This is a genomic window from Nocardioides sp. GY 10127 (assembly GCF_004919085.1).
Taxonomy (GTDB): Bacteria; Actinomycetota; Actinomycetes; order Propionibacteriales; family Nocardioidaceae; genus Nocardioides.
This window is the reverse complement of sequence record NZ_STGL01000007.1, coordinates 342,213-399,883: the sequence shown is the minus strand read 5'-3', so window position 1 is coordinate 399,883 and position 57,671 is coordinate 342,213. Positions and strand designations below refer to the sequence as shown.

Below are 57,671 nucleotides of genomic sequence, written 5' to 3'. Positions count from 1 at the left end.
AGGGACGGGGTGCCCCACGACGTGGTGGACCGGGTCGCGGGCTCGACGGAGGCCACCTCGTCCCGCAGGTCGGCCGGCACCTCGTAGCAGGCACCGCACACGTGCGGACCCACGAAGGCCGTCACGTCCTCGGCGCCGCGCTCGCGCATCGCCTCCAGGGTCGCGCCCACGACGTCCAGCTGGACGCCGCGGCGACCCGCGTGGGCCGCGCCCACCACGCCCGCACCCGGGTCGACGAGGACGACGGGCACGCAGTCGGCCGCGCGGACCATGAGCACCACCTCGTCGCTCGTCGTCACCACGCCGTCCGCCTCCGGCCGCGACCGGCCCGGGTCGGGCACGGCCACGTCGACCGCACGACCGTGGACCTGCACCAGGTCGGCCAGCTGCGCCCCGGGGGCGAAGTCGGCGAGCAGCAGACGGTGGTTCTCGGCCACGGCCCCCTCGTCGTCGGCGGAGGCCAGGGCGAGGTTCAGCGCGTCGAACGGCGGCGCGCTGACGCCGCCCCACCGGTCGGTGAAGGCGACGTCGGCACGGGCGCCGTCGGCGGCCACGTGGGTGCGGAGGTGGTACACGTGCTCACTTCAGGAAGTCGGGGACGTCCAGGTCGTCGTCGTCGAACTCGACCGGCTGCGGCGCGGGCCGCGGGGCCGGTCGGGCGGACTCCGGCTGGGCGACGGGGGCGGGCTGCGCCACGGGCGCGGGCTGGGCCTGCTGCACCGGCGCGGGGCGCTCGACCTCGCGGCGGGTGGCCTGGGCGGCGGCGACCGCGGCGCGGGTCTCCTCCTGGGTCTGGGCCGGCCGGTCCTTGCGGAGCACGGTGCCCTCGTCGCGGCGCTTGGGCATGCCGCCGTCGAAGCCGGCGGCGATGACGGTCACGCGGACCTCGTCGCCGAGCGCGTCGTCGATGGTCGCGCCGAAGATGATGTTGGCGTCGGGGTGGACGGCGTCGGCCACGAGCGCGGCGGCCTCGTTGATCTCGAACAGGCCGAGGTCGGAGCCGCCCGCGATGGACAGCAGCACGCCGTGGGCGCCCTCGATGGAGGCCTCGAGCAGCGGCGAGGACACGGCCATCTCGGAGGCGGCGACCGCGCGGTCGTCACCGCGGGCCGAGCCGATGCCCATGAGGGCCGAGCCGGCGTTGGCCATGACCGACTTCACGTCCGCGAAGTCGAGGTTGATCAGGCCCGGGGTGGTGATCAGGTCGGTGATGCCCGAGACACCCTGGAGCAGCACCTGGTCGGCCTGCTTGAACGCGTCGAGCACCGAGACGTTGCGGTCGCTGATGGACAGCAGCCGGTCGTTCGGGATGACGATGAGGGTGTCGACCTCCTCGCGCAGGCGGGCGATGCCCTCCTCCGCCGAGCCGGCGCGGCGGCGTCCCTCGAAGGCGAAGGGGCGCGTGACGACACCGATGGTGAGCGCACCCAGCGAGCGGGCGATCCGGGCCACGACGGGGGCGCCGCCCGTGCCGGTGCCGCCGCCCTCGCCCGCGGTCACGAAGACCATGTCGGCGCCCTTGAGCACCTCCTCGATCTCGTCCGCGTGGTCGTCGGCCGCCTTGGCGCCGACCTCGGGGTTGGCGCCGGCGCCGAGGCCGCGGGTGAGCTCGCGACCGATGTCGAGCTTCACGTCCGCGTCGCTCATGAGGAGCGCCTGGGCGTCGGTGTTGATCGCGATGAACTCGACGCCCTTGAGGCCGACCTCGATCATCCGGTTCACGGCGTTCACGCCACCGCCACCGATGCCCACGACCTTGATGATCGCCAGGTAGTTCTGTGCTGCTGCCACGGTGGCTGCCTCTCGCTGCTCTGGTCCGGTGCCGGACACGGGGTGCTGTGCGTTGGGTGGGGGGATGAACGTCCGCCGTCGAGGTCTCAACCCTGACCCTCAGCCTGAGGGTTATAGTTATGTCAACCTCGTCGTGGGCACGACAGTAGGCACGCACGGTCCCCGGATCGTGGAGGCACGCCGGGCGAGTCGCGGTGTGTCGCGCGCCGCTCCCCGGCGGGAGCGAGCGGCGGGTCAGCCGCTGGTGGTCGGCGTGCTGGGCACGGACACGTCGTACGTCGACGCGTCGATCCCCAGCAGGACCTCGAGCACCTCGGCCTTGGTGGCGGAGTCGGCGGACGAGCCCCACACCACGGTCCGGTCCCCCGTCAGGCGCAGGACGACCTCGTCGGCGGAGCGGACGACCACGTAGCGCACCTTCTTCGCCAGATCGGCCGGGAGCGCCTCCACGACGCCGGCGGCCTCGCGCAGCGCCGCGGTGGTGACCGTCCCCGACGTGCGCACCTGCGGCAGCGGGTCGGTGACGCTGCTCGGCGCCGCGAAGACCACCCCGTCCCCGTCCAGCGCCTTCACGCTGGAACCCAGCGTGACGGCCGCGACCGGCACCCGCTCGGTGACCGTGACGGTCACCGCGTGGGGCCAGCTGCGCACCACGTCGGCCGAGGCGACGGCCGCGATCGACTCCACGCGACGCTGCACCGCCGCGGTGTCCACGCTGGCCAGCGGCGTCCCGTCGGCCACGTCGGCGGCCGCCAGCACCTGGGAGGTGCTCACCAGGTCGGTGCCCTCGACCTCGACGTCGTCGACCGCCAGCCAGGAGGAGAACCAGACGGCGTAGACGCCCAGCACCACGAGCGCCAGCACCACGACGGCCAGCGCGGCGAGGCGCCAGGCGGGCAGCCTCGCGGCGAGGCGGCGGCGCCGGAAGAGCCGCTCCTCGCGGTCGTGCGCCTGGGGCACCTCAGCCCTCCAGCAGGGCGAGGACCTGCGGGCCCACCCCGGTGATCGTCCCGGCTCCCAGGGTGAGGACGACGTCGCCCGGCTCGGCGCGCGAGACCAGCTCCGCCGCCACGTCGGCCAGCGCGGGGACGTAGGCCACGCGCTCGGCCGCCAGCGGCACGGCGTCCGCGACGAGCGCGCCGGTCACGGCCGGGTCCGGCGTCTCGCGCGCGACGTAGACGTCGGTGACGACCACCTCGTCGGCGGCGCCCAGCGCGCGGCCCATGGCCTCGCCGAAGATCCGCGTGCGGCTCACCAGGTGCGGCTGGTAGGCGACGACGACGCGCCCCTCCCCCGCCAGGGAGCGCGCCGCCTCGAGGTCGCCCGCGATCTCGGTCGGCTGGTGGGCGTAGGAGTCGTAGACGGCCACGCCGGCGGCCTCGCCCTTGCGCTCCATCCGACGGCCGGTGCCCGTGAAGGACTCCAGGCCCGCGGCGAGCGCGGCGAAGGGCAGGCCGAGCCGCAGCCCGACGGCGAGGGCGCCGAGGGCGTCCAGCACGTAGTGGCGCCCGGGGATGCGCAGCGTGACGCGACCGAGCACCTCGCCGTCCAGCACCGCGGTGAAGGAGGACGTCGAGCCGACGAGCTCCACGTCGTCGGCGCGCAGGTCCGCCGACGGGGACGTGCCGAAGCCGAGCACGGCGAGGCCGCGCTCGCGGGCGACGGCGACCAGCGCGGCCGCGCCCGGGTCGTCGAGGCAGGTGGCGAGGAACCCGGCCGGGTCCACGCGTCCCACGAACCGGTCGAAGGCCGCCCGGTAGTTCTCCTCGGTGCCCCAGGTGTCGAGGTGGTCGGCCTCGACGTTGGTCACGACCGCGGCGAACGGCGAGTACACGAGGAAGGCGCCGTCGGACTCGTCCGCCTCGGCCACGAACAGGTCGGAGGCGCCGGCGTCGGCGTTGCGGCCGGTGGCGGTGAGCACGCCGCCCACCGCGTAGGTCGGGTCGGCGTCCGCGGCCAGCAGGGCCGAGGTGAGCAGCGAGGTGGTCGTGGTCTTGCCGTGGGTGCCGGCGACGGCGAGGACGCGGCGACCGGCCATCACGGCGGCCAGCCCGGCCGAGCGCGGGAGCAGCCGGAGGCCGCGCGCGCGGGCCTCGAGGACCTCGGGGTTGTCCTCGCGGGCCGCGGTGGTGACGACCACGGAGTCGCCGAGGCCGAGGTCGCCCAGGTGGGCCGCGTCGTAGCCGAGGTGGCAGGTGACGCCGAGCTCGCGCAGCGCCGGCAGGAACGGGGTGTCGACGTCGTCCGACCCCGTCACCTCCACGCCCTGCTGGGCCATGATCCGGGCGATCGCCGAGAGCCCGGCCCCGCCGAGGCCGACGAAGTGGACGCGGCCGAGCTCGGCGGCGGGCAGGATCTGCTCGGGGACGGGGAGCCTCACGCGGCCCCTCCTTCGGTGGGGGCGGGCACGGGGGCGCCGCCGGCGGCCAGGACGAGCCGGGCGAGCCGCTCGTCGGCGTCGCGCGGGATGAGCCCGGAGGCGGCGCGGCTCATGGCCGCCAGCCGCTCGGGGTCGGTGACGAGGCCGACGACGTGCTCCGCGACCCACGCGGCCGTCAGCGTCGCGTCGTCGACGAGGAGCGCTCCCCCGGCCTCGACGACGGCGGAGGCGTTGCGCGCCTGCTCGCCGTTGCCGATCGGCAGCGGGACGTACACGGCCGGCAGGCCCGTGGCGGAGGCCTCCACCACCGTGTTGGCACCCGAGCGGCAGACCGTGAGGTCCGCGGCGGCCAGGGCGAGGTCCATCCGGTCGCAGTAGTCGAGGACGACGTAGGGCGTCGCGGTCGGCGCCGGCTCGGCCCCGCCGTGCTTGCCCTGCACGTGGAGCACCTGGACGCCGGCGTCCGACAGCGCCTGTGCGGCACCGGAGACGGCGCGGTTGATGCTGGCGGCGCCCTGCGACCCGCCGGTGACCACGAGGGTCGGACGCTCGGGGTCGAGCCCGAAGAAGGCGCGGGCCTCGGCGCGCAGGGCGGCCCGGTCGAGGGTCGAGATCATCCGCCGGATGGGCAGGCCGGTGTAGGTGGCCCCGGCCAGCGGGGTGTCCGGGAAGCTCGTGGCCACCGTGCCGGCGAACCGCGCGCCGATCCGGTTCGCGACGCCGGGCAGCGTGTTGCCCTCGTGCACGACCAGCGGGAGGCGGCGCCGACGCGCCACCAGGTAGGCGGGCACGCAGACGTAGCCGCCGTAGCCGACCACCACGTCCGGGCGCACCCGGTCGAAGACCTCGGCCGTCGCCCGCACGGCCCCCAGCAGCCGGGCCGGGACCTTGACCAGGTCCGCGTTCACGCGGCGCGGCAGCGGCACGGGCGGCACGAGCTCGAGCGGGTAGCCGGCGGCCGGCACCACGGTCGTCTCGAGCCCCCGCGGGGTGCCCAGGCAGGTGATCTCGACGTCGTCGGAGAGCCGGCGCAGGGCGTCCGCGGTCGCGAGCAGGGGCGAGGTGTGGCCGGCGGTTCCTCCGCCGGCGAGCAGGATGCGCATCGGGGCCAATCTAGGAGGGCGATCAGTGCTGGGGGTCGGGGGTCCCGCCCCGACGGGCGGCGCGCCGGGCTCGCAGGGCCGCCGCGGCGTCCGGGTCCCGCCGGGCGAACCCGATGACCAGCCCGAGCCCGACGAGCGTGGGCACGAGGGACGAGCCGCCGTAGGAGACGAGCGGCAGCGGGATGCCGATGACCGGCAGCAGCGCCAGCACCATGCCGATGTTGATCATCGCCTGGCCGATGAGCCACACCACGATGCCGAAGGTCGCGTAGCGGACGAACGGGTCGACGGCGGTGGTGGCCACCCGCAGGGCGGCCCACGCGATGATGACGAAGAGCGAGATCACCAGCAGCGTGCCGATGAGGCCGAGCTCCTCGCCCAGCACGGCGAAGATGAAGTCGGTGTGCGCCTCGGGCAGGTCGCCCCACTTCTGGATGGAGTGGCCGATGCCCTCCCCCAGCACGCCGCCGGAGGCCAGGGCGTAGAGCCCGTGGGCCGGCTGCCACCCCGAGCCGAGGTACTCCGAGAACGGGTCCACGAAGCTCATCAGCCGGGTCATCCGCTCGGGGTCGATCCGCACGAGGAGCAGGGCCAGCACGGCCACGCCCGAGATGGAGCCCAGGAACAGCCGCCCCGGGGCCCCCACCACCCAGAGCAGCCCGAGGGTGATGGCGAAGAAGACGAGCGCGGTGCCCAGGTCACGCCCGGCGAGGACGAGGACGATCGCGACCGCCGCGCCGAGCCCCACGGGCATGAACACGTGGTGCATCGTCCCCAGGTGCCGCTCCTTGCGGGAGTAGACCGTGGCTGCCCAGAGGATGAGCGCGAGCTTGGCCAGCTCCGCCGGCTGGATGATGAACGGGCCCAGCGGGAGCCAGTTGCGGTTGCCGTTGACCGTGACGCCGAAGAAGACGGTGAGCAGCAGGAGCAGGCAGGAGCCCCCGTAGGCCCACACGCTCGCCTTCTTGAGGAACCCGATGCTCAGCCGGCTCGCCACGAAGGCGGCGGGCAGGCCGATGGCCAGCCACATGATCTGCTTCTTGACGATCGCGTAGGAGTCCCCGCCGTAGTACTTGTAGGCGTAGACGCTCGAGGCGCTGGCGACCATGATCACGCCGATCGTCAGCAGCAGCGCGGACGCGCCCACCAGCAGGTAGTACGGGGTGAGCGGACGCTCCAGGAGGTCGCGGCCGCCCTCGCGCAGGGCGGAGAGCCGCGCCCGGACGTCCCACAGCACCCCGCCGAGCCACCCCACGACCCCGCGCCGCGGCGGCCGCAGGTACCGGGTGTCCTCGGTCGTGCTGCTCACCGGCGACTCCTGGGACGTTCGTGGGGGTGGGTGCTCTGGTTGTTCGTGAGGCTGTTCCGGGGCCGTCAGGCCAGGTGGGCCCGGACGGCCGCGGCGAACGCGTCGCCGCGTGCGCCGTAGTCGGTGAACATGTCCATCGACGCGCACCCCGGGGCCAGCAGCACGGTGTCGCCCGGCTGGGCGAGACCTGCGGCGGCCTCGACGACGCGCCCCATGGGGCCGTGCTCGTCCGTCGCACCAGTGTCGGCCCCGTCCACCACGATCACGGGGACATCCGGGGCGTGTCGGGCCAGCGCGGCGGCGATCAGGTCACGGTCCCGCCCGAGCAGGACGACGCCGCGCAGGCGGCCCTTCACGTGGGCCACGAGGTCCTCGAACGTCGCGCCCTTGGCCAGCCCGCCGGCCACCCAGACGACCGACTCGAAGGCCTCCAGCGAGGCCCGGGCCGCGTGCGGGTTGGTGGCCTTGGAGTCGTCCACCCAGGTCACGCCGCCGGACTCGGCGACGGTCTCGATCCGGTGGCCGCCGGCGTGGAAGCGGGTGAGCCCCTCGCGGACGGCCGCCCGCGAGACGCCGTGCGCCCGGGCCAGCGCGGCCGCCGCGAGGGCGTTCGCCACGTGGTGCGGGGCCTGGCTGGAGAGCTCGGAGACCGAGCACAGCTCGGCGGCACTGGTGTCGCGCTCCTCGATGAAGGCGCGGTCGACGAGCAGGTCCTCGACCAGGCCGAGCATGCCCACGCCGGGCATGCCGAGGGTGAAGCCGACCGCTCGGGCGCCTTCCACCACGTCCGCGTCGCGCACGAGCTGCTCGGTGACCGGGTCGGCCACGTTGTAGACGCAGGCCCGCTGGGCGCGCTCGAAGATCCGGCCCTTGTCGGCGGCGTAGGCACGCATCGGGTCGGCGGGGTCGATGGTCGCGTACCAGTCCAGGTGGTCCTCGGCGACGTTGAGGACGGCGGAGGCCTGCGCGCTCATGGAGGACGTGTAGTGCAGCTGGAAGCTCGAGAGCTCGACCGCCAGGACGTCCCACGGCTCGGGGTCCATCACGGCCTCGACGATCGGGAGGCCGACGTTGCCGGCGGCCACGGTGCGCAGGCCGCCCGCGCGCAGGATCGTCTCGAGCATCTGCACGGTCGTGGTCTTGCCGTTGGTGCCGGTGACGGCCAGCCAGGGGGTGTCGTGCTCGGGGTGGCGCAGGCGCCACGCGAGCTCGACCTCGCCCCACACGGGGATGCCGCGCTCGCGCGCCGCCGCCAGGAGCGGGGCGTCCGGCCGCCAGCCCGGGGAGGTGACGAGGACGTCGCACCCGTCGGGCAGGACGGCGGTCGCCCCCGGTTCGAGCCGCACCGTGGCCCCGAGGACCTCCAGGAGCTCGGCCTTCTCCTCCTTGCCGGCGGCGTTCTCGTCCAGCGCGGTCACCGAGGCGCCGAGATGGGTGAGGTTGTCGGCCGCGGCGAACCCGGAGACCCCGAAGCCCGCGACCACGGCACGGACGCCCTCCCAGGAGTCCAGGCGCCCGAGGGCGTCGACGTCGCGGCTCACGTGCCCGCCACCCACTGGGCGTAGAAGATGCCCGTGCCCGCGGCGACGCAGATGCCGGTGATGATCCAGAACCGGATCACGACGGTGATCTCGTCCCACACCATCTCGAAGTGGTGGTGGATCGGCGCGATGCGGAACAGCCGCTTGCCCGTGCCGGTCGCCTTCCGGGTGATCTTGAACCAGCTCACCTGCAGCATCACCGAGACGGTCTCCAGCACGAAGACGCCACCGAGGATGACGAGCAGCAGCTCGGTGCGGGTGAGCACCGCCAGGCCGGCGAGGGCGGCGCCGAGCGCCAGCGACCCCGTGTCGCCCATGAAGATCTGCGCCGGCGCCGCGTTCCACCACAGGAAGCCGAAGCAGGCACCGGTGATCGCGGCCGACAGGACGGCCAGGTCGAGCGGGTCGCGCACCTCGTAGCACTGGCCGTAGTCGATGGAGGACTGGCCGCACCACTGGTTGTTCTGCCAGATGTTCACCAGCGTGTAGGCGCCGAAGACCATCACGCTGGCACCGGTGGCCAGGCCGTCGGCGCCGTCGGTGAGGTTGACGGCGTTCGAGCCGCCGATGACGACGACGAGGATGAACACGGCCGCGACGACCGCGGGCAGCGTCAGCCAGGAGAGGTCGCGGATGAAGGAGATCGCGGCGGAGGCCGGGCGCTGGCCCCGCTCGTCCTCGAGCCAGGGGCTCAGGGCGAGCCCGGCGAAGACGAGGCCGACGATCGTCTGACCGACGATCTTGGCCTTGCTGCGCAGCCCGAGGTTGCGCTGCTTGTAGATCTTGATGAAGTCGTCGAGGAAGCCCACCAGGCCCGTGCCCACGAAGAGGAACAGGAGCAGCAGCGCCGAGGCGCTCGGCATCGAGCCGGTGACGAGCTTGGCCACGAAGTACCCGACCACCGCGGCCAGGATGATCGCGACGCCACCCATCGTGGGGGTGCCGCGCTTGGTGTGGTGGCTCGTCGGCCCGTCCTCGCGGATCTCCTGCCCGTAGCCCAGCCGGGTGAAGTAGCGGATCGCGTACCGCGTGCCCACCAGGGACAGCAGCAGCGAGAGCCCTCCGGCCAGCAGGATGGCGCGCATCTAGGCCCCTCTCTCGTTCACGGCTCGGTCGTCCTCCCCCGGGCCCACCCCCGGGAGGGGGCCCTGCGCATTCTGGCCCACGCGGCACCCTGGACCCAGTCGCCCCGGCCGCGTGAAGCCGCTCACGTCGGCTCCCCGGCCATGGCGGCGAGGAGCTCGGCGGCCACCTCGCGGTCGTCGAAGGGGTGCAGGACGCCGGCGACCAGCTGCCCGGTCTCGTGACCCTTGCCGGCCACCAGCACGATGTCGCCCGGCGCGGCGGCGCGCAGCGCGGTGGCGATGGCCTCACGGCGGTCGCACACCTCGAGCACCTCCGCGCGCTCCGGCTCCGGGACCGAGCGGGCCCCGGCCAGCACCGCGGCACGGATGACGGCGGGCTCCTCCGAGCGCGGGTTGTCGTCGGTGACGACGAGGACGTCCGCCAGGCGCGCGGCGATCTCGCCCATGACTGGGCGCTTGCCCGTGTCCCGGTCCCCGCCCGCACCGAGGACGACGAGCACACGGCCCGTCGCCAGGGGGCGCAGGGCGTCGATGGCGGCCTGCACGGCGTCCGGCTTGTGCGCGTAGTCGACGACGACCTCGAAGCCGGGGGCGCCCGGGACGCTCTCCAGCCGCCCCGGGACGCCGGGGAGGCCGGAGATCCCGGCGGCGACGCGCGCGAGCGCGGTGGCGCCGGACCCGTCACCTTCCGGGACCCCGAGCAGCGGGTCGAGGTCGGCGACGGCGGTCGCGGTGAGCGCGGCCAGGACGTTGGAGACGTTGTAGCCCCCGGCCAGCGGCACCCCGGCGGGCTCGGAGACTCCCCCGGGCCCGTGGACCACGAGGTCGGAGCGGCTGGGTGCGGTGCGCACGTCCGAGACCCACCAGTCGGCCGGGGGCTCCCCCGAGGCCGCCGGGGCTGCCGTCGAGAACGTGGTGACCGGCAGGGCGGTCTGGGCCACGAGGCGGCGTCCGTGCTCGTCGTCCGCGTTGACGACGGCGAGCCGGGCGCGCTCGGGGGTGAAGAGCGAGGCCTTCGCCTGGAAGTAGTCCTCCACGGTGGGGTGGAAGTCGAGGTGGTCGCGGCCGAGGTTGAGGAAGACGGCGACGTCGAAGACGACCCCGTCGACGCGACCCAGGACGAGGGCGTGGCTGGAGACCTCCATCGCGCACACCTCGACGCCCTGCTCCACCATGACGGCGAAGAGCCCGTGCAGGTCCGGGGCCTCGGGGGTGGTGAGCGACGTCTGGACGTCCCGGCCCGCGATGCGCGTGCCCACGGTGCCGACGACCGCCGAGACGAGCCCGGCGGCGCTGAGGCCGCCCTCCAGCAGGCGCGTGGTGGTGGTCTTGCCCTGCGTGCCGGTGACGCCGATCATCCGCAGCCGCCGTGCCGGCTCGCCGTAGACGTGCGCGCTCGCGCGGCCGAGGACCCGGCGTGGGTCGGGCACCACGAGCGTGGGGACGCCCGCGGGCAGCCGCGCCGCGCCGTCCGCGTCGGTGAGCACCGCGACGGCGCCAGCCTCGAGCGCCTGCGCGGCGTAGTCCGCCCCGTGGGCCCGCGTGCCGGGCAGGGCCGCGTAGAGGTCGCCCGGGCGGACGCGCGTCGTGGCCAGGGTGATGCCCGTGAGGACGGGGTCCGGACCGGGGCGCACCTCCTCGACGGGTGAGCCGGCGGCGCGCAGGTGCGCGGCCAGGGCCGCCAGCGGCGTGCGCGGCGGGTCGACCGGGCGCGGGTCGAGCGGAGCGGGGCCTTCGGGGGCGTCGTGGGAGGTGTTCACAGCGGCGCCAGCCTAGGGGCAGCGCCGGGCCGCGCGCGGGACCCCGCGCAGGGCGTCACCACTCGACCGGCAGCGTCGAGGCCTTCTCGCCCGTCGGCTCGACGGCGTAGCGACGCAGGGCGTAACCCATGATCTTGGAGAAGGCCGGTCCGCCGACCGAGCCGCCACCGCCGCCGTTCGTGGGGCCCTGCACCATGACGTAGACGGTGAACCGCGGGTCGTCGGCCGGGGCGAAGCCCGCGAAGCTGACGGTGTAGGAGCCGTCGTAGCAGCCGCAGTCGCTGTTCACGCGCTGCGCGGTGCCCGTCTTGCCGGCCACCACGTAGCCGGGCACCTGGGCGGCGGGGGCGACGCCGGCGTCCGGGTCGACCACGCGCTCCATCATCTCGGTGGTCTCCTTGGCCGCCCGCTTCGAGACGACCCGGTGGGTCGTGGTCGTGTCGGTGCCGACCGTGTCGCCGGAGTCGGTGGTGGCGCTGCCCTCGATCAGGCTCGGGCTGACGTAGACCCCACCGTTGGCGATCGTGTTGACGGCCGAGGTGATCTGGAGCGCGTTGACGGAGACGGACTGGCCGAAGGCGATGCGGTCCTGGAGGGTCTGCGTCCACTCCGAGAGGGAGGGCAGGATGCCGGCGGACTCACCGCTCACCCCGACGTTCGTGGCGGCGCCCAGCCCGAAGGACTTGAGGTAGCTGCGCAGCTCGCCGGTGCCGAACTTGCGGGCGGCGAGCACGGTGCCGATGTTGGAGGACTTCGCCAGGACGCCGGCCAGCGTGAGCTTGAGCGTGCCGTGCGACCACCAGTCGTGGATGGTCGTGTCGCCCGAGGCCAGGCTGCCGGGCACCTTCAGCTTCGTCCGCGGCGTCACCTTGCCCTCGTCGATGAGCGAGGAGAGCGTGAGCACCTTCTCGACCGAGCCCGGCTCGTAGACGTCCTGGAGGGACCGCGCACCGAGGTCGGCGGAGTCGGCCGCGGAGGGGTCGTTGGCGTCGTAGGTCGGGTAGTCGGCGAGCGCCAGCACCTCGCCGGTCTGGCTGTCCATCACGATCGCGACGCCGGACTCGCCCCCGGAGCCCTTCACCGTCTGCTGCAGGACCCGCTGGGTGTACCACTGGAGCTGGCGGTCGATGGTCGTGGTGAGGTCCTGGCCGTCCACCGCGTCCGTGGTCGAGGACGTCCCCAGCGGCGTGCGCGTGCCGCCGGCGGTGGAGTAGGTCTCGCTGCCGTCGGTGCCGGAGAGCATGTCGTTGAAGGTCAGCTCGAAGCCGGCGAGCGGGGTCGTGTTGCCGTCGTCGTCCGGGGTGCCCAGGAAGCCGAGCAGGTTGGCCGCGACGTCGCCGGCGGGGTACTCGCGGATCGGGTCGCGCTCGGTGTCCAGCCCGTTGAAGCCGAGGGCCTCCGCCTTGTCGACCACCGCGGTCGCCTTCGCCTCCGGCACCTCGCGGGCGATGTACTGGAAGCGGGTGTCCGTGCGGCGCAGGCGCTTGAGCGTCGTGAAGTAGTCGATGTCGAGGCGGCGCGAGAGGAACCGGGCGAGCGCCGGGGCGCGGTCCGCCTCGTTCCCGTCCTCGTCGGTGTTCACCAGCACCGGGTCCGCGACGATCATCAGGCCGTCGGCGGACTCCGCGAGCGGCTCGCCGTTGCGGTCGAGGATGTCGCCCCGCTCGGCCGGCAGGGAGACGGTGACCAGGCCCTCGTCGGCCGCCATCGTCGCCAGGTCGTCCGGGTCGACAGCCTGGAGCTGCACCAGCCGGGCGCCGAAGACCGACAGCACGATAGCGATCACCAGGAAGCCCCAGCGCAGACGGACCACGGGGTTTCCGCGGCGCATTCGGGGCACGATGTCTCTCCCTGGGTGTGACTGGTGAGGCTGGTGTTCCTGCCGGCGCGGTCCGCACGCCGGGCACGGGGCGACCCGTGACCACGGTTGTACCCCGGCGACGGCCCGGATCGGGGATGCGCGCCGAGCACGCGGGCCACCGTCGAGCGGGAGGCGTGACGAGGGTCGCGCCCGCCGTCAGCGGGGGCCGGACGTCGGGGGCGACCCCGCCGGGGCTCAGTCGGACGAGCCGCTGCCCGTGCTGGTCGCCGCGCTGTCGTCGGTCGGCAGGTCGCTGTCGTCCGTCGTGGTCGTCTTCTTCTTGGACGACGAGGAGGCGGAGGACGCGCCCCACGACGGCACCGAGGTCGTCTTCTGCCGCAGGTTCAGCGTGGAGCCCACCGTCGCGTCCGCGACGTCCCCGACGACCTTGCCGTCGGACAGCTTGAGGAACACCGGGGCCGCCGGGATCTCCATGCCCAGGCGCTGGGCCTTCCTGGCGATGGTCTGGGGGTCGCGGAGGGTCTCCAGCTCGGTGGAGAGCTCCTCCTGCCGCGCGGTGAGCGTGGTGGCCTGCGACTCCAGGGCCGTCTCCGTGAAGGCGGCCGACTGCAGCGAGGTGTTGAACATGAGGAGGCCGACCACCCCGCCGAGCAGCAGGACGCCGATGAGCACGACGAACGGCATCCGTGCCGCGGGGGTGCGGACCGCGGGCACCGACCTCAGCCGGGTGCGGCCGACGGTGCGCTCGAGAGCCTGCTCGGCGAACCGCGGGACACGGAGGGCGGAGGTCTGCTGGTCGCTCATCGGGAGGCTCCTCGGCTGGGGGTGCGCGTGGGGGGAAGGGGAGGACGGACACGCTCGACGGCACGGAGCCGGACGGAGGCGGCACGGGGGTTGGTCCGGGTCTCGGACTCCCCCGCCTTCTCCGCCCCGCGGGTGACGAGACGGAAGGGGGGCTCGCTGCCCTCGGGCACGAACGGCAGGTCCGGGGGGACGTCGCTGCGGGTGACCTCGGTGAACGCCTGCTTGGTGAGGCGGTCCTCCAGCGAGTGGTAGGACTCCACGACCACCCGGCCGCCGACGCCGACCACGCCCAGCGCGGCCGGCAGCGCCCGGCGCAGGACGGCGAGCTCGTCGTTGACCTCCATGCGCAGCGCCTGGAACGTCCGCTTGGCCGGGTGACCGCCGGTGCGTCGGGCGGGGGCCGGGATCTCGGCGTAGAGGAGCTCGACGAGGCGGGCGGAGCGGGTGAACGGCTCGGTCTCGCGCTCGCGGACGACGGCCGCGGCGATCTTGCGGGCGAACTTCTCCTCGCCGAAGTCGCGCAGCACCCGGGTGAGCTCGGCGGCCGAGTAGGTGTTGAGCACGTCGGCCGCGGTCCGGCCCTCGGAGCCGTTCATCCGCATGTCCAGCGGCGCGTCCTCGGCGTAGGCGAAGCCGCGCTCCCGGCGGTCCAGCTGCATGGAGGAGACGCCGAGGTCGAAGAGGACGCCGGCCACGGGGCCGAGCCCCAGGTCGGCGACGACGTCCGCGATCTCGTCGTAGACGGCGTGCACGCCGGTGAAGCGCTCGCCGAAGGGCGCCAGCCGCTCCGAGGCCATGGCCAGGGCGTCGGGGTCGCGGTCGATGCCGACCAGCCGGACCTGCGGCAGCCGCTGGAGGACGCCCTCGCTGTGGCCGCCGAGACCCAGGGTGCAGTCGATGACGACGGGGGCGTCCTGGCCGGTGGTGGCGGGCCCGGACAGCAGCTCGACGCAGCGCTCGAGGAGCACGGGGACGTGCTCGGGCGCGCGCTCAGCGGCGGCCACGGCGGCTGCCCCTCGGCGTGCGGCTCATGCGTCTCGACCCGTCCTGTGCTCGGTGCTGGTGGTGGTGTTCGTGGTGGGGACAGCCGTCGGGCCTGGTCCGTGCCCGCTCCGTGGCTCGTGCTCCGGGACCGGGGAAGGTGTCTCGGAGGCGGTGCCGTCCGGTGCCGGGGAAGGTGCCCCGGACGGCGATGGAGCGGGCCTGGACCAGGCCCGGCGGTCGTCCCTGTTCGGTTCTGCTCTGGTGGTGCTGGCTGGTGCTGGTGCTGCTGGGTGGTGCTGGGTGCTGCTGGGTGGTGCTGGGTGTCAGTCCGCGTCGGCGCCTTCGTCGACCTCGTAGAACCGGGCCTGCGCGCCGGCGCGGTACTCCGCCCAGCGCTCGGGGTCCCAGATCTCGAGCCGGTCGCCGATGCCGGTGACCACCACGTCCTTGCTGAGACCGGCGGCGGCCCGGAGGAACAGCGGGATGCCGATCCGTCCCTGCTTGTCCGGGACCACCTGCTCCGCCCCGGCGAACAGGACGCGCCGGTAGTCGCGGGAGTCCTTGTTCGTCATCGGCTTGCTCTGGACCCGGGCGGCCTCGGCCATGAACCCGTCCTGCGGCCAGACGGTGAGGCAGTGCTCCTGACCCTGCGTGATCACCAGCCCCTCCTGCAGCGCGTCCCTGAACTTGGCCGGGAGGACCAGGCGCCCCTTCTCGTCGAGCCTGGGGGTGTGCGTGCCCAGAAAGAACACGTCGCACCTCCAGTCGGAACGGCTGGCTCCTCCACTTTCACCCACCTTACCCCACAATTCCCCACCGTCAACCACATCGCCGGGCGACGGCCGCCAGTGCGCCCGGGGTCACAGCGGCCGAGTTCTCTCATCTCCGCAGGTCAGAGGGCTCACGAGGAGCCGGGGAGGGGCGTGGGGCGCGGTGGAGGGAGCGGGCGCGGACCCCGGCGCCGGCACGTGCTCCTCCACCTGCCCTCCACTCACGCCCCACCCCCTCCCCGCGCTCCCCACAGGCCCCCTGACCTGCAATGACGCTGCGAGCGACGGCCGACCGGAGGGCGGTGCGGCGCCCCCGAGGGGGCGCGGTGGGGCGCAGGTGGAGGACCCGTGGAGGGCCCAGTGGAGGGAGGTGGTGGAAGAAGGTGGGGGAAGGAGGTGGGGCGGCGTGGGGGAACGCTCCACCCGGATGCGCGCACGGGAGTTGCGCACACCACTTACCGTGGTCCCACTCGCCCCGCCCCGCGGGCGCCCGGACCGCCCGTCGGAGCCACTCGGAAGGACCGCCCGTGGACTCGCCCCTCGCCACCACCAGCGCAGGAGCCCCCGCCCCGCAGCCCGGTGCCCGCCGCGCCGCCGAGGTCGAGCTGGACCTGGCCGAGGTGGCCCGCCTGAGCGAGCGCATCCGCGCCAACGTCGAGCGCGTGATCGAGGGGAAGACCGCGGTGGTGGAGTCGGCGGTCGTCGTCCTGCTCGCCGAGGGCCACCTGCTGCTCCAGGACGTGCCGGGCGTCGGCAAGACGATGCTGAGCAAGGCGCTGGCCCGCAGCATCGACTGCACGGTCAAGCGCATCCAGTTCACGCCCGACCTGCTGCCCTCGGACGTCACCGGCGTCTCCGTCTACGACCAGGTGTCGCGGACGTTCGAGTTCCGCCCCGGGGGCGTGTTCGCGAACATCGTGGTCGGCGACGAGATCAACCGGGCCTCCCCCAAGACCCAGTCCGCCCTCCTGGAGTGCATGGAGGAGCGGCAGGTGACGGTGGACGACACCACCTACGTCCTCGAGCGCCCCTTCATGGTTGTCGCCACGCAGAACCCCGTGGAGATGGAGGGGACCTACGCGCTGCCGGAGGCGCAGCGCGACCGCTTCATGGCGCGGGTCTCCCTCGGCTACCCCACGGCGGAGTCCGAGCTGGCGATGGTCCGCAGCCACACCGGCGGCGACCCCCTGGCCGAGCTCACCCCGGTGACGGACGCCGCGACGCTCCGGGCGATGTGCGCCGCCGTGTCCCGCGTCTACGTCTCCGAGCCCGTCCAGCGCTACGCCGTGGCCCTGGCCGCGGGCACCCGCACCGACCCCGAGATCGCCCTGGGGGCCTCGCCGCGCGCGACGCTGCACCTCGTCCGCGCCGCCCAGGCCCTGGCGGCCCTGCGGGGTCGCGACTTCGTGCTGCCGGACGACGTGAGCGGCCTGGCCGACCGGGTGCTCGCCCACCGGCTGGTGCCCACGGCCGGCTCCGGCGCCGACGTCTCCGCCCTGCTCGCGCGGCTCGTGAGCCGCGTGCCGGTGCCCGACGGCCACGCCGGCTGAGCCGGGGCTCCGGGACGTGACCGACGCGCTGCGCGGCCTCACCCTCCGCGGCCGGGCGCTGCTCGCCGCCGGGGTCACGTGCGTCGCGGCGTCCCTGCTGCTGGGCGAGCCGATGCTCGTCCGGTTCGGGGTGGTCGCGATCGCCCTGCCCCTGGTGACCGTCGTCGTCGTGGGCCGCAGCCGGTACCGCTTCGGGCTCACGCGCCGGGTGGCCCCCTCCGTCGTCGCGGCGGGGAGCAGCGCCGAGGTGACGCTCGGGCTGACCCACGAGGGTCGGGTGCCCACCAGCGTCCTGCTCCTGGAGGACCAGCTGCCGTTCGTCCTCGGGCCGCGCCCCCGCTTCACCGTCGCTGGGGCCCGGCGCGGCTGGCGGCGCGAGGTGACCTACCCGGTCCGCTCCGACGTCCGTGGCCGGCACGTCGTCGGGCCCATGTCGGTGCGCGTGCGCGACCCGCTCGGCCTCGTCGAGCTCGGCCGGACCTTCACCTCGACCACGACCCTGCTGGTGACGCCGCGGGTGCGGCCGCTGCCGGCCCTCCCGCTCGGCGGGGCGTCGGCCGGCAGCGGCCACCAGCGCCCCCGCTCGTTCGCCAGCGGCAGCGCCGAGGACGTGACGGTGCGCGACTACCGCCGCGGCGACGACCTGCGCCGGGTGCACTGGCCGAGCTCGGCACGCACCGGCGAGCTCATGGTGCGCCGCGAGGAGCAGCCGTGGCAGCAGCGCGCCACGGTCCTCGTGGACAACCGGGCGGCCGTGCACACCGGGGCGGGCCCCGCAGCCTCCCTCGAGGCGGCCGTCTCCGCGGCCGCCTCGGTCGCGGTCCACCTCGCCGGCCGCGGCTACGCGGTCCGTCTGGTCTCCGCCGGCGGGGAGCACGACGCCCTCGCCTGGCACGACCACACCACCGGCACCGACACCGCGGCCCTGCTCGAGGCGCTGGCGGTGCTGCCCACCGAGCGCTCCCCCCGCCTGGCCGGGGGCTGGCTGGGCGAGCCGGGCCACGACGGCGTGGTCGTCGCCGTCCTCGGCGCCCTGCCCGCCGAGGACCTGCCGCTCCTGCGCAGGGTGCGCTCCACCGCCTCGTCGGCCTTCGCCCTGGTGGTCGACGTGGCCGCCCACGGCCCGGTGCCGCCCGAGGCCGCGGCGGGCGAGGACGCCGTGGCCGTGCTGCGCGGCCAGGGCTGGAACGCCACGGCCGTCGCCGCGGGCGAGCCCCTGCCCACCGCCTGGGCCCGGCTCGGCGTGCGGGCCCGGCCGGGGGTGGCCCCGTGAGCCGCCGACCCTCCTGGGCCGCCGCCCTCGTCTCCTCGCTGCTGGCGGCCCTCACCACGTGGGTGGCCTGCTGGGGCTGGAGCGGCTTCACCGAGGACCCCTCGGCGCACCTGGTGCCCCTGGCGGGGCTCGCCGTCCTCGTCGCCCTGCTCGGTGGCGGCGGACGGGCGCTCGGCCTGTCGAGCACCGTGGTCGTCGTCGCCCAGGTGGTGCTCGGGGCGTGCGCCGTCACCTACCTGCTGACCGGCTACCCCGTCCCGGTCGGCGCGGGGTGGGACGCCCTCGACGCGACCATGAGCCGCGGTGTCCTGGCCGCGCGGGCCTACGCGCCGCCGGTGGCGACCGACGCCGGCCTGGACGCCGTGCTCGTCGTGAGCGGGTGGTGGTGCCTGCTGCTCGTCGACACCCTGGCCGGCGGCCTGCGCCGCCCGGCGCTCGCCGCGCTCCCCCTCCTCGTGGTCTTCACCCTGCCCGTCAGCATCCTCGGGGCCACGCCGCCCTGGTGGGTCTTCCTCGCCACCGTGCTCGGGTGGGTCCTGCTGCTCTTCCTGGACGCCTCGGAGTCGGTCGCCCGCTGGGGCACCGGCCTCGAGGAGGACGCCGCACCGGCCGGCGCGCTCGGGGTCCGGACCGCCGGCGTGCGACTGACCGCGGTGGGTGTCGGGGCCTGCGCGGCCTCGCTGGCCCTGGCCGTCCCGACGGCGCTGCCCGCGCTCGACGTCCACCTGCTCGACCTCGGTGCGGGCTCCGGCGGCAACGAGGTCGTCATCCGCAACCCCATGACCGACCTGCGCCGCGACCTGCACCGGGACGTGGACGTGCCGCTCGTCCGGGTCGTCACCGACGACCCCGACCCCCGCTACCTGCGGATCGCGGTCCTCACCCGCTTCGGCCAGAACGAGTGGACCTCCGGGGACCGCTCCATCCCCACCGACCAGGTCGCCGACGGCAGCCCGCTCCCGCTCGGCGGGCTCTCGAACGCGGTGCGCCGCACCGAGCACAGCTACACGCTGACGGTCGGCGAGGACCTGGACTCCACCTGGCTGCCGACCTTCGCGCCCGCCTCGTCGGTGACCGCCGACGGGGACTGGCGCTACGACGCCGAGACGATGGACTTCATCTCCACCGACCCGGACGTCACCACGGCGGGCCTCACCTACACCACGACCGGCCTGGACCTGCGGCTCTCGGCCGACCAGCTCGAGAGCGGGGCCGCCGGGACCGGCGGGACCTCCGCGGTGGACGCCCGGTTCACCGAGCTCCCCTCCGACCTGCCGGCGTCCGTGGGCGAGCTCGCCCGCGAGGTGACGCGGGGCGCCGACACGGACCTGGCCCGGGCCGTCGCGCTGCAGGACTTCTTCCGCCGCGACTTCACCTACTCCCTCGAGAACGTCCCGACCGGCAACGGCGTCGACGCGCTCGTCGCGTTCCTCTCCACCGCGCCCGGCGGCCGGGTCGGGTACTGCGAGCAGTTCGCCTCCGCCATGGCGGTCATGGCCCGCAGCCTCGGCATCCCCGCCCGGGTCGCCGTCGGGTTCCTCGCCCCCACCCGGCTGCAGGACGGCTCGTGGGAGTTCTCGGCCTACGACATGCACGCCTGGCCCGAGCTCTACCTGCCGACCGCCGGCTGGGTGCGGTTCGAGCCGACGCCGGCCAGCCGGGCCTCGGGCGTCCCGTCGTACACCCAGCTCGACCCCGGCACCGTGCAGCCCAGCACCGGGACCTCGGCGACGGCCCAGCCCTCGGCCGGCGAGACCGACCCCGCCCAGGGCCGCCCGTCCTCCGACGTCGCCTCCCGGGCCCCGGACGAGGAGCCGCAGCCGGACGAGGCGGCGGCCGGCGCCGACGCCCCCACCGGCCCACCGGCCTGGCGGACGCCGCTGCTGGTCCTGCTCCTCGCCCTGGTCGTCGCCACGCTGCTGGCGGCGCCCGGCCGGTTCCGCGCCGTCCTGCGCCACCGCCGCCTGGCGGGCGGACCGGAGGGGCGGTGGGCCGAGCTGCGGGCCGGCGTCCTGGACCTCGGGCTGCCGTGGCCGGACGGCGCCTCGCCCCGGGCCGTCGGCGCGCTGCTGGCGGCGCGCCTGGCCGACCCCGGCGACGACCGGGAGCGGCCCGTGCTGGGGCCGGAGCAGAACCCCGGGGCCGCGGCCGCGCTGGACCGGCTGGTGGCGGCCGTCGAGCTCGCCCGCTACGCGCGCCCGGGATCGGCCGCCGCCCAGGAGACGGGCGCCGGTGACGCCGCTGGTGACGTGGCCGGCGACGTGACGACCGTGCTCGCGGGGCTGGCCGCAGGTGCGGGCCGTCGGGCCCGGGCCCGGGCGCGGTGGCTGCCGGTCAGCCTCGTCCGGAGGCGGCGGGCCCACCCGTCCGCGCCGGCGCCGCTCGACCGGGTGGGCTGAGCGGCTGGGTTGAGCGGGTCGGCTGGGCTGAGCAGGCCCGGAGACGACGCACCCCCGCGGGCAGGGGCCGGCGGGGGTGTCGGTGCTACGTCGGGGTTGCGGTCAGAAACCGCGGTTCTGCTGGTTGCGGCGACGCTGCCAGCGGGCCTCCATGCGGTCCATGAAGGAGCCGGAGGTGCGGGCGGGGCGGTGGGCCTTGCCGCCGTCCACGACCCCCAGGCCGCGGCGCGACCGCGTGGAGGGGTGGGCGCTCTGCGTCGGGGCGGCGGCCGCGGGGCCGGTGTTCTGGGTGCGCAGGGCGTTGAGGCCGAAGACGGCCGAGCCCAGCATCACCACGAAGCCGGCCACGCCCAGCGGGACGAGCTTCGTCATGGCTCCGGCGAGCAGGATCCCCACGCCGAGGACGAACACGACTCCCGCGATGAGGGCCCGCTGCTGCGCACGACGGCGCAGGGAGGTCCCCCGCAGCGTGGAGACGAACTTCGGATCCTCCGCGGAGAGGCCGCGCTCGATCTGCTCGAGCATCCGGAGTTCCTCTTCCGAGAGTGGCACCGTTTCCTCCCAGGTGGTCAAAGACCACCGGTCTCGTGCAGACCGGTGGCGGGTTCAGTGTAGGTGGAGGGTCGGCGGAGGCGGTAGGCGCGAGGTGAAAAATCCCACCCCGCGCGTGCTCGCGTGTCGCGTCCACCCTCCAGGCTCCTCCGCCCGGGCGGGCGGAGGCAGGCCCGAACGTCCCACGCGCCCCGGCAGGTCGGCTTCACCCCAGGAGGGTGGCCGGGCGGACCGCGGCGTCCCCGAACCGCCGGGTGGCCCGGTCGACGGCCCGGTCCGCCTCCGACCAGCCGTGCTCCCGCTCCCCGAGCAGGTGCTGGTGGTGCACCTGCTCGCGGGGCAGCAGGTTCTCCACCCGCACCCCGACGAGCCGCAGCCGGGCCCGCTGCAGGCCGAGCCCGTCGTAGACGCCCACCACCGCCCGGTAGACCTCCTGGGTCACGTCCGTCGCCTCGGACAGCGTGCGGGAGCGGGTGATCGTGGTGAAGTCGGCGAACCGGACGGTGAGCGCCACCGTCCGCCCCGCCACCCCGGCCACCCGCATGCGGGTGGTGACCCGGGTGGTCAGCCGCAGGAGCTCGCGCAGGACCACCTCGCGGTCGTCGACGTCGCGGGAGAACGTCTCCTGGGCACCCATCGAGCGCTCCGGGTCGCCCTCGCCGTTGCCGAACACGCCGGCCCGGCCCGGCGTCACCTCGCGCCGGTCGGTGCCCCAGGCCAGCTCGTGCAGGTGCGTGCCGAGGGCGTCGCCGAGCGCCCGCCGCAGGGTGACGACCGGGGTGTGGGCGACGTCGCCGACCGTGACCAGGCCGAGCCGGTGCAGCGAGGCGCGGGTCTTCTCCCCCACCCCGTACAGCTCGCCCACGTCGAGGGGGTGCAGGAAGGTGGTGATCCGCTCGGGCGGCACCACCAGGACGCCGTCCGGCTTGGCCCGCCTGCTCGCCAGCTTGGCCACCGAGACCGTGGCGGCCACGCCGACCGAGCAGGTGATCCGCTGCTCGTCGTGGACGACGGCCCGCACCTGCTCGGCGATCTCCACCGGGCTCCCGAGCCGGCGCACGGCGCCGCGCACGTCGAGGAACGCCTCGTCCATCGAGAGCGCCTCGACCGCCGGCGTGACCCGGCGGAACACCTCCATCACCGCCGAGGAGACCACCGAGAACTCCTCGTGGTCGGGGGCGATGACCACCGCGTCCGGGCACAGCCGCCGGGCCCGCGTCGAGGGCATGCCGGAGCGGACCCCGTACGCGCGCGCCGGGTAGTTCGCCGAGAGCACCACCCCGCGGTGGCCCCCGCCGACGATCACGGGGACGTCGGCCAGCTCGGGTGAGTCCCGCGTCGCCACCGACGCGTAGAAGGCGTCCATGTCGACGTGCAGGATCGGCGTCGCGACCCTCCCTCTGTCCGCCCGCTCCGCCCGGTCCGCCGGGTCGGGCTGCGACCGCGCGGTCACCGGGCACCCCCGGCGGCGGGGGCGACAGCGGGAGGGGTGGCGGGAGTGGGTGGGGCTGCGGGCTCAGCCGCGGGCGAGCAGGTGCAGCTGCGTGGCGAGCGGGAGGTACTCGGGGCGGTCCGCGACGGCGCGCTCGAGCTCGACGAGGGCGGCGGTGGAGCCGGTCTCCAGCTCGAGCAGGTGGCTGGGGACGAGGTCGGCGAAGACCCGGACGCCGTGCACGGAGACGACCTCCAGCCCGGCGGCGCCCACGAGGTCGACCAGCTCGTCGGCCGTGTAGCGGTGGCCGGTGCGGCCGGGGTCGCCGGAGACGGGGCCGAGGAGGTCCTTGGCCTGAGCGAAGTGGCCGGCCATGGCGCGGGCGAGCACCGCCGCGTGGCGCTGGGCGACGAGCAGGCTGAGGGTGCCGCCGGGGCGCAGCACGGCGGCGAGGCCGGCGAGGGCGGCGGCGGGGTCGGCGACGTGCTCCAGCACGCCGTGGCAGAGCACGAGGTCGGCGCCGCGGCCCTCGGCCGCGGTGCCCACCACGCCGACGAGGTCGCCGAGGTCGCCCTGGTGGGCGTCGACCTCGACGCCGGCCTCGCGGGCGCGGCGGCCGAGCGAGGCGAGGGCGTCGGGGCTGGGGTCGACCACGGTGACGCGGTGGCCGAGGCCGGCCACGCGCACGGCGGAGCCGCCGGTGCCGCCGCCGATGTCGAGCACGTCGAGGGGGCCGTCGGTCCGCTCCAGCAGGGGGACCAGGTCGTCCCACACGACCGCGGTGCGCGCCGCCGCGCGCCGCTCGCTGGTGCTCGGTGCGTTCCGGGTGCCGGCCATGGCACCCACCCTAGAGCCTCCGCCCGGCCCCGCTGCACGTGCTCCTGGGCGCGCCTCATCCCGGGCTCCCCTGGCTGCGGTGCCAGAGCTTGCGGGCGACCTGCTGCGGGACCTGCTTGGCGTCCTCGCCGGCGGGCTTGACGTCGGCGTACGGGGACAGCCGGAACCCGCTGGAGTGCACGAGGACGCGGCGGCGACCCATGCCGCCGGCCGCCCCCGGCGTCCGCCTCCCGGCCTCGCCCTCGGCCGCCACCCCCGCGCCCCGCAGGTCGCGGTCGGAGGACGGCGGCGCCGCGACCACCGGCCGGGAGGACCGCGACGCGGCCGCCCCCTCGCCGGCGCGCTCGTCGCCGGGCGCCAGGGCCCCGAAGCCACCGGGGACCAGCGCCATCTGCTCGCGCACCGCGTCGATGCCGTGCCGTCGCCAGGTCTCGTGCAGGGCCGGGAGCTCCCAGCAGCCGGTGGCCCGCAGGGAGACGCCGCGGTGACCGGTGCGGCGCAGCTCGCCGCGGACCACGAGCAGCCAGGCGCTGAACACCGTCGCGGCGTAAGGGCCCTGGGCGTCCTCGAAGAAGGTGGCGTCCAGGGGGCCGGTGCCGTCGTCGAGGGTGAGGAAGACGACCCGGCGGCCCGAGCGGATCGGCGGGGTCTGGGTCGCGACCTTCACCCCGGCCACGAGCAGCTCCGAGCGCGAGCGCTGCCCGAGCAGGTCGGTGGCGCGGGTGGTGCCGAGCTCGTCGAGGAACCGCTCGTAGGTGCTGACGACGTGCCGGGAGGCGTCCAGGCCGAGGATCTCCAGCTCGGCGCGCATCCGCTCCTCGGCGGTCATCTCGGGCAGGCCCGAGACCACGCCCTCCACCGAGGCGTCGCCGAGGTCGAGGGCGAGCTGCACCGAGGAGACCGGCTCCGGCGGGGGCGCCTGCCGGGCCTGCGCGCTGGAGCGGCCCCAGACGCCCTCGCGCTGCGGCACCTCCCCCGCCCGCGGGCCGACGTCGGCCCGGCCCGCGCCGAGGTCGCCGGGCCGGGCGGCGGCCCGCGCGTCGGCCGCGCCGGGCGGCTCGTCGCCGCGGGCGCGGTCGCGCTCCCCGGCGTCCGTGCTGTTGCGGGCGGCGGCGGACTCCAGCGCCCCGGCCGCCCGGGTGCGCGCCGTCTGCCCGCGCCACGCCTTGCGCCCGGCGAGCCCGCGGCCGCGGGCCGCGCGCTCGGCGGAGCGCGCCTGCCGGTCCAGCTCGGAGATGCCCAGCAGCAGGTCGCGGCGGGTGGTCACGCCGCGGCGGCCCACCCCGTCCTCCCCGTCCAGGCCGAGGCCGTAGACGGAGTCGAAGCCGCCGGCCAGCACGAGCCGCTCGGCCACCGGCCGGGAGACCCGGGCGCGGTGCCAGAAGTCGGTGAGCGAGGCGTAGGGCCGGGCCGCGACGACCCGCGCCACCTCGGCCGCGCTGATCCCCTTCACCTCCGAGAGGGCCAGCCGGATGCCCCACGGGCGGCCGTCGGGGTGCCCGGGGTCGCGGGTCGGGTCCGGGCTCCACTCCTCGGCCGGCACCAGGCGCTCGACGGCGTAGTCGGCCTCGGAGGCGTTGACGTCCAGCCCGAGCACGGTGACCCCCTGGCGGCGCGCGTCCTCGAGGATCAGCCGCTTGGGGTACATCCCCGGGTCGTGGGTGAGGACGCCGGCCAGGAAGTGCGCCGGGTAGTGCGCCTTGAGCCACGCCGACTGGTAGGTGGGCAGCGCGAACGCGGCCGCGTGCGCCTTGCAGAAGCCGAAGGAGGCGAACGCGGCCAGCACCTCCCACAGCTCCTCGACCACGGCGAGCTCCACGCCGCGGCCCAGTGCCCGGGGGAAGAACCAGCTCCGCACCTCTGCCATCCCCTCGGCGTCCCCCAGGGCACGGCGCTTCTCGTCGGCCTCCGCGAAGGAGATGCCGGTGAAGGCCGCGATGATCTCGATGACCTGCTCGTGGAAGACCACGACCCCACGGGTGCCCTCGAGGATCGGCCGCAGCAGCGGGTGGGCGTAGCGCGGCTCCTTCCAGCCGTGCTTGACCTCCAGGTAGGGCGTGATCATGTCGCTCTTGACCGGCCCGGGGCGGAACAGCGAGATGTCCGTGACGACGTCCTCGAACGTCTCGATGCCGGACTTGCCGACCAGCTCGCGCTGCCCCGGGGACTCGATCTGGAAGACCCCCAGCGTCCGCGAGGACGAGATCATCGCGTAGGTCGCCGGGTCGTCGAAGGGCACCTGCTCCTCGTCGTCCACGTCGACGACGTCGCCCTCGGTGCGCTCGATCGCGGCCACGGCGTGCGCCATCGCCGACTGCATGCGGATGCCCAGGACGTCGAGCTTGAGCAGGCCGAGGTCCTCCACGTCGTCCTTGTCGAACTGGCTCATGGGGAATCCCGCGTAGCTGGCCTCCACGGGCGTGCGGTCGAGGAGGGTGGCGTCGGAGAGCAGCACCCCGCACGGGTGGACGGCGACGTGCCGGGGCAGCCCGTCGAGCCGCTCGACCAGGGCGAACAGCAGCTCCAGCCGGCTCTCCCCCAGGCCGCTGGCGCGCAGCTCGGGCAGCTCCGCCAGCGCCGCGCGGGCGTCGCGGGCGCGGATGTGCGGGAACGCCTTGGCGATCGCGTCGACCTCCAACGGCGGCATGCCGAGGGCGGCGCCGACGTCGCGGACGGCGTGCCGCACCCGGTAGGTGTCCATCATCGAGACGCACACGCAGCGCTCGCCGCCGTAGCGGTCGAGGACCGCCTCGTACATCTCGGTGCGCCGGGCCGACTCCACGTCGACGTCGATGTCGGGCAGCGCCTGGCGCAGCGGCGAGAGGAAGCGCTCCATCAGCAGCTGGTGGCGCACCGGGTCGACCCCGGAGATCCCCAGCAGGTAGGTGACGATGCTGCCCGCGCCCGAGCCGCGCGCGGCCACCCGGACGCCGCGGGAGCGGATCAGGTCGGTGACGTCGGCGACGGTGAGGAAGTAGGAGGCGTAGCCGAGCTCGCGGATGATCCCCAGCTCGTCGTCCAGGCGCTTCCAGACCACCGCCAGGCCCTGGCTGCCGTAGCGCGACCCGATCGCCGCCTCGCAGCGCGCGCGCAGCAGCCCGTCCGCGTCCGTCTCCCGGGGCGAGACCGTCAGCCCGTCGGTGGCGGCGAGCTCGAGCTCGGGGAAGTGCACCTCGCCCAGCCCGAGGTCGGCACGGACGTCGAGCGCGCACCGCTCCGCCAGCGTGCGGGTGCGCGCCAGCAGCTGCCAGGCACCGCTCTCCCCGACGCCGGCCGCGTGCGCGACCTCCGCGGCGACCCGGCTCATCCGCGGGCCCGGCTTGAGCCAGCCCTCGGCGTTGCCGCGGTCGACGTGACGGCGGTCGAGCGCGACGAGGCGCCGGGCGGCGTCGAGGACGTCCGCGACCGCCGCGTCGCCGCGGTCGGCGTGCCGCACCGCGTTGGTCAGGACGCTGGGCAGGCCCTGCTCGGCGGCCAGGTTGAGCATCCGGGCGGCGTGCGGGGTGCTGCCCGGCCCCCAGCCGGCCCCCGTCCCCGCCGCCCTCCAGGCGCCGGCGCCGCCGGAGGGGAGCAGGTGCGAGACCACCTCGACCACCAGGCAGCCGCGCGGCACCAGCGCACGCCACCGCGCCACCTCGGCGCGGGCCCGGTCGGGACGGCCCGCCGCGACCGCGCGGCCGACCGCCGAGTCGGGGCCCAGCAGCACCGCGACGTCCCCCGCCCCCAGCAGGGCCGCGACCTCCGGGGACTCCGGGTCGAGCACCGGCGTGCCGCGCTCCCCGGCCAGGTGGGTGGCGGAGGTGATGCGGCAGACGGCCGCCCACCCCGCGCGCCCCCCGCCCGGCCCGGACGACAGCGCCAGCAGCGTCACCCGCGGCAGCCGCGCGTCGCGGAACGCGCCGCCGCGCACCGGGGTCCTCCCCCCTGGGCGCCCCCCGGCCGGCCCGGTCGTCCCGGTGGTCCCGGCGGCCCCGGCGGGGTGGTGGGCGAGGTCGACCCCGAGGACGGGGCTGATCCCGGCCACGTGGCAGGCCTTGGCGAACTTCACCGCCCCGTAGGTGCCGTCACGGTCGGTGAGCGCCAGGACGTCCATGCCGTGCGCGGCGGCACGGTCCACGAGGACGCCGGGGAGCGAGGCCCCGTACTGGAGCGAGTAGCCGGAGGCCACGTGCAGGTGGACGAACGGGTCGACGGGCACGTCGAACTTCCCCTCTCGACGTCGGCTCGACCCCGGACAACGACAGGTTCCCGACCCCACGAAGAGGTCAGGGCCCCAGATCGAACAGATGTTCGATCTGGGGCCCTGACCGTAACCCCTCGCACCGACAACGCGCCAACCGCCCAGGTGGATGACGCCCGGCCGCTCAGGCGGTGCGATCTCCCCCGTGCGCCTGGGCGAGGCGCAGCGCCACGGGGCGGTGCGGCACCAGCCCGAGGCTCTGCTCGACGACGGCGAGGAACCGGTCGGCGTCGCGGACGAGGTCGTCCGCCTCCCGCTCGGTCACGGCCCGCCGGGAGCCGGCCTCGGCGGCGGCCCGCTTGGCGGCGCCACCGGCGAAGAACTGTGCCCACTCGGCGAGCTCGGGAGCGACCTCGGCGAGCAGGACCCAGGCGCTGCGCTGCGGGCGCCGCCGCGCGCCGGCGTCCGGCCGGGCGCGGGCCGCGAGCAGCGCCGCCGCGGCCCGCAGCGCACCCACGTGGGCGGCGGCGTAGCGCTCGGGGACGTCGGTCGCGGCGAGCGCCTCGGCGATGGAGTCGGCCGAGCGGAGCAGGTAGGAGTGCGTCGTCGCCGGGAGCAGGTGCGGAGGCGGGGCCTCGGCCCAGGGGCTCTCGCGGCGGGTCGTGGTGCGTCGTGCAGCCATGTCCCCCCCTCAGTCCGCGCAGCCGACGAGCTGCCAGCGGCCGTCGACGGTGTCGAAGGCGAGCTCCACGACTCCCCCGCCGTCGCCCGCGCCGACGTCACGGCCCCGGCCGACCTCGACCCGCCAGCACTCGCGCTCGACGAGCAGCCGCTCGAGCAGGTCGCCGTCCCCCGGGACCTGACCCGGGACCCGACCCGGGACCTCCCGCCGCGCCGCCGCAGGCTCGTCGGTGCCGCGCAGGGCGTCGGCGTCACCGCCGCCCCACCAGGCGCCGGTCTCGATCCAGCGCGCCAGGACGGCCCGCACCCGCCAGAGCCGGCCCCGCCACAGCAGCTGCGCGGGACCCTCCTCGCCGGGCCACCCGGCGACCTCGCCGCGACGGACCTCGACGTCCTCCTCGTAGCGCCTCATCCTGCACCTCGTTCCCCGACCCTGGGCCTTGTGTTCGAACGGCTGTTCGATCAAGGGAGACCATAGAGGGGACCACCGACAGCGACAACCGCCCCTCCACAGGAGGGGCGGTCGGGAGAGGCCCGGGGGCAGGGGGCGGGGGCGGTCAGCCCCCGTGCACGTAGCGCCGGGTCTCGCGCAGGTAGTGCGTGGAGGCCGGTGCCCAGGCCATCGCCAGGAGCACCACGATGCCCACGAGCCCGATGACGCTGAGCACCACGAACGTGGCCGGCGGCGCGACCCGGATGCAGGCGCTCGTGGCGGTCGCGATCATGAGCAGGGCCGCGGTGAGCGCGTAGCGCGCCCACGGGTTGCCCTCGTAGATGAAGGCGGTGAGGACGCCGAGCAGGAGCACGAGGACGACGAACAGCGTGGCGCCCACGGGGAAGAAGTGCGGGACCGCGATCGGCTGCTCGGTGATCAGGTACTCCAGCCCGGCCGTCTCGACGATCTCGCGCGCGTCCCGGTGGCCCTGGGCCCACGAGAGCACGAGGGCGGAGTTCATCACCCGGATGAGGACGACGGCGACGGCGCCCAGCACCACCAGGCAGCCGTAGGTCAGCAGCGCCACTCGCAGGGTCCACGGGCGACTCGGTGCCTCCACGCTGGTCCTTCCTCCTCGGTTCGGGTCGGCTGGGCGGCCGCCGGACGGGCGGGCCTGGGCCGACTGTGCTCCCGACTCTAGATTCAGACCCATGGACACGCAGAACCAGCCCGCACCGGACCACCCGGGGATCGCCCGGTTCCGCGCCGCCCACGCCGAGCGCGGGGGCACCGGCGAGGTCGTCGTCCTGCCCGACGGGGTGCACACCGCCGCCCTCGCGGCGCAGGCGCTGGGCTGCGAGGTCGGCGCCATCGCCAACAGCCTGCTGTTCGAGGCCGTGGAGCAGGACGGCTCGGGCGGCCGCCCCGTGCTCGTCCTCACCTCCGGCGCCCACCGCGTCGACACCGCGGCCACCGCGGCGCGGATCGGCGTGGCCCGCCTGCGCCGGGCGAGCCCCGACCTCGTGCGCGAGCACACCGGGCAGGTCATCGGCGGCGTCTCCCCGCTCGGTCACCCCGCTCCCGTGCCCACCTGGATCGACCCGTGGCTCCAGCAGCACCCCACCGTCTGGGCCGCCGCCGGGCACCCCGCCGCGGTCTTCTCCACCACCTTCGAGGAGCTCCTCGCCCTCACCGGGGCGCAGGTCGTGGACGTCGAGCCGTGACCGGCACCCCCACCACCACCCTCACCAGCCGGGTGACCGCCCTGCACCTGGCCCCGCGCCACCACGCCCCCACCGAGCCGGTCACCGAGATCGTCGTCGAGGCCGGCGCGGGGGTCGTCGGCGACCGCTACCACGGCAGCCGCCACCGGCACGTCAGCCTCCAGTCCGCCACCGAGCTCGCCGAGGCGGCCCGGGCGCTCGGCGCACCGGTGCCGCCGGGTTCCACCCGCCGTACCGTCACGGTGGACGCCGGGCGGGTGCCGAGCGAGCCGGGCGCCCGCGTCGTCCTGGGTGACCCGACCCGGCCGGGCGGGGCCGTCGTCCTCGAGGTCGTCCGGGTGGCCGCGCCGTGCGCGGTGATGGAGACCTCCGTCGGCCCCGGCGCGCGGGCGGCGCTGCGGCGCCGGGCAGGGTCGGTGCTGCGGGCCGTCACCGGCGGCACGGTCCGGGTGGGCGACCCCGTGACCGGTCTCCTGCCCGACTGAGCCGGCGCCTACCCTTGCCACCCGTGAGCAGGGTCGTGGTCGTCGGTGCCGGGTTCGCCGGGCTGGCGGCCGCCCTGCGCTGCGCCAAGCAGGGCCACGACGTCCTGCTGCTGGAGCGCGGCGACACGGTGGGCGGCGCGCTGGGCCGGGTGAGCCGGGACGGCTTCACCTGGGACGCCGGCCCCGACCGGACGCTGCTGCCGGCCGTCGTCCGCGACCTCTTCCGCAAGACCGGCCGGCCCCTGGAGCGCGAGCTCGAGCTCGTCCCGCTCGACGTCCTGCGCGAGCACCGCTTCGCCGACGGCTCCACCCTGCGCCTGGCCGCCGGCCGCAGCGGGGCGCTGCGCTCCGTCGACGCGCTCGCTCCCGGGCTGGGCCGGGCCTGGGTCGACCACGTGGCCGGCCACATCCCCACCTGGGAGGCCCTGCGGCCGCTGCTCGAGCACCCGGCGCCGACGGGGGGCCCCTCCGCCGAGGCGGCCGCCGTCCTGGCGGGTCGCACCCACCTCGAGCGCGCCCTGCGCCGCGGCCTGCCCGACCCGCGGCTGCGCACCCTGGCCGCCCACCCCTTCGTCCTCGACGGCCACCACCCCCGCGACGTCCCCGCATGGGCGGGCCTCGTGTCCTACCTCGAGCAGACGCTCGGCACCTGGGTCGTGCCCGGCGGCCTCGCCGCGCTCGGCGAGCGGCTCGCGCTGCGGCTGGACCTGCGCGGGGTCGAGGTCCGCACCGGCACCAGGGTCACCGACGTGCGGGTGGAGCGGGGCCCCGCCGGCGGGCCGGGCGGCCGCGTCGTCGGCGTGCGCACCGACCAGGGGGACGCGGACGCCGACGTGGTGGTCGTGGCCACCGACCCCCGCGCCCTGCCGGGGCTCGCCGACGGCCTGCCGGGGCTGCGCCGCACCCTGCCGGCGCTGCCGCCCCGGGTCGTCCACCTGGGTCTGGACGGCGCGGACACGCTCGACGCCGAGACGGTGCTGCACCCGCGGCAGCCCGGGCGGCGGGGCAGGGAGGGCGACCCCCTGCTCGTCGTCCGCCCGGGCGGCAGCGCCCCCGAGGGCGCGAGCGCCTGGACCGTCCTGGTGCGCGGGGCCCTGCTGGAGGACCTCCCGACCGCCCTGGCCCGACGGGGCCTGGACGTGCGCGACCGGGTCCGCACCACCCTCGACCGCTCCCCCGCCGAGCTCGTCACCGCCTGGCACGGGAGCCCCCTCGGGACCGCGTGGGCGGGGCGCCGCACCCGGCGCACGCCGGTCCGGGCCGCGGACGCCGGCGGCCCGGAGGGCCTGCTCGTGGTCGGCGCGCACGCGGCCGCCCTGCCCGGGCTGCCGTTCGCGGGGCTCACCGCGGCGGTGGCCGCGGAGCTGGTCGGGCGGGCCGAGCGGGCCTGAGCGCCGCCTGGCCGGGCTGGACTGGGCCGGGCCGGGCTCAGCCCCGCGCGACGTCCAGCTTCTCGAAGATCTCGCGCGTGGCCCGCGACCGGTTCAGCGTGTAGAAGTGCAGGCCCGGGGCGCCGGCGTCGAGGAGCTCGGCGCACAGCTCCGCGGCCAGGGCGATGCCCTCGGCCCGCATGGAGACCGGGTCGCCCTCGTGAGCGGCGATCCTGGCCACCACGTCGGCCGGCACCTCGGTGCCGATGAGCTCCCCCTGGCGGCGGATCGCGGCGAGGTTGAGGATCGGCATGATCCCCGGCAGCACCGGCAGCTCCACGCCGCGCTCGCGGACCCGCTCGACGAGGTCGACGTAGTCGGCGGCGCGGAAGAACATCTGGGTGACGGCGAACTCGGCGCCGGCCCGGGCCTTGAGGGCCAGGACGTCGGCGTCGTGGTCGAGCGACGGCGAGGACGGGTGGGTCTCGGGGAAGGCCGCGACGCCGATGCGGAACTGGCCGGTGGCCGCGGCCATCTCGACGAGCTCGTGGGCGTGGGTGAGCCCGCCCGGGGTCGGGGTCCACTCGGCGCGCGGGCCGTCCTCGGGGTCGCCGCGCAGCGCCATCAGGTGGTGGACGCCCGCGGCCGCGTAGTCGTCCAGGATCTGGCCGAGCTCCTCGCGGGTGTGCCCGACGCAGGTGAGGTGGGCCATCGGCAGCAGCGAGGTCTCCTCCGCGATGCGCCGGGTGATCCGCAGCGTGCGGTCGCGCGAGGAGCCGCCGGCCCCGTAGGTGACCGAGACGAACGACGGCTCGTAGGCCTCCAGCTCACGGACGGTCTCCCACAGCTGGGCCTCGCCGGCCTCGTCCTTCGGCGGGAAGAACTCGAAGGAGAACGACCGTCGGCCCTCACGGACGAGGTCGGTGAGGGAGCGTCCGCGGCCGATCGTCATGGGGCGATTCTAGGGAGGCGGGGCGCGTTCCCCTCCTCGGCGTCCATGCCCGCGGACCGACTACGGTGGCCGCGTGACCCCCGACGCCTCCCCCGACGCCTCCCCCGACGCCGGCACCTGGGACCCCGCGGAGTTCCGGGCCCGGGTGCAGGCCGCCCTCGACGCCTTCCTCGACCTCCAGGCCGCGCGCCTGGCCCCCCTGGGCCCCGACGCCGAGCGGCTCGTCGCCGAGGCGCGCGCCGTCGTCTCGGGCGGGAAGCGGTTCCGGGCGGCCTTCTGCTGGTGGGGCCACCAGGCCGTCGCCGGCTGCCTGGAGCGGCAGGACGACGAGCAGGCGCTCGCCCTCGCCCGCGCCGCCGCGTCCCTGGAGCTCCTGCACGCCAGCGCCCTGGTCCACGACGACCTCATGGACGCCTCCGACACCCGCCGCGGCCGGCCCGCGACCCACCGCGGGTTCGAGGCCGAGCACCGCGGCGACGCGTGGCGCGGCGACCCCGAGCAGTACGGCGCCGCCGCGGCGATCCTGCTGGGCGACCTGCTGCTCAGCTGGTCCGACGAGATGCTGCGCACCTGCGGCCTGTCCGGCGACCGGGTCTCCGACGCGCTGGCGATCCTCGACGCCTGCCGCACCGAGGTCATCGCCGGCCAGTTCCTGGACGTCTCGGTGCAGGCCCGGGGCCGCGCCGACGTGGACGCCGCGATGACCGTCCTGCGCTACAAGTCGGCCAAGTACTCCATCGAGCGGCCGCTGCACGTCGGGGCCGCGCTCGCCGGGGCGGACGAGGCCCAGCTCCGCGCGCTCACCGGCTTCGGCCTCCCGCTCGGCGAGGCCTTCCAGCTGCGCGACGACCTGCTCGGCGTCTTCGGCGACCCTGCCACCACCGGCAAGCCCGCCGGCGACGACCTCGTGGAGGGCAAGCGAACCGTCCTGGTCGCCCTCGCCCTGGACGCCGCCTCCGACGAGGACGCCGCGCTGCTCGACCGCTCGCTGGGCAGCCCGCTCACCGACGAGCAGGTCGACCGGCTGCGCGCGATCATCACCGAGGCCGGGGCCGCCGCCCAGGTCGAGGAGGTCATCGCGGCGCTGGCCGAGAAGGCCGTCGGCGTCCTGCACGCCAGCGGGTTCGACCCGCAGGCCACGCAGGTGCTGACCCGGCTGGCCTCCGCGGCCACCCAGCGCACCCTCTGAGAACGGAGGGCCGGCTCAGGGGCCGACGCGGAAGAACGAGTAGCCCGCGTCGTCCGTCCAGTACCACTCGGTGCCGGACCCGTCGCCGGCTGCGTCGGCGGTCGCGGCGGCACCCGTGGGCTCGCCACCGACCAGGCGCTCGTCACCGGGGTCCACGTCCGAGCCGGTGACCGGGTAGACGGTGTAGTAGCCCTCCGGCTGCGCCGGCAGGAGGCCGGCGTCGTTGTCGTACGGCTCGCCGTCGGCGCCGACCCGCTGGGCGACGCCCGTGTCGTGCCGGGAGATCACCTCGAGCGCGGCCGCCGGCAGGGACGAGGGGGCCACGTAGGGCAGGCCGGACGTCGGGTCGACGGTCGGCACGTCGCCGCTCGGGACCGCGGTGGTGTCGCCGGACGACGTCCCGCCGGTGCGCGAGCCGGGCTGCCCGCCCGCCGCGACCCAGATGCCCACGGCCAGGCCGAGCACGACGAGGAGCGCGAGCGCTCCGGAGGGCCCGCCACGCCGGGGCGGGCGGACCTGCTCGGGGGACAGCCGGTAGACCATGGACGGGCCTGGTGGGGCTGGGTCAGAAGGCCATCGCCTGCGCGCGCCGCTTGACCTCCGAGCCGCGGTTCTCCCGCAGCGCGTCGATGGGGCGGCCGGGCAGGTCGGCGTCCAGGAAGATCCAGGCGATGCACTCGCGGTCGTCGTAGCCGTTGTCGTGCATCATCGTGAGCAGGCCGGGCAGCCCCTTGACGGGCTCCAGGGTCTCGGGGTCGATGAAGAGTGCCGGCACGCGCTGGCCGGCACGCTCCCACGGGACGGCCGCGGCGAGCTGGTGCTCGCGGATCATCGTCCGGACCTTCGCCACCGTGACGCCCAGCAGCGCGGCCGCCTCCGACCACTCCAGCCACTCCTCCACCAGGGCGCCCAGGTCCTGGTCGGCCAGCCGTGTCTCGCTCATGGGGCCATGCTCGCACGAGCGGCACGCTCGTCCACCTCCCCCGTCCAGCCAACCTTCCGGCCAACCGTCCAGCCGGCCCACGCGTCCGCGCCCGGCGCGCGTGCACGAGCCCGACACACGCGGGCACTACGATGACGCCTCCGTGAGCCCGCGCGCAGCCGCGCGAGCGCGCCCGCGCAGAGCAGCCCAGGAGGTCGAGGTGACGGACGAGGTCCAGCCCTCCGGGCCGACCCCGCCGCGAGGCCCCTCCGACCCGCTGCTGGGCCGCGTCCTCGACGGCCGGTACCGGATCGACGCGCCGCTGGCCCGGGGCGGCATGGCCACCGTCTACGAGGCCCTGGACCTGCGCCTGGAGCGCACCGTGGCCGTCAAGGTCATGCGCGTCGGCCTGGGCGACGACGAGGCGTTCGCCGCCCGCTTCGTGCGCGAGGCGCGGGCGGCCGCCCGGCTCTCCCACCCGCACGTCGTGGCGGTCCACGACCAGGGGGACGACGACGGCGTGCTGTTCCTGGCCATGGAGCTCGTCCGCGGGCCGACCCTGCGCGAGGTGATCCGGCAGGAGGCGCCGATGTCGCCGACGCGGGCGCTGGCGCTCCTCGAGCCGGTGGTCTCGGCCCTCGCCGCCGCCCACCGCGCCGGCGTGGTGCACCGCGACGTCAAGCCGGAGAACGTGCTGATCTCCTCGACCGACGCGCAGGTCAAGGTCGCCGACTTCGGCCTGGCCAAGGCGGTGGGCACCGACACCCAGCACACCGCCACGGGCGGCGTGCTCATCGGCACCGTCTCCTACCTGGCCCCGGAGCTGGTCTCCGAGGGCCGCAGCGACGCGCGGGTGGACGTCTACGCGGTCGGCGTCGTGCTCTACGAGCTGCTCACCGGGCGCAAGCCGCACGAGGGCGACTCCCCGATCCAGGTGGCCTACCAGCACGTCCACACCGACGTGCCCGCCCCGTCCGTGCTGGTCCCCGGCCTGCCCGACTACGTCGACGCGCTCGTGGCCCGGGCCACCGCCCGGGACCGCTCGCAGCGCCCCGCGGACGCGGGCGTGCTGCTGCACCACCTGCACCGGGTCGCCCAGGCGCTGGGCGAGGGCGTGGGCAGCGACGAGGAGCTGACCCGCGACCTCACCCCCGTCGTCGCCGGCACCGTGCCGCTGGCCTTCGGCGGCCACGTCCCGGACCCCGCCGAGCACCGGCTCGACGACTCCTCCCCGCAGCTGCTGGAGCCCGAGGAGCTCACGCAGGTCGCGGCGCTCTCCCCCGCGGCCGTCGGCGCGGCCGGGGCACCCCTCGTCCTGGCCCCCGAGCCGCTCGACACCCGGGTCCCTGAGCCCTTCCGGGCGCAGCCGGCCGAGCCACGGCGCGCCCACCGCTCGCGGCCCCGACGCCGCCGTCGCGGGCTCGTCCTGCTGGTGCTGGCCCTGCTGCTCGCCGTCGGCGTGGCCTCGGGTGCCTGGTGGTTCGGGTGGGCGAGGTACGCCTCGGTCCCCGCCGTCCTCGGCCAGCCCCGGGCCGACGCCGTGGCCACGCTGGAGGACGCCGGCTTCGAGGTGCAACTCGGTGACGCCGTCTACAGCGACACCGTCGACAAGGGCCACGTCGTCTCCGAGGACCCGGGCGCCGGGGCCCGCCGGCTGCCCGGCTCCACCGTCGAGATCGTCGTCTCCCTCGGCGTCGAGGAGTACCCGACCCCCGACGTCACGGGCAGGACGCTCGCCCGGGCCCGCGCGGCCCTCGAGGCGACCGGCCTCGAGGTCGGCGACGTCACCCGCCGCTGGTCCGAGACGGTCGCCAAGGGCGCCGTCGTGTCCACCGACCCCGACGCCGGCACGGTGCTGCGGGCCGGGGCCCGGGTGGACCTCGTGGTCAGCCGCGGCCGCCGGCCGATCGAGGTGGGCAGCTGGGTGGGCCGGGACGCCGACGTGGCGACGAGGCGCCTGGAGGCGCGCGGCCTGGAGGTGGACGCCTCGGCCTCGGTCTACGACGACACCGTGCCGGAGGGCGACGTCGTGTCCCAGTCGCCCGAGGGCGGCACGCTGTTCCGCGGCGACACCGTCTCCCTCACCGTCTCGCTGGGCCCGGAGCTCGTCGAGGTGCCCAACGTCCGCGCCCAGGGCATCGACGCCGCCACGCAGACGCTCCAGGACGCCGGGTTCGTCGTCGAGGTCCACAAGGTCTCCGACTACCTCGGGCTCGGCTTCGTCTACCGCACCGACCCCTCCGGCGGCACGATGCTCGCCAAGGGCAGCACCGTCGTCGTCTTCGTCATCTAGAGGCCCGGCCGGGCGGGCGAGGCGACGCGAGCCAGGTGCCGCTGCGCCGCGTGCGCGGCCGGGTGGAGGACCAGGATCGCGACCAGGACGACGAGGGCGAGGACGCCCCACCCCCACGGGCCCTGCTCCATGGTCAGCCACGTGAAGACCGCCGGGGCCCAGACGTTGCCCATCGTGTAGCCGAGCTGCGCGACGCCCTGGTAGTCGCCGCGACGGTCCGGGTCGGACAGCTCGGCCTGGAGGCCCCACTGGCCGGCCGACTGCCACAGCTCCGAGCCCGTGATCGTGACGTGCCCGACCCACATGAGCACGATCGTCACCCAGCCCACGGTCGAGTGGGTCACGAGCAGCACGGCGAACGAGCCGAGCAGGCACGCGGCGCCCCACCGCTCCACGCGCAGCGAGCTGGCCACGTCCGCCACCCCGCGCGAGGCGGCCACCTGGAGCGCCACCGCCAGCACCGTGTTCGTGCCGAAGAGCCAGGCGAGCAGCTCGCGCGGGGCGTCGGTCTCCTGCACGAGCCACAGCGGCACCACCACGTTGAGGAGCACCTGGTGGCTGGCCAGGACGCCGTCGGCGACGCTGGCGACGAGGAAGGGGCGGTTGGCCAGCGCGCTGCGCGGGTCGCGCGGACGCCGCGACAGCCAGGCGCGCAGCGGACCCGCCTCGGGGGCGGCCGAGCGGGCCGCACGGGCGCGGTCCCGGCCCGGCTCGTCGACGGAGGGCAGCCGGGCCACGAACACCGTGTTGAGCCCGAGCAGGAGCGCGGTGGCCAGCGGCAGGGCGTGGACGAGGGCCAGCGAGGGCCACGCCAGGGCGAGCCCGCCGGCCAGCGCGCCGAGGCTGTAGCCCACGTTGCGGGCGGCCCGCATGTAGGCCAGCGAGCGGACCCGCGCGTCGGGCGGGAAGACCGCGAAGCGGTAGGCGTTGCGACCGGAGCGCGCCCACGTCTCGGCCAGCTCGAGGGCGATGGTCACGACGAGGAAGGCGGCGAAGGAGCCGGCCAGCAGCCAGGCCGCGAACACGAGGGCCTGGAGCGCGCTGCCGACGATCCACGTGCGCCGGGTGCCCACGCGGTCCGCGGCGCGACCGAGGGGGACGGCCGCGAGGAACGTGACCACCCCGGCCACGGTGAGGCCGAGACCGACCTGGGCGGCGCTGAGCCCGACGATGCGGGTGAAGTACACGGCGGAGCCGGTGAGGAACGCGCCCTCCGCGAACGCGGAGAGCACCGACTGGTAGCTCATGGCACGGATGAGCGGGTCGTCCGAGAGCAGGCGGTCGCGCCACCGGCGCAGGTGTCCGGACGGCCCGGGCGGCGGGTCCTGCTGCTCGCTCATGCGACCTCCACGTCGTCCTGACATCAAGTATCTTGATGTCAAGATACTACTGAAGGACCTCCGGCCCGAATCCTCAGGTCCTCCGCCCGACTTCCGATCGGGATCTTCACGCAGCCTTCATGCAGGAGGCTCCTCGCCGCGCCGAGAGGAGAGGTGTCACCCCCACCACCTCACCGCCGAGGAGAACACATGGCCGCCTCGAACCTCGAAGGCCTCTACCAGGACCTCCAGTCCCAGTTCGCCGGACGCGAGCTCATGCTCAGCCCCGTCTGCACCCGCGTCCTGCTGCGCACCGGCGTCAACCTCAAGGCCATCCGCCCGGACCAGGCAGGCGACGCCGCCCTGCTGGGCAGCGTCCGCTCCGTCCTCTCCGAGATGGGCTACGCGGCCTGAGCCAGGCCCCCAGCCCTCCCGGCGCCGGCCCGTCCGGCCCGGCCCACCCGGCGCCCGCCCCCAAGTCGCGCCGTCCCACCCCCACACTCTTCGAGGAGCCCTCGTGACCCAGACCGTCCCCGCCACCAGCGAGTCCCGCACTCCCGGCGCCCCCTCCGCCTCCGCCCACGCCACCGGTGTGGCCGCTGACGCCACCGCCTCCGTCGTCGAGCAGCTCAAGGCCGGCCTCGGCGAGCGCGACGCCGCCGCCGTGTGGTTCTTCGCCTCCGCCGCCCACGCCGCCGCCGACGTCGCCGGCCCCCTCTCCGCCGCCTTCCCCGGCGCCCACGTCGCCGGCTGCTCGACCGCCGGCGAGTTCAGCCAGGTCTCCGGCAGCACCGGTGGCCTCTCCGCCTTCGCCCTGCCCGCCTCCAGCGCCCGTCGCACCGTCTCGGTGCTGATGGACCTCTCCGGCGGCGTCCGCGAGGGCGTCGAGGCCGGCGTGGCCTCCCTCGAGGCCGAGGTCGGCCCGCTGCGCGACCTGGACCCGCACCAGTGGGTCGGCGTCCTGCTCGTCGACGGCATGCACGGTGACGAGGAGGCCGTGAACGCGGCCCTCGGCAACGCCGCCCCGCTGCTCAACGTGGTCGGCGGCTCCGCCGGCGACGACCTCGCCTTCGCCGAGACCTGGGTCAGCGTCGGCGACGCCGTCTCCACCCACGGTGCCGCCCTGGTGCTCATCGACTCCGCCGTCCCGTTCAGCGTCGTGCGCACCTCGTCCTTCCGGACGTTCGACAAGACCGTCACGGTCACCAAGGCCGACCCGGCCACCCGCACCGTGTGGGAGCTGGACGGCCGCCCGGCCGTCGAGGCCTACGCCGAGGCCGTGGGCTGCCGGCCCGACGAGGTGGGCTCGGAGCAGTTCATGCGCCACCCGCTCGGCCTGATGATGGACGGCAAGCCGTTCGTCCGCAGCCCGCAGCAGGCCGTCGAGGGCGGCGGCATCAAGTTCTACTGCGAGATCCTCGAGGGCATGCAGGTCGAGGTCCTCGACTCCACCGACATCGTCGGGGAGACCCGCAACGCGGTGGAGGCCACCACCGCCGAGCTCGGCGGCGCCGTGTCCGGCGCCCTGCTGTTCAACTGCATCCTGCGCCGCCTGGACCTCGACGCCCAGAACGCGCACGGCGACTTCCGCGGCATCTTCGCGGGCGTCCCGGCCGCCGGTTTCCACACCTACGGGGAGACCTGGATGGGCCACATGAACCAGACCCTCACCGGACTCGTCTTCGGCTGATCGGTCTGACCCCTTCCGGCGCCGGGTCCCCGGGACGGTGCCCGGTCCGGAAGCACAACCGGCCCGGCCGCGTGGAGCAGCGCGGCCGGGCCGCTGCACGTCGCCGAGCAGGCGCTCAGCCGAGCGCCTGCTCGCGCAGCTTCTTCAGCAGCTCCAGGTCGCGGACGTCCTCCCGGCTCCCGGGGGTCTCGAGCACGAACGGCACCCCGTCCAGCGAGGGGTGGGCGAAGAGCTCCGCGAACGCGGCCTCGCCGATGAAGCCCTCGCCGATGCGCTGGTGCCGGTCCTTGAACGCACCCCGCACGTCCATCGAGTCGTTGGCGTGCACCAGCCGGAGCCGGCCAGGCCCGCCGATCTCCTCGATCCGCTCCACGGCCGCGGCGGCCCCGCCCGCCTCGTCCAGCGGCGCGCCCGCGGCGAAGACGTGGCAGGTGTCGAGGCAGACGCCGACCCGGGGGTGCAGGTCCAGCGCCCCCAGGTAGGGCTCCAGGTCGTCGACCCCGGCGCACAGCGAGCGTCCCTGGCCGGCGGTCGGCTCGAGCAGCAGCCACGGGGCCGGGCCGTCCGCGGTGTCCTCCAGCGCCTCCAGCACCGGCAGCAGCCCCTCGCGCACCTGGCGCATCGCCACCGCGAGCTTCTCGGCGCTGCCCTCCGGGTCGGCGTCCACGAACGAGCCGGTGTGCACGACCACGCCCTCGGCCCCGATCTCGGCCGCGCGGCGCAGGTTGTGCGCCACCACCGCGACTGACTTCTCGTAGGTCGCCGGGGTCGGCGAGCCCAGGTTGACCAGGTACGGGGTGTGGATGAACGTCCGCATGCCGGCGGCCGCGGTCCGCTCCCGGAAGGCCGCGTCCTCGGCCGGCTTGCCCTCCGACAGCGCCCAGCCGCGCGGGTTGCCGACGAACACCTGGATCGTCTCCGCCCCCAGGCGCTCGGCGTCCGCGAGGGCGCCGCTGGCCAGGCCCTTGCCCACGGTGACGTGGGTGCCGATCGGGTTGCGGCGGGACTGCTCGGCGCTGCTCAGGCTCATGCGCGCAGTCTCCCCCGTGGCCCGGGCCCGCCCGAAACCGCGGGCAGGCTCAGAGGGAGGCGAGGACGACGGCCGCCCGCTCGGCGTCCGAGCGACTGACGTCGAGGTGGGTGACCGCGCGGACCGTGCGCGGGCCGACCGCCGAGATCCGCACCCCGGCCTCGGCGGCGCGGGCGACGAAGGCGGGCGCGTCGGGGCGCTGCGCGACGACGATGTTGGTGGGGGCGTCCGCCGGGTCCACCCCGAGGGCCTCGGCCAGGAGCGCGGCGTGGGCGTGGTCGTCAGCGAGCCGGTCCACGTGGTGGTCGAGGGCGTGCAGGCCGGCCGCGGCGAGGATGCCGACCTGACGCATCCCGCCGCCCAGCCGCTTGCGACGCACCCGCGCCTGCGCGACGGCCTCGGCCGAGCCGACCATGAGCGAGCCGATGGGCGCGCCGAGGCCCTTGGAGAGGCAGACGGCGAGCACGTCGGCGACCGCGCCGTACTCCTCGAGCGGGGTCCCGGTGGCCACGTGGGCGTTCCAGAGCCGGGCGCCGTCCACGTGCACGGCCACCCCCGCGGCGTCCGCGAAGGAACGCAGGCGACGCAGGTCCTCGATCGGGCTCACGGTGCCGCCGGCGAAGTTGTGGGTGTTCTCCACGGAGACCGCGGCCGTGGTGACGAAGTACGGCCCCATGTCCGGGGCCAGCATCTCGGCGAGCGCCTCGTGGTCGACCCCGCCGGACGGGTGCCGCCAGGTGCGCATGGTGACGCCCGTGATCGCACCGTGGGCGCCGAGCTCGGCGCGCGCGATGTGCGCGCTCGCCTCGCACAGCACCTCGCGGCCGGGCTCCACCACGGAGGCCACGGCCAGGACATTGGCCATCGACCCGGTCGGGGTGAACACCGCGGCCTCGTGGCCGAACATCCCGGCCACCCGCTCCTCCAGGGCGGCGACCGTCGGGTCCTCCCCGTAGACGTCGTCCCCGACCTCGGCCGCGGCCATCGCGGACCGCATCGCGGCGGTGGGACGGGTGAGGGTGTCGGAGCGCAGGTCGATCACGCGTCCATCCTCACACCGGGGCCGCACGCGACGACGCCCCGCCCCCGCCCGCCGGTGGGCGGGAGGGACGGGGCGTCGCGTGCCGGGTGCGGCTCAGGCGGACTGGACCCGCAGCATCTCGGCGACCAGGTAGGCCAGCTCGAGCGACTGCACGCGGTTCAGGCGCGGGTCGACGACCGACTCGTAGCGGTGCGCGAGGCCCTGCTCGTCGAGCTCCTCGCCGCCGCCGATGCACTCGGTGACGTCGTCGCCGGTCATCTCGACCAGGATGCCGCCGGCCCAGGTGCCCAGCGCGCGGTGGACGTCGAAGAAGCCCTGCACCTCGTCGATGACGTCGTCGAAGCGACGGGTCTTGTATCCGGTGGAGGAGGTGAAGGTGTTGCCGTGCATCGGGTCGCAGACCCACGCCACCTGGACGCCCTCGGCGGTGACCTTCTCGACCAGCGACGGCAGGCCGTCGCGGACCTTGTCGGCGCCGAAGCGGGTGATGAAGGTGAGGCGGCCGGCCTCGTTCTGCGGGTTGAGCTTGGCGGCCAGCGCGAGCGCGTCGTCGGCCGTCGCCGTCGGGCCCAGCTTGCAGCCGATGGGGTTGCGCAGGTGGCGGAAGTACTCCACGTGCGCGCCGTCGAGGTCGCGGGTGCGCTCGCCGATCCACACGAAGTGGCCGGAGACGTTGTAGTTGCCCTGGGTGCGCGAGTCGACGCGGGTCATCGCGTGCTCGTACTCCATGAGGAGCGCCTCGTGGCTGGAGTAGAAGTCGACGCGGCGCAGCTCCTCGGGGTCGGCGCCGATGGCCGACATGAAGGCGAGGGCCTTGTCGATCTCGTGGGCCGTGGCCTCGTAGCGCTGCCCGGCGGGCGAGGACTTCACGAAGTCGGTGTTCCAGGTGTGCACCTGGCGCAGGTCCGCGTAGCCGCCGGTGACGAAGGCGCGGACGAGGTTGAGCGTGGCAGCCGAGGCGTTGTAGACGTCCAGGAGGCGCTGCGGGTCCGGGATGCGGGACTCGGGCGTGAAGTCGAAGCCGTTGACCGCGTCGCCGCGGTAGGCCGGGAGGGTCACGTCCCGACCGTCGACGGTGCGGGTCTCCATGTCGGAGGAGCGCGGCTTGGCGTACTGGCCGGCCAGGCGGCCCAGCTTCACCACGGGCACGGAGCCGGCGTAGGTGAGGACGACGGCCATCTGGAGCAGGGTGCGCAGCTTGTTGCGGACGTTGTCGGCGGTCACGCCGTCGAAGGTCTCGGCGCAGTCGCCACCCTGGAGCAGGAAGGCCTCGCCGCGGGTCACCGCGGCCATCTTGGCGGTGAGGTCGTCGCACTCACCGGCAAAGACGAGCGGCGGCATCGTGCGCAGGCGCGCGACGGCGCTGCTCAGCGCCTCCGCGTCCGGGTACGTGGGCTGCTGCTTGGCGCCCATGGCGTGCAGGGCGTCGAGGGTGGGGATCGTCACCCCGCAAGCGTACGCGGGAGGAGCGGACGCCCCGGCATCGCGACGGATCGCGGACGGGGCGCCAGTAGGGTCCGACCATGACCTTCTCGATCGTGGCCCGCTCCGCCGACGGCGAGTCCTGGGGCGTCGCCGTCGCCAGCAAGTTCCTCGCCGTGGGCAGCGCCGTGCCGGCGGCCGTGGCCGGGGTCGGCGCCATCGCGACGCAGGCCGCGGCGAACGTCGCCTACAAGGGCCTCGCCCTCTCCCACCTCGCCGAGGGGGCCACCGCCGAGGTCGCCCTCGCCACGCTGCTGGAGGAGGACGAGGGCCGCGAGGACCGCCAGGTCGGGCTCGTGGACGTCGACGGCGGCGCCGTCACGCACACCGGCTCGGCCTGCCTGGACTGGGCGGGCGGCACCACCGGCGAGGGCTACGCGATCCAGGGCAACGTCCTCACCGGGCCCGAGGTCGTCGCCGCGATGGAGGCCGCCTTCCTCGCCGACCCCGAGGCCCCCCTGGCCCGCCGGCTGCTCGCCGCGCTCACCGCCGGCGACGAGGCGGGCGGCGACCGCCGCGGCCGGCAGTCGGCCGCGCTCTTCGTGGTGCGCGAGGAGGCAGGCTACGGCGGGAACGACGACGTCGCGGTGGACCTGCGCGTCGACGACCACGCGACCCCCGTCCCCGAGCTCGCCCGCCTGCTCGACCTCAACGACCTCTACCTCACCGCGTCGGCGGAGGAGGAGAAGGTGGCGATGACCGCCGAGCTCGAGGCCGAGCTCCTGGCGCACGCCATCGCCGCCGGGCACCCCGACCTGGCCGCCTGGGTCGGCTGCGAGAACTTCGAGATGCGGGTCGCGGACGACTTCTCCTGGGTCGACCGCCGCGTGCTCGCGATCGTGCGCGGCGAGGACGCCTGAGCGCGGTGGTCCCCGCTCCTCGTCCTGCCTCCCCGGACCTCGACCCCAACCTCGACCCCAGCCTCGACCCGGGCCTCGATCCGGGCCTCGTGCTGGGACTCGACCTGGCGCGGGACGCGGTGACCGCGGTCCTGACGGCCGGTGGGAGCGCGGTGGCGCGCTGCACCCGGCCCCTGGCCGCACGGCAGGAGGACGGCGCCACGGTGCTGGGGCTCGACGTGCTCCTGCGCGAGACCGACGCCGTGCTGCGCGAGGTGCTGGCGTCGGGCGCGGCCACGGCTCCGGGGGTGCCGCCCCTCGCCGGCGGTGCTCTGGCCACCGGGATCGCCGTCGACGGGGACGTCCTCTGCGTGTGGGACGAGGAGACGCTCGGCGCCCCGCTGCCCGCGCTGCTGTCGGTCCCTGACGGCAGCCCCTGGACCGTCGGCGCCGCCTGGTGGGCGGCCCACGCCCCGCGCACCTGGTCCGAGGTCGACGGGGAGCGCTACGTGGTCGGTGACCCCGCCACCTGGCTCCTGGCCCGCGCCACCCGCGGCGTGGAGCACGTGACGGTGCCCGCGCTGCGCCGGGACCTGCCCGGCGCACCGGTCGAGGCCCTGCCGCTGCTCGACCAGCGGCCCCGGGTGCGCACCGACGCGAGCGCGCTCGCCGGGCACCCGCTGCTGGTGACGGCGCTCCTCCCCCGGGCCGGGCTCGCCGACCCCGCGCTGGACGCAGCGGCGGCCGCGCTCACCGCGCCGGGTGCCTGACGGGCCCCTGACGTGCGCCGCCCCGGAGAGGTGAGGGGGCGGGTTCAGCCCAGCTTCTCCAGCGCCGCCCGGGCGGCGTCCCGCTCCGCGGTGGCGTCCTGGAGCAGCACGGCCTGCTCGTCCCGCACGTCCTCGGCCTCCTCGAGGTCGGCGTCGACCTCGTCCGCCTCGGCCTCCAGCTCGGCCGCGCGGCGGCGCACCTCGTCGAGCTGCGCGGCCAGCTCCATCGCCCGGGCGTTGAGCCGGGCCACGTCCTCCTCGGCGCGGCCGTGCTCGGCCTCGACCGCCGCCAGGGCCTCCTCGGCCTCCTCCAGGGCGTCCTCGGCGGCCCGGCGGGCCTTCGCGTCCGCGTCGGGGTCCGGGACGACGTGGAGCACGGGCCGCTCCGGCACCGGCGGTGCCACCGGGGCGGCGCGGTGCCCGAGCGCCGCGGGCAGGGCCACCGCGGCGGCCGGGTCGACGTCGTCGAGCCCGGTGGTGGCCAGTGCCGCGACCAGCAGGCCGCTGCGCACGGCGTCCGCGCACCCGGCGTCCACCATGGCGGCGGTGAGGGTCGACTCGACCTGCACGGCCACCGCCTCGGTGACCCGCAGCCCCTCCTCCCGCGCGCGCCGGCGGGCGGTGGTGGTGACCGCCGCGACGAGCTGGCGGCGCTGCCGGGTGAGGTCGCGCAGGGCGTCGCCGGAGAAGGTCGCCTGCGCCTGCCGCAGCGCCTCGCCGAGACCCAGCACCTGCTCGACCTGCTCGGTCTCGCGGCGCACCAGCAGGTTGACGACCCACGCGGCGGTCGACGGCTTGCGCAGCGCCTTGAGGCCGGCCGCCAGGTCCGTGCCGCGGTGCTCGCGCACGAGCGCGTCCCGCGCCCCGGTGAAGTCCCCCAGCGGCAGCCCGTAGAGGCCCTCGGCGTGGACGAGCAGCGCCTGCTCGGGCCGGTCGGGCTCGTCGCTCACCGCGGGTCCGGCCAGCCGAGGTAGCGGCCACGCCGGTGCGCCAGCCCTGCGCTCTCGGGCCCGGCACCGTCCGGCCCCCCGGTCATCTCGGGGCCGGCGTCCTCCACCTCGGCGTGCTCGAGGAGGCAGGTGACCTCCAGGGACCAGCCCAGCTCGCGCGTCGACTCCAGCCGGAGCCCGGCCCAGCCGAGCGTGCGCAGCGGCCGCGGCCCCCAGGCGGTGTCGGTGAACTCGGCGGCCCGGAACGGACCGCCCGGCGAGGGCGCGAGGCCGGCGAAGACCTCCGCCAGCTGCCGGTGGCGCCAGGCCAGGAGGGACACGGCCGCGAGGCCGGCGTCCTGGAGCTCGAGGGTGAGGTCGGCGTCCGGGTCCAGGACGGCCACGACCCGGGGCGGCTCGCCGTTCGCGACGAGCAGCGAGGTGACGGTGAGCCCGGCGCGCGTCGCGCCGGTGCCCGCGCACCACAGCGTCACGCTCCCGCCGAGGCGGCCACGGAACCGCCGGACCGGGTCGGGCTCGGCGTCCGCGAAGGGGTGCGTGGAGTGGATCGTCACGAGGCTGGGCCAGGGGGCGTCACGGCAGGGCTCAGGAGGCCTTCCGCTGCTCGTGCGCGGCCTCGATCGCGGCCTCGGCCTCGGCCTTCTTGGCCTCCTCCTTGGCGCGGGTGGCGTACATGTCGACGTACTCCTGACCGGAGAGCCGCATGATCTCGTACATGATCTCGTCGGTCACCGAGCGGAGGATGTAGCGGTCGTTGGCGAGGCCCTCGTAGCGGCTGAAGTCGAGCGGCTCGCCGAACCGGACGACGGGGCGGGTGAACTCGCCGAATTTCTTGCCCGGGGGCGCCACGACGTCCGTGCCGACGACCGCGACGGGGACGACGGGGACGCCGGTCTCGAGCGCGAGCCGGGCGACGCCGGTCTTGCCCCGGTAGAGCCGGCCGTCGTGGCTGCGGGTCCCCTCCGGGTAGATGCCGAAGAGGCCGCCCTCGGCGAGCACGCGCTTGGCCGACAGCATCGCGCCGGCCGCGGCGTCGGCGCCCGAGCGGTCGATCGGCACCTGGCCCGAGCCGGAGAAGAACGTCTTCTGGAGCCAGCCCTTGATGCCCGTGCCGGTGAAGTACTCCGCCTTGGCCACGAACGTGACGCGGCGGGGCAGCGTGAGCGGCATGAACAGCCAGTCCGCGTAGGAGAGGTGGTTGCTCGCGAGGATCGCGGGGCCCTCGAGCGGCACGTGGTCCGCGCCCGAGACCTTGGGGCGGAAGACGACGCGCAGGAACGGCCCCAGGGCGATCCACTTGAGGAACCAGTAGAACATCCGCGCACCTCCGCCGAGCCGTGTCGAGGTGACGGGACCCGGGCTCCGGCCGCCACTGCGAGGCACCCTATTGCAGAACCGCCCGGGCGCCACAGCGCCCCTTGGTGCAGGTCGGGTGCAGGTCGGGTGCAGGTCGGGGGCAGGTGGGGGGCAGGTGGGGTGCAGGTGGACCCTCTTCACCGGTGCCGCCGGGTGCGCCAGGATGCGACCGTGAGCCACGACACGTCCGACCTGCCCGTGCCCGTCCACCCCCTGGCGAGCCCGCTGTCGGTGCCGCCCCGGCCCGCCGACGGCGCGCGCCGCGTCGGCGTCCTGCTCCAGCACGGCTTCACGGGCCAGCCCGCCTCGATGCGTCCCTGGGCCGACGCGCTGGCGGAGCGGGGCTGGGCCGTGGAGGTGCCGAGGCTGCCCGGCCACGGCACGACGTGGCAGGACTGCAACACCACGACGTGGGAGCAGTGGTACGCCACGGTCCTCGAGGCCCACGCGCGCCTCCGGGCGTCCTGCGACGTCGTCGTGGCCGCAGGGCTGTCCATGGGCGGCGCCCTGGTGCTGAGGCTGGCGGCCGACCGGCCGGAGGAGGTCGACGGGGTCGTGGTGGTGAACCCCGCGGTGGCGACCACCCGCAAGGACGTCCTCGCCCTGCCCGTCCTCAAGCACCTGGTCGGCTCGTTCCCCGGGATCGCCGACGACATCGCGAAGGAGGGCGTGACCGAGCACGGCTACACCCGCACGCCGCTGCGGGCGGCCCACTCGATGATGCGGGCGTGGGGACCGTTGCGGCGCGACCTCCCCCGGGTCACGGCGCCGCTGCTCTACCTGCGCTCCGACGTCGACCACGTCGTCGACGCCAGCAGCGAGGCCGTCATCACCGCGCGGGTGGGTGGGCCCGTCACCCGCGTCGCCCTGCCGGACAGCCTGCACGTGGCGACGCTGGACCACGACCTGCCGCTGATCGTCGACGAGACGATCCACTTCGTCGAGGCGCTGCCCGACAGGGCACCGGACCGCCTACGCTGACCCCGTGGGCGGCTGGAGCGAGGACGACGACAAGGCGTGGCGCCTCATCGTGGACAACTACGGTGAGCGGGCCGACCTGACCTCCGACGCCGACGCCGACACGGGTGCCGAGTCGGCCGCGCAGCCCCTCGAGGACAGGGCCGACGGCCGCGGCGAGGGCACGGGCACCGCGCAGGGCCTCGCCGGCGAGGACGTCACCGCCGACGACCTGCGACGGATCGAGCAGCGCCGCCAGGAGCGCGAGGCCCGCGAGGCCCGGGCGCGCCGCCCACCCATCTCGGACCCCGACGCGCACCTCTTCGACGAGCGTGAGCCCGAGCCGCCCGCCCCCGCGGCGGAGCCGCCCCGCGCGAGCACGCCGCTGCCCGAGATCTCCGACCCGGCAGCCCCGGTGGCGCCGGCTCCCCCGGCTGCCCCCACTTCCCCGGCCACGCCGCCGACCGCGTCCGCGCAGGAGCCCGCCGGGGACGGGCCGTACCCGCCGGTGGCCGGCCCCGGCGCCGAGGACCTGCCGTCCTCCGACGCCATGCCACTGGCCGAGGTGTCCTTCAGCGCCACCTCGCAGCAGCACGGGCCGGACTCGCTCGACCAGGGTGACCCTGACCCCGACCCCGACCCCGACCCCGACCCCGACCAGCCGGCGGAGCCGGCCGACGCGGCCGACGCCCGGGCGGCCACGGCCCCCGACTGGGCCGCCGCGCCTCCCCCGCCGCCCGTCCCGGGGCAGCCGGCCGACCAGGCCCAGGACCAGGGCCAGGGGCAGCCCGCCGAGCAGCCCTCGGTGGAGCCTGCGGCCGACGCCCGGACGGACCCCCTGACCGAGCCGCACCCCGAGCTCGCGGAGCTCGAGGCCGAGTGGGCCGCGATCGCCGCCGAGCAGCGGGAGCCCCGCCGGGGCCGCTGGGGTCGCGGCCGTCGCCGTCCCCACGCCGAGGACGCTCCCCCCGCCACGCCCGACGACGGGTGGGGCGACTGGGCCGAGGCCTCCCCCGCACCGCAGGACGACCCCGAGGACCGCTTCGTCCCGCCGTCCACGCCGCCCCTGCCGCGGCCCGAGCCCGACCGCGCGATCGCGTGGGTCGGCGTCATCGGGTCGCCGCTGGTGCTGCTGGCGGTGCTGCTGACCGGCTTCGGCCTGCCGAGCCTCGTCGGCTACCTGCTGGTCGGCTGGTTCGTCGGCGGGTTCATCTACCTCGTCGCGAGGATGCCCCGCGAGCCGCGCGACCCCTGGGACGACGGCTCGCGGCTGTAGCCCGGTTGGCCGCCGCCGCGCCGGCCAGCCGGCCGCCGAGGCGCGGCCGCGCCCCACGGCCCAGGCCCTCGCGGACCATGCTGGCCGCGCCGACCACCCCGGCCTCCGGGCCGAAGCTGGCGCGCAGGAGCGGCGGGACCACCCGGTCCTGGCCGCCGACGAGCGACTCCGCCAGTGCCCGCCGCGCGGGCTCGAGGAGCAGGTCCCCCGCCGCGGACACGCCACCGCCGATGACGACGACCTCGGGGTCGAACGCGGCGACGAGGTTCGCCGTGCCCACCCCGAGCCAGCGCCCGACCTCGGCGTAGGCGGCCAGGCACGCGGGATCGCCCAGCCGGGCGGCCTCGGTGATCATGGGGCCGGTGACGGCCTCCGGGTCGCCGCCGGCCAGGCCCAGGAGCGCCGCAGCGGCGAGGCCGGCCTCCAGCGAGGCGCGGACGTGGCGGCGCAGCGCGTTGCCGGAGCAGTACTGCTCCCAGCACCCCGAGCCGCCGCACTCGCAGCCCCGGCCGCCGGGCACGACCTGGGCGTGACCGAACTCGCCGGCCATGCCGTTGCGGCCGCGGTGCAGGACGCCGTCGAGCACGACCGCCCCGCCGATGCCGGTGCCCAGCGTGATGACCAGGGCGTCGTCGGCACCGACGGCGGCGCCGTAGTCGGTCTCGGCGCGGGCCGCGCAGTTGGCGTCGTTGTCGAGGAAGACCGGCACCTGCCACCGCTCGGCGAGCCGCGCCCGCACCTGGTGGCCGCGCCACGGCAGGTGGGGGGCGAACATGACCCGCTCCCCCGCGGAGTCGACGAAGCCGGCCGCGGCCAGGCCCACGCCGGCCACCCGGCGACCGGCGGCCACCTCGGTGACCGCGGCGGTGAGCGCCGCCTCGACCAGCTCGACCTCCACGCGACGTCCGGGCGTCGAGGCGTGGGCGACGGACACGACGCTCCCGTCGGGCGCCACCTCGGCCGCCATCACCTTCGTGCCACCGACGTCGACCCCGATGACGACGGGCCGCAGCCCGGCGCCCGGGCCGGTCAGGGGCACCGGGTCACCGCCGCGCGAGGTCCGCGGCGCCGATGAGGCCCGCGCGGTTGCCGAGCTCGGCCTTGCGGATGGTGAGCTCGGGCCGGTGGCCGCGGCCCGTGAGCTGGGCGTGGAAGCCGCGACGGATCGGGTCCAGCAGCAGCTCGCCGGCCTCGCTCACGCCGCCGCCGATGACGACGGCGCCGGGGTCCAGCACGGCCGTGAGCGAGGCGATGCCCTCGCCGAGCCAGCGGCCGAGGTCGGCCAGCTGCTCGATGGAGAAGGGGTCGCCCGCCTGGGCGGCCTGCGTGACGAGCGGACCGGTGATCCGATCCACCTCGCCGCCGGCCATGTCGAGCAGGGTGCGGGCCAGCAGGGAGCCGCCGCGAGCGGCGTCCCGGGCCTCGCGCACGAGCGCGGAGCCCGAGGCGTACTGCTCGAAGCAGCCGCGGTTGCCGCAGCCGCAGAGCACGCCGCCGGGCACCATGCGCATGTGGCCGATCTCGGCACCGACGCCGAAGGCGCCGCGGTAGAGCTCCCCGTCGAGGACGAGGCCACCGCCCACGCCCGTGCCGACGGTGACGAGCAGCAGGTCGTCGACGTCCTCGCCGGCGCCGAAGCGGAACTCGCCCCAGGCCGCCGCGTTGGCGTCGTTCTCGACGACGACGGGCAGACCCAGCTCGGCCTCGAGCTCGGCCCGCATCGGGACGTCGCGCCAGGCGATGTTGGGCGCGAACATGACGTTGGAGCGGGCCTTGTCCACGTAGCCGGCGGCGCCGACGCCGACGGCGGTGACCTCGTGCTGGGCGGCCAGCGCCTTGACGAGGCCGGCGATGGCGGCCTCGATGGCAGCGGGGTCGGACGCCGGGGAGTCCACCCGCAGCTCGGTGAGGATCGTGCCCTCGGGGTCGACGACGCCTCCGAGGATCTTGGTTCCTCCGACGTCGATGCCGCAGGTCAGGGTCACTGGTCCTCCTCGTGGGGAGCCCCGGGGGCGGGGCTGTGGGTGGTCTCGCGGTGCGGGCCCGGCGCGGAGCCCTCGGGACCATCTTCCACGCAAGGTTCCTCCGACGCCGCGTCGGTCCGGTCAGAGGACGGCGCAGGACCCGCCGGGGAGCCCGCCGGGGAGCCCGCTCGGGCGCCCGGGGCCGGGGCCGGCGGAGCGACGAAGGCGGCCGCCGCGGCGAGCAGCGACGAGGCGGCCTGCACCAGGTGCGCCCGTACCTCGGGGGTGACGTGCCGGACGAGGTCGGCGCCGCGACACACCGGGCACCACGCCACGCACTCGTGGGCACCGTGGGGCGCGCCACCACCGGCACCCCCACCGGCACCCCCGCCGGCCCCGGGACCGGGACCGCCCTGCGGGGCCCGGTGCTCCGCGGGCTGCGGGTCGTCGGCGGCTGGGCCGGGCCGGGAGGCACCCGGCCGGGAGAGGTCGCTGAGCACGGCGAAGAGCTTGACGGCCTCCTCGGCCAGGGTCCCGACCTCGTCGTCCGGCTCGGGTGCCGGACCCCCCTGGGCGGTGCTCACCGCGTCCTCCCCGTGCTTCTCGCTGTGCTTCTCGCTGTGCTTCCCGCTGTGCTTCTGGCCGTGTTCGTAGCTGTGCTCGCCGACCCGCTGGGGCGTTCCCGGGACGAGCGCTGCGGCTCGCTGCCGAGCCGCGCGCCCCGCGGCCTCAGGCGCCGGACTCGACGCGCTTCTTCAGACCCTTGAGCGCGGAGTCGATGAGGATCTTCTCGCCCTTGCGCTTGACCATGCCGATGAGCGGCAGCGAGACGTCGAGGGCGAGCCGGTAGGTCACCTCGGTGCCCGCGGCGACCTCGCGCAGCTCGTAGGCGCCGTCGAGGGCCTTGAGCATCCCGCCCTCCACGAGCGTCCAGCGGACCTCGCGGTCCCCGTCCCACGTGTAGTGGAGCGTGTACTCGTCCTTGATCGGGGAGACGTCGACCGCGAAGAAGACCTCGCTGGCGCGGCCGTCGGCCTGGGTGGAGCGGACCTCCACGCGGGTCATCCCCTTGGCCCAGCCGGGGTAGGACTCGAAGTCGGCGATGACGGCCATGACGTCGGCGGGCGGGGCCTCGACGACGATGGACGACGTGGTCTGCTCAGCCACCGGGTCTCCCTGCTCCCTCGGCCCGTCGGCGGGCCGTCACGAGGCGCCCTCCCCCGGGGCCGTCCCGGAGGGGCCGCAGGTCACGACCGACGGCGCGTCGGCAGCGTACTAGATCAGGGGTCCCCCGACGGGGGTGCCGACGGGGGCCCGCCGATCGCGGTAGCGTGCGCGACGTGCGCACCTTCGACGACGTCCCGGCCCTCGCCAGCTCCGAGGCACCCAGCCCGGAGGCGCGCCGTGCGTGAGTACCACCACCCGCTGACCCTCGCCCTCGGCTCCGACACCGACCTCACGCAGGCCGTCCTGCGCAACGCGCAGGAGGCGCCGCAGGCCGCGCTGTTCTCCCGGCGCGGCGCGGACCGGGCCTGGGAGGACGTCACCTCGACGCAGTTCCTCGAGGAGGTCCGGGCCGCCGCCCGCGGTCTCGTCGCCGCCGGTGTCCAGCCCGGCGACCGGGTCGCGATCATGTCGAAGACCCGCTTCGAGTGGACGCTGCTGGACTACGCGGCCTGGTTCGCGGGCGCGGTGACGGTGCCGGTCTACGAGACGTCCTCCGCCGAGCAGGTCACCTGGATCCTCAGCGACTCCGGGGCCCGGGCGGTGCTGGTGGAGACCCAGCAGCACGCCGCGCTCGTGGCCGGCATCCGCGAGGAGCTGCCGGCGCTCGACCACGTCTGGACGATCGAGTCCGGCGCGGTCGCGGAGCTCGAGCACCTCGGCCGCACCGTGGCCGACGAGTCGCTCGAGCGCCGCCGCGAGCAGCTCGGCCCCGACACCGTGGCCACCATCGTCTACACCTCGGGCACCACCGGCCGCCCCAAGGGCTGCGCCCTCACCCACGGCAACTTCCTCTACGAGCTGGGGGTCGCCACGGGCGAGCTGGAGGACCTCTTCTCCGAGGAGGACGCGGCCACGCTGCTCTTCCTCCCGCTGGCCCACGTCTTCGCCCGGATCATCCAGGTCGGCTGCGTGATGAGCCGGGCCCGGCTGGGCCACTCCCCCGACGTGAAGAACCTGATGGCCGACCTGGCGGAGTTCCGCCCGACGTTCATCCTGGCCGTGCCCCGCGTGTTCGAGAAGGTGTTCAACGGCGCCTCGCAGAAGGCGTACTCCGAGGGCCGCGGCGCCATCTTCGCGCGGGCCGCCGCGACCGCGATCGCCTACTCCGAGTCGCTGGACCACGGTGGCCCCGGCCTGCGGCTGCGGCTCACCCACGCCCTGTTCGACCGGCTGGTCTACACCAAGCTCCGCACCGCGCTCGGTGGCCGCTGCCGCTACGCGATCTCGGGCGGCGCCCCGCTGGGCGAGCGCCTCTCGCACTTCTTCCGCGGGCTCGGGCTCACCGTGCTCGAGGGCTACGGCCTCACCGAGACCACGGCCGCGCTCGCCGCCAACCTGCCCGGGGCGATCCGCATCGGCACGGTCGGCCGCCCCTTCCAGGGCACCAGCGTGAAGGTCGCGGACGACGGGGAGCTGCTGTGGCGCGGCGACCAGGTGTTCAGCGGCTACTGGCACAACGCCGAGGCGACCCGGGAGGTCCTGGACGCCGACGGCTGGTTCCGTTCCGGCGACATCGGCGAGATCGACGCCGAGGGCTTCGTGAGGATCACCGGCCGCAAGAAGGAGATCATCGTGACCGCCGGCGGCAAGAACGTCGCCCCGGCCGTGCTCGAGGACCGGCTGCGCCAGCACCCGCTGATCGACCAGTGCGTCGTCGTCGGCGACCAGAAGCCCTTCATCGCCGCGCTCATCACCCTCGACCGCGAGTCGCTGCCGCGCTGGGCCGCGGACCACGGCAAGCGCCCCGACCCGGACTCGCTCGTGGCGGACCCCGAGCTGCACGCCGAGCTCCAGGGAGCCGTGGACGAGGCCAACCTCGCCGTCTCCCACGCCGAGTCCATCCGCAAGTTCGCCGTCCTGGCCGACGAGTGGACCGAGGAGGGCGGGCAGCTCACGCCGAGCATGAAGCTCAAGCGCGCCGTCGTCATGCGCGAGGTGCACCGCGACGTGGAGGAGCTCTACCGCTGAGGCCTGCGGGTCCGGGGGTCCGGGCGGGGCGCACCGCCCGGACGGACTAGTCCCACCCGGCCCGGTGTGACCATGCCGGGGAGACGAGCGGTCACGGTTGGCCGGACGGGGCGACAAAGGGGTCCAGGGAGCCAGGACGCCGCCCTACGATGCCCGGGCGGGCACTTCTCAGGGTGGCCCGTCCCCCCACCCCCTCACCACGACCGGCTCGGCGGTCTGCGGAAAGGCTCCCCATGGCTCGACGTCGGCTGCTGCTCGCGGCCGCTGCGGTCCTCGCGGTCCTCGGCGCCCTGCTCGCCATGCTGTACGTCCGCGGCGCGGACCAGCGCGCGGACGCCAGGTACGACACCCGGCCCGTCCTCGTCGTCACCCAGACCATCCCGGCCGGCACCAGCCTCACCGCCGCGAGCGCCAGCCTCGCGGTGCAGGAGGTCCCCGCGGCCCAGGTGATCGCCGGCGCCCTCACGGACGTCTCCCAGGCCTCCGCCGACCAGGTGACGCTCACCGACCTCTACCCCGGCGAGCAGGTCGTCCCCCAGCGCCTGGGCACGACCGCCGACCTCTCGGCCACCAGCCTCCAGATCACCGACGACGGCGAGATGGCGATCTCGGTCAACCTCACCGACCCCGCACGGGTGGCGGGCTTCGTCGAGCCCGGCTCCGAGGTCGCGGTGCTCGTCACCGTGGCCGACGACGGCACCCGCGCCGCCTTCTCCCGCGTCCTCCTCCCCCGGGTCAGCGTCATCGCCGTCGGGTCGACCACCCCGACCACCACGACGACGACCACGACGAGCTCGGACGGCGGCCAGGAGGAGACCACCGAGGAGCTGCCGCGCACGCTCATCACGCTCTCGGTCGACCAGCGTCAGGCCCAGCGGGTGCTGCTGGCCCAGCAGCAGGGCGAGCTCGCCTTCGCGCTGCTGACCGACGACTCCAAGGTCGGCAACGGGTCGGCCGTCACGCCGGACAACCTCTTCGGCAAGGGCTGACCCGTCATGCCCCTCGTCGTCGACTCCGACACCGCCACCATCACCTCGCTGCTCGAGCAGCTGCCCGCCGGATCGCAGGCCGTGGACGTGCTGGAGCGGATGCACGCCTACCTCGCCGAGCACCCCGAGGAGTACCTCCTCGTGCTCGGGCCGCACCTCGACGTCGCCGCGTGCCTCGACGCCTGCAGCAGGCTCGCCACCTCCCGGCCGCTGCTCCACGTCGTCCTGGTGCGCCACGACCTCGACGCCCTGGTGCTGGGCCAGGCCATGAAGGCCGGCGCCCGGGACGTCGTGCCCGTGGCCGAGACCGGCAGCCTGCGGGCCTCCGCCGAGCGGGCCCGCCAGGTGTTCGCGGCGCTGCGCGGCGAGGGCGTGGCCCAGCAGGGACGCGTCGTCACGGTGTTCTCCCCCAAGGGCGGGGTCGGCAAGACCACGCTCGCCGTGAACCTGGCGATGGCGCTGGCCGAGGGCGGCCGCCGCAAGGTCTGCCTCGTCGACCTGGACCTCGCCTTCGGCGACGTGGCCATCACGATGCAGCTCTTCCCCACCCACTCCATCGAGCACGCCGTGGGCAGCGAGGCGAGCCTCGACCTGGCCCAGCTCGAGGGGCTGATGACCCGGCACCCCAGCAGCGTGCAGGTGCTGGCGGCACCCACCCACCCGGACGTGCGGGAGCGGGTCACGCCCGCGCTGGTGGCCAAGACCCTCGGCGTCCTGCGCACGGGCTTCGACGTCATCGTCGTCGACACCGCGCCGGCCTTCGACGAGCAGGTCCTCGCCGCCCTCGACGAGACCGACGAGTGCGTCGTCGTGGCCACTCTCGACGTCCCCACGCTGAAGAACGTCAAGGTCGCGCTCGAGACGATGGACATGCTCCGGATCGCGGAGGGGCACCGGCACCTGGTCCTCAACCGGGCGGACGACGCGGTGGGGCTCGGCCCCGAGAAGGTGGAGTCGATCCTGGGCATGCCCACCGCCGCCCGGCTGCCCAGCGCCGTGGAGGTCGCGGCCGCCACCAACAGCGGCACGCCGATCGTCCTCTCCGACCCGCGCCACGAGGTCTCGCGCACCGTGGTCAGCACCGCGGCCGTCGTGCTGGGCGAGCCGCTGGACCGGCCGCAGGGCCAGGCGCCGGGCGCGCGTCCCGACCGACCGGTCGAGGACTCCCCCTGGCCGCCCGAGGAACGCCCCCGCGGCCTCGGTCTCTTCCGGAGGCGTCGATGAGCAGCCTGTCCGACCGGTTGGCCGCCGCCAGGCGGGCGCAGGCCGAGGAGCCCGGCGAGCCCGGGACCGAGCCCGGGACCATGCCCGGGACCGTGCCGGACGCCGGGTCCCACGCGGCGCCGGACGCGACGATCGTCCAGGCACCACCGGCCGAGCGCACGACCCCGGCGCTGTCGGGCCTCGGCCCGCGGCCCGGCGAGTTCGCCGCCCAGGAGGTGGTCGGCGCGGTGACCGGCACCCCCCAGACCCGCTCGCTGGCCGACGTGCGCAGCCAGCGGCTCGGCGGCGAGCAGCGCGACCGGCTGGAGGACCTCAAGACCAGCGTCCACAGCGAGCTCCTGCGCCAGCTCGGCCCCCAGCTCTACGACTCCGACCTGGACTCCGACGAGCTGGACCAGCGGGTCCGCGACGTCCTCGCCGAGGTGCTCGCGCGCCAGGACCAGCCGCTCTCCTCGGCCGACCGGC

52 protein-coding genes (2 of these 52 cut by a window edge) are annotated in these 57,671 nt (G+C 75.6%); 18 read left to right on the top strand and 34 right to left on the bottom strand.

Translation table 11 applies throughout. From position 1 onward, the window contains the following. The 13 genes from pgeF to mraZ all read right to left on the bottom strand — a co-directional run. A protein-coding gene (pgeF, locus tag E8D37_RS14255; RefSeq protein ID WP_240770442.1) for a peptidoglycan editing factor PgeF crosses the window boundary here: on the bottom strand, positions 1-575 show its 5' portion. The gene continues 178 nt to the left of window position 1, outside the view; only the first 575 of its 753 coding nucleotides appear in the window; it begins with the start codon at positions 573-575; its stop codon lies off the left edge, out of view. 4 nt (positions 576-579) lie between these two features. Next, a complete protein-coding gene (ftsZ, locus tag E8D37_RS14250) occupies positions 580-1,791 on the bottom strand; it encodes a cell division protein FtsZ (protein ID WP_136570415.1) in 1,212 nt (403 codons plus the stop codon). A gap of 234 nt (positions 1,792-2,025) precedes the next feature. Continuing rightward, a complete protein-coding gene (locus E8D37_RS14245) occupies positions 2,026-2,751 on the bottom strand; it encodes an FtsQ-type POTRA domain-containing protein (RefSeq protein WP_136570414.1) in 726 nt (241 codons plus the stop codon). A gap of 1 nt (position 2,752) precedes the next feature. Beyond that, entirely contained in the window at positions 2,753-4,171 is a 1,419-nt protein-coding gene (gene murC, locus E8D37_RS14240; RefSeq protein ID WP_136570413.1) for a UDP-N-acetylmuramate--L-alanine ligase, read from the bottom strand. Next, positions 4,168-5,274 (bottom strand): undecaprenyldiphospho-muramoylpentapeptide beta-N-acetylglucosaminyltransferase, encoded by a 1,107-nt coding sequence (murG, locus tag E8D37_RS14235; protein WP_136570412.1) that lies wholly within the window; start codon positions 5,272-5,274, stop codon positions 4,168-4,170. Before murG ends, murC begins: the two co-directional genes overlap by 4 nt. Positions 5,275-5,296: 22 nt before the next feature. Further along, on the bottom strand, positions 5,297-6,583 hold the full coding sequence (gene ftsW, locus E8D37_RS14230; RefSeq protein ID WP_240770441.1) for a putative lipid II flippase FtsW: 1,287 nt from the start codon (positions 6,581-6,583) through the stop codon (positions 5,297-5,299). Positions 6,584-6,648: 65 nt separating this feature from the next. Beyond that, positions 6,649-8,124 (bottom strand): UDP-N-acetylmuramoyl-L-alanine--D-glutamate ligase, encoded by a 1,476-nt coding sequence (murD, locus tag E8D37_RS14225; RefSeq protein WP_240770440.1) that lies wholly within the window; start codon positions 8,122-8,124, stop codon positions 6,649-6,651. Continuing rightward, the gene (gene mraY / locus E8D37_RS14220) at positions 8,121-9,209 is read right to left on the bottom strand and encodes a phospho-N-acetylmuramoyl-pentapeptide-transferase (RefSeq protein WP_136570410.1); all 1,089 of its coding nucleotides are present in this window, start codon (positions 9,207-9,209) and stop codon (positions 8,121-8,123) included. The genes murD and mraY overlap by 4 nt, the downstream gene beginning before the upstream one ends. 122 nt (positions 9,210-9,331) lie before the next feature. Further along, positions 9,332-10,873, bottom strand: a complete 1,542-nt coding sequence (locus E8D37_RS14215; protein ID WP_240770469.1) for a UDP-N-acetylmuramoyl-L-alanyl-D-glutamate--2,6-diaminopimelate ligase — start codon at positions 10,871-10,873, stop codon at positions 9,332-9,334. Positions 10,874-11,024: 151 nt separating this feature from the next. Then, on the bottom strand, positions 11,025-12,800 hold the full coding sequence (locus tag E8D37_RS14210; RefSeq protein ID WP_136570408.1) for a penicillin-binding protein 2: 1,776 nt from the start codon (positions 12,798-12,800) through the stop codon (positions 11,025-11,027). Positions 12,801-13,025: 225 nt separating this feature from the next. Then, the gene (locus E8D37_RS14205; RefSeq protein ID WP_136570407.1) at positions 13,026-13,595 is read right to left on the bottom strand and encodes a hypothetical protein; all 570 of its coding nucleotides are present in this window, start codon (positions 13,593-13,595) and stop codon (positions 13,026-13,028) included. Next, positions 13,592-14,599 carry a 16S rRNA (cytosine(1402)-N(4))-methyltransferase RsmH gene (gene rsmH / locus E8D37_RS14200; RefSeq protein ID WP_136570406.1) on the bottom strand — a complete coding sequence of 336 codons (1,008 nt, stop codon included), beginning with the start codon at positions 14,597-14,599 and terminating at the stop codon, positions 13,592-13,594. The genes E8D37_RS14205 and rsmH overlap by 4 nt, the downstream gene beginning before the upstream one ends. A 303-nt stretch (positions 14,600-14,902) precedes the next feature. Beyond that, a complete protein-coding gene (mraZ, locus tag E8D37_RS14195) occupies positions 14,903-15,331 on the bottom strand; it encodes a division/cell wall cluster transcriptional repressor MraZ (protein ID WP_136570405.1) in 429 nt (142 codons plus the stop codon). A gap of 623 nt (positions 15,332-15,954) precedes the next feature. Between mraZ and E8D37_RS14190 the strand changes: the two genes are divergently transcribed. Genes E8D37_RS14190 through E8D37_RS14180 form a run of 3 tightly spaced genes read left to right on the top strand, consistent with a single transcriptional unit; the run spans position 15,955 to position 20,571 of the window. Next, positions 15,955-16,899: an AAA family ATPase gene (locus E8D37_RS14190; protein ID WP_240770468.1), complete on the top strand. Its 945-nt coding sequence runs from the start codon at positions 15,955-15,957 to the stop codon at positions 16,897-16,899. Between the two features lie 16 nt (positions 16,900-16,915). Beyond that, positions 16,916-18,172 (top strand): DUF58 domain-containing protein, encoded by a 1,257-nt coding sequence (locus E8D37_RS14185; protein ID WP_136570403.1) that lies wholly within the window; start codon positions 16,916-16,918, stop codon positions 18,170-18,172. Further along, positions 18,169-20,571, top strand: coding sequence for a DUF3488 and transglutaminase-like domain-containing protein (locus tag E8D37_RS14180; protein WP_136570402.1), 2,403 nt, complete (start codon positions 18,169-18,171; stop codon positions 20,569-20,571). The genes E8D37_RS14185 and E8D37_RS14180 overlap by 4 nt, the downstream gene beginning before the upstream one ends. Before the next feature lie 102 nt (positions 20,572-20,673). Here E8D37_RS14180 and E8D37_RS14175 read toward each other — a convergent pair whose 3' ends face one another. The 7 genes from E8D37_RS14175 to E8D37_RS14145 form a co-directional block, all read right to left on the bottom strand. Further along, positions 20,674-21,123, bottom strand: coding sequence for a DUF3040 domain-containing protein (locus tag E8D37_RS14175; protein WP_136570401.1), 450 nt, complete (start codon positions 21,121-21,123; stop codon positions 20,674-20,676). Positions 21,124-21,328: 205 nt separating this feature from the next. Continuing rightward, positions 21,329-22,576 carry a DNA polymerase IV gene (gene dinB, locus E8D37_RS14170; RefSeq protein WP_240770438.1) on the bottom strand — a complete coding sequence of 416 codons (1,248 nt, stop codon included), beginning with the start codon at positions 22,574-22,576 and terminating at the stop codon, positions 21,329-21,331. A gap of 63 nt (positions 22,577-22,639) precedes the next feature. Next, entirely contained in the window at positions 22,640-23,392 is a 753-nt protein-coding gene (locus E8D37_RS14165) for a methyltransferase domain-containing protein (protein ID WP_136570400.1), read from the bottom strand. A gap of 55 nt (positions 23,393-23,447) precedes the next feature. Beyond that, the gene (gene dnaE / locus E8D37_RS14160) at positions 23,448-27,590 is read right to left on the bottom strand and encodes a DNA polymerase III subunit alpha (RefSeq protein ID WP_136570399.1); all 4,143 of its coding nucleotides are present in this window, start codon (positions 27,588-27,590) and stop codon (positions 23,448-23,450) included. A 166-nt stretch (positions 27,591-27,756) separates the two neighbouring features. Then, the gene (locus E8D37_RS14155; RefSeq protein WP_136570398.1) at positions 27,757-28,254 is read right to left on the bottom strand and encodes an SAV_6107 family HEPN domain-containing protein; all 498 of its coding nucleotides are present in this window, start codon (positions 28,252-28,254) and stop codon (positions 27,757-27,759) included. A gap of 9 nt (positions 28,255-28,263) precedes the next feature. Next, on the bottom strand, positions 28,264-28,665 hold the full coding sequence (locus E8D37_RS14150) for a DUF6504 family protein (RefSeq protein WP_136570397.1): 402 nt from the start codon (positions 28,663-28,665) through the stop codon (positions 28,264-28,266). 145 nt (positions 28,666-28,810) lie between these two features. Next, positions 28,811-29,308, bottom strand: a complete 498-nt coding sequence (locus tag E8D37_RS14145; protein ID WP_136570396.1) for a hypothetical protein — start codon at positions 29,306-29,308, stop codon at positions 28,811-28,813. A gap of 91 nt (positions 29,309-29,399) precedes the next feature. Here E8D37_RS14145 and E8D37_RS14140 point away from each other — a divergent pair, with 91 nt between their 5' ends. Genes E8D37_RS14140 through E8D37_RS14130 form a run of 3 tightly spaced genes read left to right on the top strand, consistent with a single transcriptional unit; the run spans position 29,400 to position 31,788 of the window. Next, complete coding sequence (locus E8D37_RS14140) at positions 29,400-29,912, top strand: YbaK/EbsC family protein (protein ID WP_136570395.1); 513 nt, start codon at positions 29,400-29,402, stop codon at positions 29,910-29,912. Then, a complete protein-coding gene (locus E8D37_RS14135; protein WP_206055751.1) occupies positions 29,909-30,397 on the top strand; it encodes an MOSC domain-containing protein in 489 nt (162 codons plus the stop codon). Before E8D37_RS14140 ends, E8D37_RS14135 begins: the two co-directional genes overlap by 4 nt. A gap of 23 nt (positions 30,398-30,420) precedes the next feature. Beyond that, the gene (locus E8D37_RS14130; RefSeq protein WP_136570394.1) at positions 30,421-31,788 is read left to right on the top strand and encodes an FAD-dependent oxidoreductase; all 1,368 of its coding nucleotides are present in this window, start codon (positions 30,421-30,423) and stop codon (positions 31,786-31,788) included. 37 nt (positions 31,789-31,825) lie between these two features. On the opposite strand, the gene metF is transcribed toward E8D37_RS14130, so the two are convergent. After that, on the bottom strand, positions 31,826-32,719 hold the full coding sequence (gene metF, locus E8D37_RS14125) for a methylenetetrahydrofolate reductase [NAD(P)H] (protein WP_136570393.1): 894 nt from the start codon (positions 32,717-32,719) through the stop codon (positions 31,826-31,828). A gap of 73 nt (positions 32,720-32,792) precedes the next feature. On the opposite strand from metF, the gene E8D37_RS14120 reads away from it, so the two are divergent. Next, a complete protein-coding gene (locus E8D37_RS14120) occupies positions 32,793-33,908 on the top strand; it encodes a polyprenyl synthetase family protein (protein ID WP_136570392.1) in 1,116 nt (371 codons plus the stop codon). Positions 33,909-33,923: 15 nt separating this feature from the next. Here the strand turns inward: E8D37_RS14120 and E8D37_RS14115 are convergent, their stop codons facing one another. Together E8D37_RS14115 and E8D37_RS14110 are read right to left on the bottom strand one after the other, a co-directional pair. Next, positions 33,924-34,451 carry a ribonuclease domain-containing protein gene (locus E8D37_RS14115; RefSeq protein WP_136570391.1) on the bottom strand — a complete coding sequence of 176 codons (528 nt, stop codon included), beginning with the start codon at positions 34,449-34,451 and terminating at the stop codon, positions 33,924-33,926. A gap of 22 nt (positions 34,452-34,473) precedes the next feature. Next, on the bottom strand, positions 34,474-34,851 hold the full coding sequence (locus E8D37_RS14110) for an Rv2175c family DNA-binding protein (protein ID WP_136570390.1): 378 nt from the start codon (positions 34,849-34,851) through the stop codon (positions 34,474-34,476). Positions 34,852-35,050: 199 nt separating this feature from the next. On the opposite strand from E8D37_RS14110, the gene pknB reads away from it, so the two are divergent. Beyond that, on the top strand, positions 35,051-37,123 hold the full coding sequence (pknB, locus tag E8D37_RS14105; RefSeq protein ID WP_240770437.1) for a Stk1 family PASTA domain-containing Ser/Thr kinase: 2,073 nt from the start codon (positions 35,051-35,053) through the stop codon (positions 37,121-37,123). On the opposite strand, the gene E8D37_RS14100 is transcribed toward pknB, so the two are convergent. Beyond that, the gene (locus tag E8D37_RS14100) at positions 37,120-38,463 is read right to left on the bottom strand and encodes an MFS transporter (protein ID WP_240770436.1); all 1,344 of its coding nucleotides are present in this window, start codon (positions 38,461-38,463) and stop codon (positions 37,120-37,122) included. The genes pknB and E8D37_RS14100 overlap by 4 nt on opposite strands. 189 nt (positions 38,464-38,652) lie before the next feature. Here E8D37_RS14100 and E8D37_RS19910 point away from each other — a divergent pair, with 189 nt between their 5' ends. Next, a complete protein-coding gene (locus tag E8D37_RS19910; RefSeq protein ID WP_168929760.1) occupies positions 38,653-38,856 on the top strand; it encodes a hypothetical protein in 204 nt (67 codons plus the stop codon). Positions 38,857-38,959: 103 nt separating this feature from the next. Next, positions 38,960-40,132 (top strand): FIST N-terminal domain-containing protein, encoded by a 1,173-nt coding sequence (locus E8D37_RS14095; protein WP_168929759.1) that lies wholly within the window; start codon positions 38,960-38,962, stop codon positions 40,130-40,132. A gap of 115 nt (positions 40,133-40,247) precedes the next feature. On the opposite strand, the gene E8D37_RS14090 is transcribed toward E8D37_RS14095, so the two are convergent. The 3 genes from E8D37_RS14090 to E8D37_RS14080 form a co-directional block, all read right to left on the bottom strand. Continuing rightward, positions 40,248-41,162 (bottom strand): deoxyribonuclease IV, encoded by a 915-nt coding sequence (locus tag E8D37_RS14090; RefSeq protein WP_136570387.1) that lies wholly within the window; start codon positions 41,160-41,162, stop codon positions 40,248-40,250. 49 nt (positions 41,163-41,211) lie between these two features. Further along, the gene (locus tag E8D37_RS14085; RefSeq protein ID WP_136570386.1) at positions 41,212-42,204 is read right to left on the bottom strand and encodes a GntG family PLP-dependent aldolase; all 993 of its coding nucleotides are present in this window, start codon (positions 42,202-42,204) and stop codon (positions 41,212-41,214) included. Positions 42,205-42,297: 93 nt separating this feature from the next. Next, positions 42,298-43,650, bottom strand: a complete 1,353-nt coding sequence (locus tag E8D37_RS14080; protein WP_276606497.1) for a 3-deoxy-7-phosphoheptulonate synthase class II — start codon at positions 43,648-43,650, stop codon at positions 42,298-42,300. Positions 43,651-43,727: 77 nt separating this feature from the next. Here E8D37_RS14080 and E8D37_RS14075 point away from each other — a divergent pair, with 77 nt between their 5' ends. Both E8D37_RS14075 and E8D37_RS14070 read left to right on the top strand, forming a co-directional pair. Next, on the top strand, positions 43,728-44,546 hold the full coding sequence (locus E8D37_RS14075) for a DUF1028 domain-containing protein (protein WP_136570385.1): 819 nt from the start codon (positions 43,728-43,730) through the stop codon (positions 44,544-44,546). Between the two features lie 5 nt (positions 44,547-44,551). Further along, entirely contained in the window at positions 44,552-45,295 is a 744-nt protein-coding gene (locus tag E8D37_RS14070) for a hypothetical protein (protein WP_136570384.1), read from the top strand. A 44-nt stretch (positions 45,296-45,339) separates the two neighbouring features. On the opposite strand, the gene E8D37_RS14065 is transcribed toward E8D37_RS14070, so the two are convergent. The 3 genes from E8D37_RS14065 to E8D37_RS14055 are packed head-to-tail and all read right to left on the bottom strand — an operon-like array spanning position 45,340 to position 47,562. Next, positions 45,340-46,245 carry a hypothetical protein gene (locus E8D37_RS14065; RefSeq protein WP_240770435.1) on the bottom strand — a complete coding sequence of 302 codons (906 nt, stop codon included), beginning with the start codon at positions 46,243-46,245 and terminating at the stop codon, positions 45,340-45,342. After that, positions 46,242-46,799, bottom strand: a complete 558-nt coding sequence (locus E8D37_RS14060; RefSeq protein WP_136570383.1) for a flavin reductase — start codon at positions 46,797-46,799, stop codon at positions 46,242-46,244. Before E8D37_RS14060 ends, E8D37_RS14065 begins: the two co-directional genes overlap by 4 nt. A gap of 31 nt (positions 46,800-46,830) precedes the next feature. Then, complete coding sequence (locus E8D37_RS14055; RefSeq protein ID WP_136570382.1) at positions 46,831-47,562, bottom strand: lysophospholipid acyltransferase family protein; 732 nt, start codon at positions 47,560-47,562, stop codon at positions 46,831-46,833. A gap of 210 nt (positions 47,563-47,772) precedes the next feature. Between E8D37_RS14055 and E8D37_RS14050 the strand changes: the two genes are divergently transcribed. Both E8D37_RS14050 and E8D37_RS14045 read left to right on the top strand, forming a co-directional pair. Next, positions 47,773-48,582, top strand: a complete 810-nt coding sequence (locus tag E8D37_RS14050; RefSeq protein WP_240770434.1) for an alpha/beta fold hydrolase — start codon at positions 47,773-47,775, stop codon at positions 48,580-48,582. Between the two features lie 4 nt (positions 48,583-48,586). Continuing rightward, on the top strand, positions 48,587-49,834 hold the full coding sequence (locus E8D37_RS14045) for a hypothetical protein (RefSeq protein WP_136570381.1): 1,248 nt from the start codon (positions 48,587-48,589) through the stop codon (positions 49,832-49,834). Here E8D37_RS14045 and E8D37_RS14040 read toward each other — a convergent pair. From E8D37_RS14040 to E8D37_RS14025, 4 genes are all read right to left on the bottom strand, one after another. Then, positions 49,767-50,873, bottom strand: a complete 1,107-nt coding sequence (locus tag E8D37_RS14040; protein WP_240770433.1) for an ROK family protein — start codon at positions 50,871-50,873, stop codon at positions 49,767-49,769. The two genes, E8D37_RS14045 and E8D37_RS14040, sit on opposite strands and share 68 nt — an antisense overlap. Positions 50,874-50,877: 4 nt before the next feature. Next, positions 50,878-51,819, bottom strand: a complete 942-nt coding sequence (locus tag E8D37_RS14035) for an ROK family glucokinase (RefSeq protein ID WP_136570380.1) — start codon at positions 51,817-51,819, stop codon at positions 50,878-50,880. Continuing rightward, a complete protein-coding gene (locus E8D37_RS14030; protein ID WP_136570379.1) occupies positions 51,816-52,382 on the bottom strand; it encodes a hypothetical protein in 567 nt (188 codons plus the stop codon). The genes E8D37_RS14035 and E8D37_RS14030 overlap by 4 nt, the downstream gene beginning before the upstream one ends. A gap of 145 nt (positions 52,383-52,527) precedes the next feature. Continuing rightward, positions 52,528-52,965: an SRPBCC family protein gene (locus E8D37_RS14025; protein ID WP_136570378.1), complete on the bottom strand. Its 438-nt coding sequence runs from the start codon at positions 52,963-52,965 to the stop codon at positions 52,528-52,530. A gap of 237 nt (positions 52,966-53,202) precedes the next feature. On the opposite strand from E8D37_RS14025, the gene E8D37_RS14020 reads away from it, so the two are divergent. From E8D37_RS14020 to E8D37_RS14005, 4 genes are all read left to right on the top strand, one after another. Then, entirely contained in the window at positions 53,203-54,993 is a 1,791-nt protein-coding gene (locus E8D37_RS14020) for an AMP-dependent synthetase/ligase (protein ID WP_136570377.1), read from the top strand. Positions 54,994-55,226: 233 nt separating this feature from the next. After that, a complete protein-coding gene (gene cpaB, locus E8D37_RS14015; RefSeq protein ID WP_168929758.1) occupies positions 55,227-55,982 on the top strand; it encodes a Flp pilus assembly protein CpaB in 756 nt (251 codons plus the stop codon). 6 nt (positions 55,983-55,988) lie between these two features. After that, positions 55,989-57,206: an AAA family ATPase gene (locus E8D37_RS14010; protein ID WP_136570375.1), complete on the top strand. Its 1,218-nt coding sequence runs from the start codon at positions 55,989-55,991 to the stop codon at positions 57,204-57,206. After that, a protein-coding gene (locus tag E8D37_RS14005; RefSeq protein WP_240770432.1) for a CpaF family protein crosses the window boundary here: on the top strand, positions 57,203-57,671 show its 5' portion. The gene runs 1,103 nt beyond the window's last position; the window shows 469 of its 1,572 coding nt (coding positions 1-469); the start codon lies at positions 57,203-57,205; its stop codon lies beyond the right edge, outside the window. Before E8D37_RS14010 ends, E8D37_RS14005 begins: the two co-directional genes overlap by 4 nt.

Bases quoted from the DNA above. Each gene is read 5' to 3' on its own strand.
- murG (WP_136570412.1), bottom strand. From the start codon at position 5,274: ATGCGCATCCTGCTCGCCGGCGGAGGAACCGCCGGCCACACCTCGCCC.
- mraY (WP_136570410.1), bottom strand. From the start codon at position 9,209: ATGCGCGCCATCCTGCTGGCCGGAGGGCTCTCGCTGCTGCTGTCCCTG.
- E8D37_RS14210 (WP_136570408.1), bottom strand. From the start codon at position 12,800: ATGCGCCGCGGAAACCCCGTGGTCCGTCTGCGCTGGGGCTTCCTGGTG.
- E8D37_RS14205 (WP_136570407.1), bottom strand. From the start codon at position 13,595: ATGAGCGACCAGCAGACCTCCGCCCTCCGTGTCCCGCGGTTCGCCGAG.
- E8D37_RS14165 (WP_136570400.1), bottom strand. From the start codon at position 23,392: ATGGCCGGCACCCGGAACGCACCGAGCACCAGCGAGCGGCGCGCGGCG.
- E8D37_RS14155 (WP_136570398.1), bottom strand. From the start codon at position 28,254: ATGGCTGCACGACGCACCACGACCCGCCGCGAGAGCCCCTGGGCCGAG.
- E8D37_RS14150 (WP_136570397.1), bottom strand. From the start codon at position 28,665: ATGAGGCGCTACGAGGAGGACGTCGAGGTCCGTCGCGGCGAGGTCGCC.
- E8D37_RS14140 (WP_136570395.1), top strand. From the start codon at position 29,400: ATGGACACGCAGAACCAGCCCGCACCGGACCACCCGGGGATCGCCCGG.
- metF (WP_136570393.1), bottom strand. From the start codon at position 32,719: ATGACGATCGGCCGCGGACGCTCCCTCACCGACCTCGTCCGTGAGGGC.
- E8D37_RS14115 (WP_136570391.1), bottom strand. From the start codon at position 34,451: ATGGTCTACCGGCTGTCCCCCGAGCAGGTCCGCCCGCCCCGGCGTGGC.
- E8D37_RS14110 (WP_136570390.1), bottom strand. From the start codon at position 34,851: ATGAGCGAGACACGGCTGGCCGACCAGGACCTGGGCGCCCTGGTGGAG.
- E8D37_RS14100 (WP_240770436.1), bottom strand. From the start codon at position 38,463: ATGAGCGAGCAGCAGGACCCGCCGCCCGGGCCGTCCGGACACCTGCGC.
- E8D37_RS19910 (WP_168929760.1), top strand. From the start codon at position 38,653: ATGGCCGCCTCGAACCTCGAAGGCCTCTACCAGGACCTCCAGTCCCAG.
- E8D37_RS14090 (WP_136570387.1), bottom strand. From the start codon at position 41,162: ATGAGCCTGAGCAGCGCCGAGCAGTCCCGCCGCAACCCGATCGGCACC.
- E8D37_RS14075 (WP_136570385.1), top strand. From the start codon at position 43,728: ATGACCTTCTCGATCGTGGCCCGCTCCGCCGACGGCGAGTCCTGGGGC.
- E8D37_RS14055 (WP_136570382.1), bottom strand. From the start codon at position 47,562: ATGTTCTACTGGTTCCTCAAGTGGATCGCCCTGGGGCCGTTCCTGCGC.
- cpaB (WP_168929758.1), top strand. From the start codon at position 55,227: ATGGCTCGACGTCGGCTGCTGCTCGCGGCCGCTGCGGTCCTCGCGGTC.
- E8D37_RS14010 (WP_136570375.1), top strand. From the start codon at position 55,989: ATGCCCCTCGTCGTCGACTCCGACACCGCCACCATCACCTCGCTGCTC.